This is a genomic window from Marinomonas flavescens (assembly GCF_004352835.1).
Lineage (GTDB): Bacteria > Pseudomonadota > Gammaproteobacteria > Pseudomonadales > Marinomonadaceae > Marinomonas > Marinomonas flavescens.
Window position 1 is genome coordinate 1 of sequence record NZ_SJSB01000021.1, and the last position, 54,788, is coordinate 54,788.

General features: G+C 43.4%; 43 protein-coding genes and 9 tRNA genes. 26 read left to right on the top strand and 26 right to left on the bottom strand.

All coding sequences use genetic code 11. The annotated features are described in order from the left end of the window. Nucleotides 1-200: 200 nt before the first annotated feature. The 9 genes from E0D70_RS15820 to E0D70_RS15860 all read right to left on the bottom strand — a co-directional run bounded on the left by E0D70_RS15820 (nt 201) and on the right by E0D70_RS15860 (nt 2,123). Nucleotides 201-276 (bottom strand) — tRNA-Lys (locus E0D70_RS15820). Nucleotides 277-310: 34 nt separating this feature from the next. Beyond that, nucleotides 311-387: transfer RNA gene (locus E0D70_RS15825), tRNA-Pro, on the bottom strand. 2 nt (nt 388-389) lie between these two features. Next, nucleotides 390-465, bottom strand: a tRNA-Asn gene (locus E0D70_RS15830). A gap of 39 nt (nt 466-504) precedes the next feature. Next, a tRNA-Lys gene (locus tag E0D70_RS15835) sits at nt 505-580 on the bottom strand. Nucleotides 581-594: 14 nt separating this feature from the next. Continuing rightward, nucleotides 595-670: transfer RNA gene (locus E0D70_RS15840), tRNA-His, on the bottom strand. Between the two features lie 25 nt (nt 671-695). Continuing rightward, a tRNA-Pro gene (locus E0D70_RS15845) sits at nt 696-772 on the bottom strand. A gap of 3 nt (nt 773-775) precedes the next feature. Then, a tRNA-Asn gene (locus tag E0D70_RS15850) sits at nt 776-851 on the bottom strand. Between the two features lie 48 nt (nt 852-899). Continuing rightward, nucleotides 900-990, bottom strand: a tRNA-Ser gene (locus E0D70_RS15855). Nucleotides 991-1,052: 62 nt separating this feature from the next. After that, complete coding sequence (locus E0D70_RS15860; RefSeq protein ID WP_133013250.1) at nt 1,053-2,123, bottom strand: polysaccharide deacetylase family protein; 1,071 nt, start codon at nt 2,121-2,123, stop codon at nt 1,053-1,055. A 196-nt stretch (nt 2,124-2,319) separates the two neighbouring features. Between E0D70_RS15860 and E0D70_RS15865 the strand changes: the two genes are divergently transcribed. From E0D70_RS15865 to nudC, 3 genes are all read left to right on the top strand, one after another. Beyond that, nucleotides 2,320-3,516 (top strand): glycine C-acetyltransferase, encoded by a 1,197-nt coding sequence (locus E0D70_RS15865; protein ID WP_133013251.1) that lies wholly within the window; start codon nt 2,320-2,322, stop codon nt 3,514-3,516. A gap of 32 nt (nt 3,517-3,548) precedes the next feature. Further along, nucleotides 3,549-4,574 carry an L-threonine 3-dehydrogenase gene (tdh, locus tag E0D70_RS15870; RefSeq protein WP_133013252.1) on the top strand — a complete coding sequence of 342 codons (1,026 nt, stop codon included), beginning with the start codon at nt 3,549-3,551 and terminating at the stop codon, nt 4,572-4,574. Nucleotides 4,575-4,646: 72 nt separating this feature from the next. Beyond that, nucleotides 4,647-5,471 (top strand): NAD(+) diphosphatase, encoded by an 825-nt coding sequence (nudC, locus tag E0D70_RS15875; RefSeq protein WP_133013253.1) that lies wholly within the window; start codon nt 4,647-4,649, stop codon nt 5,469-5,471. A 105-nt stretch (nt 5,472-5,576) separates the two neighbouring features. Here the strand turns inward: nudC and ppnN are convergent, their stop codons facing one another. The 8 genes from ppnN to E0D70_RS15915 form a co-directional block, all read right to left on the bottom strand. Beyond that, entirely contained in the window at nt 5,577-6,950 is a 1,374-nt protein-coding gene (gene ppnN / locus E0D70_RS15880; RefSeq protein ID WP_207923287.1) for a nucleotide 5'-monophosphate nucleosidase PpnN, read from the bottom strand. Nucleotides 6,951-7,060: 110 nt separating this feature from the next. Beyond that, nucleotides 7,061-8,200, bottom strand: coding sequence for a cell division protein ZapE (gene zapE / locus E0D70_RS15885; protein WP_133013254.1), 1,140 nt, complete (start codon nt 8,198-8,200; stop codon nt 7,061-7,063). Between the two features lie 102 nt (nt 8,201-8,302). Then, nucleotides 8,303-8,989: a glutathione S-transferase gene (locus tag E0D70_RS15890; RefSeq protein ID WP_133013255.1), complete on the bottom strand. Its 687-nt coding sequence runs from the start codon at nt 8,987-8,989 to the stop codon at nt 8,303-8,305. 762 nt (nt 8,990-9,751) lie between these two features. Next, nucleotides 9,752-11,386: an ABC transporter permease gene (locus E0D70_RS15895; RefSeq protein ID WP_133013256.1), complete on the bottom strand. Its 1,635-nt coding sequence runs from the start codon at nt 11,384-11,386 to the stop codon at nt 9,752-9,754. 2 nt (nt 11,387-11,388) lie between these two features. Then, nucleotides 11,389-12,261 (bottom strand): ABC transporter ATP-binding protein, encoded by an 873-nt coding sequence (locus E0D70_RS15900; protein ID WP_338068578.1) that lies wholly within the window; start codon nt 12,259-12,261, stop codon nt 11,389-11,391. Then, nucleotides 12,245-13,243, bottom strand: a complete 999-nt coding sequence (locus tag E0D70_RS15905; protein WP_133013257.1) for an ABC transporter substrate-binding protein — start codon at nt 13,241-13,243, stop codon at nt 12,245-12,247. The genes E0D70_RS15900 and E0D70_RS15905 overlap by 17 nt, the downstream gene beginning before the upstream one ends. A 1,104-nt stretch (nt 13,244-14,347) precedes the next feature. Beyond that, nucleotides 14,348-15,928 (bottom strand): aldehyde dehydrogenase (NADP(+)), encoded by a 1,581-nt coding sequence (locus E0D70_RS15910; RefSeq protein WP_133013258.1) that lies wholly within the window; start codon nt 15,926-15,928, stop codon nt 14,348-14,350. Nucleotides 15,929-16,031: 103 nt separating this feature from the next. Beyond that, complete coding sequence (locus E0D70_RS15915) at nt 16,032-16,982, bottom strand: LysR family transcriptional regulator (protein WP_133013259.1); 951 nt, start codon at nt 16,980-16,982, stop codon at nt 16,032-16,034. 115 nt (nt 16,983-17,097) lie between these two features. Here E0D70_RS15915 and E0D70_RS15920 point away from each other — a divergent pair, with 115 nt between their 5' ends. The 6 genes from E0D70_RS15920 to dld all read left to right on the top strand — a co-directional run bounded on the left by E0D70_RS15920 (nt 17,098) and on the right by dld (nt 24,736). Next, nucleotides 17,098-18,279, top strand: a complete 1,182-nt coding sequence (locus E0D70_RS15920; RefSeq protein ID WP_133013260.1) for a fumarylacetoacetate hydrolase family protein — start codon at nt 17,098-17,100, stop codon at nt 18,277-18,279. A gap of 12 nt (nt 18,280-18,291) precedes the next feature. Then, nucleotides 18,292-20,076: an IlvD/Edd family dehydratase gene (locus E0D70_RS15925; RefSeq protein WP_133013261.1), complete on the top strand. Its 1,785-nt coding sequence runs from the start codon at nt 18,292-18,294 to the stop codon at nt 20,074-20,076. Between the two features lie 38 nt (nt 20,077-20,114). Next, nucleotides 20,115-20,639 carry a TRAP transporter small permease gene (locus tag E0D70_RS15930; RefSeq protein ID WP_133013262.1) on the top strand — a complete coding sequence of 175 codons (525 nt, stop codon included), beginning with the start codon at nt 20,115-20,117 and terminating at the stop codon, nt 20,637-20,639. Then, nucleotides 20,639-21,916 carry a TRAP transporter large permease gene (locus E0D70_RS15935; RefSeq protein WP_133013263.1) on the top strand — a complete coding sequence of 426 codons (1,278 nt, stop codon included), beginning with the start codon at nt 20,639-20,641 and terminating at the stop codon, nt 21,914-21,916. Before E0D70_RS15930 ends, E0D70_RS15935 begins: the two co-directional genes overlap by 1 nt. Before the next feature lie 20 nt (nt 21,917-21,936). Beyond that, nucleotides 21,937-22,971, top strand: coding sequence for a TRAP transporter substrate-binding protein (locus E0D70_RS15940; RefSeq protein ID WP_133013264.1), 1,035 nt, complete (start codon nt 21,937-21,939; stop codon nt 22,969-22,971). Nucleotides 22,972-23,035: 64 nt separating this feature from the next. Then, nucleotides 23,036-24,736 (top strand): D-lactate dehydrogenase, encoded by a 1,701-nt coding sequence (gene dld, locus E0D70_RS15945; protein WP_133013265.1) that lies wholly within the window; start codon nt 23,036-23,038, stop codon nt 24,734-24,736. A gap of 378 nt (nt 24,737-25,114) precedes the next feature. On the opposite strand, the gene E0D70_RS15950 is transcribed toward dld, so the two are convergent. Beyond that, nucleotides 25,115-25,191, bottom strand: a tRNA-Arg gene (locus E0D70_RS15950). Nucleotides 25,192-25,468: 277 nt separating this feature from the next. Between E0D70_RS15950 and E0D70_RS15955 the strand changes: the two genes are divergently transcribed. Beyond that, nucleotides 25,469-25,924, top strand: coding sequence for a c-type cytochrome (locus E0D70_RS15955; protein ID WP_240537171.1), 456 nt, complete (start codon nt 25,469-25,471; stop codon nt 25,922-25,924). Between the two features lie 58 nt (nt 25,925-25,982). On the opposite strand, the gene rep is transcribed toward E0D70_RS15955, so the two are convergent. From rep to E0D70_RS15970, 3 genes are all read right to left on the bottom strand, one after another. Further along, a complete protein-coding gene (gene rep, locus E0D70_RS15960; RefSeq protein WP_133013266.1) occupies nt 25,983-28,031 on the bottom strand; it encodes a DNA helicase Rep in 2,049 nt (682 codons plus the stop codon). A 168-nt stretch (nt 28,032-28,199) separates the two neighbouring features. Continuing rightward, nucleotides 28,200-29,126 (bottom strand): bile acid:sodium symporter family protein, encoded by a 927-nt coding sequence (locus E0D70_RS15965; RefSeq protein ID WP_133013267.1) that lies wholly within the window; start codon nt 29,124-29,126, stop codon nt 28,200-28,202. 256 nt (nt 29,127-29,382) lie between these two features. Further along, on the bottom strand, nt 29,383-30,894 hold the full coding sequence (locus E0D70_RS15970) for a YifB family Mg chelatase-like AAA ATPase (protein WP_133013268.1): 1,512 nt from the start codon (nt 30,892-30,894) through the stop codon (nt 29,383-29,385). Nucleotides 30,895-31,007: 113 nt separating this feature from the next. On the opposite strand from E0D70_RS15970, the gene E0D70_RS15975 reads away from it, so the two are divergent. Then, complete coding sequence (locus tag E0D70_RS15975) at nt 31,008-31,226, top strand: TIGR02450 family Trp-rich protein (protein WP_133013269.1); 219 nt, start codon at nt 31,008-31,010, stop codon at nt 31,224-31,226. 28 nt (nt 31,227-31,254) lie between these two features. Here E0D70_RS15975 and E0D70_RS15980 read toward each other — a convergent pair whose 3' ends face one another. Continuing rightward, a complete protein-coding gene (locus tag E0D70_RS15980; RefSeq protein WP_133013270.1) occupies nt 31,255-31,575 on the bottom strand; it encodes an accessory factor UbiK family protein in 321 nt (106 codons plus the stop codon). A 484-nt stretch (nt 31,576-32,059) separates the two neighbouring features. Between E0D70_RS15980 and glnK the strand changes: the two genes are divergently transcribed. The 4 genes from glnK (at nt 32,060) to radA (ending at nt 36,910) form a co-directional block, all read left to right on the top strand. Beyond that, entirely contained in the window at nt 32,060-32,398 is a 339-nt protein-coding gene (gene glnK / locus E0D70_RS15985; protein ID WP_133002648.1) for a P-II family nitrogen regulator, read from the top strand. A gap of 39 nt (nt 32,399-32,437) precedes the next feature. Further along, nucleotides 32,438-33,703, top strand: coding sequence for an ammonium transporter (locus E0D70_RS15990; protein ID WP_133013271.1), 1,266 nt, complete (start codon nt 32,438-32,440; stop codon nt 33,701-33,703). Nucleotides 33,704-33,897: 194 nt separating this feature from the next. Further along, nucleotides 33,898-35,436 carry a bifunctional GNAT family N-acetyltransferase/carbon-nitrogen hydrolase family protein gene (locus tag E0D70_RS15995; protein ID WP_133013272.1) on the top strand — a complete coding sequence of 513 codons (1,539 nt, stop codon included), beginning with the start codon at nt 33,898-33,900 and terminating at the stop codon, nt 35,434-35,436. Between the two features lie 85 nt (nt 35,437-35,521). Then, on the top strand, nt 35,522-36,910 hold the full coding sequence (gene radA, locus E0D70_RS16000) for a DNA repair protein RadA (RefSeq protein ID WP_133013273.1): 1,389 nt from the start codon (nt 35,522-35,524) through the stop codon (nt 36,908-36,910). A 31-nt stretch (nt 36,911-36,941) separates the two neighbouring features. Here the strand turns inward: radA and E0D70_RS16005 are convergent, their stop codons facing one another. Further along, nucleotides 36,942-37,256, bottom strand: coding sequence for a DUF1289 domain-containing protein (locus E0D70_RS16005; protein WP_133013274.1), 315 nt, complete (start codon nt 37,254-37,256; stop codon nt 36,942-36,944). A gap of 33 nt (nt 37,257-37,289) precedes the next feature. Next, nucleotides 37,290-37,910, bottom strand: a complete 621-nt coding sequence (locus tag E0D70_RS16010) for a COG3904 family protein (RefSeq protein WP_133013275.1) — start codon at nt 37,908-37,910, stop codon at nt 37,290-37,292. A gap of 223 nt (nt 37,911-38,133) precedes the next feature. Here E0D70_RS16010 and E0D70_RS16015 point away from each other — a divergent pair, with 223 nt between their 5' ends. Continuing rightward, complete coding sequence (locus E0D70_RS16015; protein WP_133013276.1) at nt 38,134-39,213, top strand: GGDEF domain-containing protein; 1,080 nt, start codon at nt 38,134-38,136, stop codon at nt 39,211-39,213. 124 nt (nt 39,214-39,337) lie between these two features. Here the strand turns inward: E0D70_RS16015 and E0D70_RS16020 are convergent, their stop codons facing one another. Then, a complete protein-coding gene (locus E0D70_RS16020) occupies nt 39,338-40,828 on the bottom strand; it encodes a CoA-acylating methylmalonate-semialdehyde dehydrogenase (RefSeq protein ID WP_133013277.1) in 1,491 nt (496 codons plus the stop codon). Between the two features lie 205 nt (nt 40,829-41,033). Between E0D70_RS16020 and E0D70_RS16025 the strand changes: the two genes are divergently transcribed. The 4 genes from E0D70_RS16025 (at nt 41,034) to E0D70_RS16040 (ending at nt 47,475) form a co-directional block, all read left to right on the top strand. Then, nucleotides 41,034-41,942 carry a LysR family transcriptional regulator gene (locus E0D70_RS16025; protein WP_133013278.1) on the top strand — a complete coding sequence of 303 codons (909 nt, stop codon included), beginning with the start codon at nt 41,034-41,036 and terminating at the stop codon, nt 41,940-41,942. Nucleotides 41,943-42,197: 255 nt separating this feature from the next. Continuing rightward, nucleotides 42,198-43,310 (top strand): efflux RND transporter periplasmic adaptor subunit, encoded by a 1,113-nt coding sequence (locus tag E0D70_RS16030; protein ID WP_133013279.1) that lies wholly within the window; start codon nt 42,198-42,200, stop codon nt 43,308-43,310. Continuing rightward, nucleotides 43,311-46,418, top strand: a complete 3,108-nt coding sequence (locus tag E0D70_RS16035; RefSeq protein ID WP_133013280.1) for an efflux RND transporter permease subunit — start codon at nt 43,311-43,313, stop codon at nt 46,416-46,418. Between the two features lie 73 nt (nt 46,419-46,491). Continuing rightward, complete coding sequence (locus E0D70_RS16040) at nt 46,492-47,475, top strand: LysR family transcriptional regulator (RefSeq protein ID WP_133013281.1); 984 nt, start codon at nt 46,492-46,494, stop codon at nt 47,473-47,475. Nucleotides 47,476-47,509: 34 nt separating this feature from the next. Here E0D70_RS16040 and E0D70_RS16045 read toward each other — a convergent pair whose 3' ends face one another. After that, nucleotides 47,510-47,722: a DUF1653 domain-containing protein gene (locus E0D70_RS16045; RefSeq protein ID WP_133013282.1), complete on the bottom strand. Its 213-nt coding sequence runs from the start codon at nt 47,720-47,722 to the stop codon at nt 47,510-47,512. A 171-nt stretch (nt 47,723-47,893) separates the two neighbouring features. Here E0D70_RS16045 and E0D70_RS16050 point away from each other — a divergent pair, with 171 nt between their 5' ends. From E0D70_RS16050 to E0D70_RS16080, 6 genes are all read left to right on the top strand, one after another. Further along, nucleotides 47,894-48,907 (top strand): arginine N-succinyltransferase, encoded by a 1,014-nt coding sequence (locus E0D70_RS16050; RefSeq protein ID WP_133013283.1) that lies wholly within the window; start codon nt 47,894-47,896, stop codon nt 48,905-48,907. 45 nt (nt 48,908-48,952) lie between these two features. Then, the gene (astA, locus tag E0D70_RS16055) at nt 48,953-49,996 is read left to right on the top strand and encodes an arginine N-succinyltransferase (RefSeq protein ID WP_133013284.1); all 1,044 of its coding nucleotides are present in this window, start codon (nt 48,953-48,955) and stop codon (nt 49,994-49,996) included. 96 nt (nt 49,997-50,092) lie between these two features. Further along, complete coding sequence (gene astD, locus E0D70_RS16060; RefSeq protein ID WP_133013285.1) at nt 50,093-51,565, top strand: succinylglutamate-semialdehyde dehydrogenase; 1,473 nt, start codon at nt 50,093-50,095, stop codon at nt 51,563-51,565. Between the two features lie 111 nt (nt 51,566-51,676). Further along, nucleotides 51,677-53,023, top strand: a complete 1,347-nt coding sequence (gene astB, locus E0D70_RS16065) for an N-succinylarginine dihydrolase (protein WP_133013291.1) — start codon at nt 51,677-51,679, stop codon at nt 53,021-53,023. A gap of 932 nt (nt 53,024-53,955) precedes the next feature. Then, complete coding sequence (locus E0D70_RS16075) at nt 53,956-54,216, top strand: helix-turn-helix domain-containing protein (RefSeq protein WP_133013286.1); 261 nt, start codon at nt 53,956-53,958, stop codon at nt 54,214-54,216. After that, a complete protein-coding gene (locus E0D70_RS16080; RefSeq protein ID WP_133013287.1) occupies nt 54,216-54,671 on the top strand; it encodes a HipA N-terminal domain-containing protein in 456 nt (151 codons plus the stop codon). Before E0D70_RS16075 ends, E0D70_RS16080 begins: the two co-directional genes overlap by 1 nt. The last annotated feature ends 117 nt before the right edge of the window (nt 54,672-54,788 follow it).

Consider the following 54,788-nt stretch of genomic DNA (forward strand, 5'->3'; position numbering starts at 1 on the left):
GACGATAGACGATAGACGATAGACGATAGACGATAGACGATAGACGATAGACGATAGACGATAGACGATAGACGATAGACGATAGACGATAGACGATAGACGATAGACGATAGACGATAGAGTTTGAAGTTATCTAGAGAAAGATCAAGGAATTAAACAAGAAAAGGAAGAATAAAATTGATAATGAATTATGAGAAGAATGGTGGGCCGTACTGGATTCGAACCAGTGACCAATTGATTAAAAGTCAACTGCTCTACCAACTGAGCTAACGGCCCGCTCATAATTTCTTTCTTTAACGCATAAACCTAATGGTCGGAGTAGAGAGATTCGAACTCCCGACATCCTGCTCCCAAAGCAGGCGCGCTACCAGACTGCGCTATACTCCGATTGGCTCCTCGAACTGGACTCGAACCAGTGACCCAATGATTAACAGTCATTTGCTCTACCAACTGAGCTATCGAGGAATGAATCAGGTTCTACAGAGTCAGAATCTGTATGATAGTTGGTGGGCCGTACTGGATTCGAACCAGTGACCAATTGATTAAAAGTCAACTGCTCTACCAACTGAGCTAACGGCCCGACTATCAGAGTAATGGGGTGGACGATGGGGCTTGAACCCACGACCGCCGGAATCACAATCCGGAGCTCTACCAACTGAGCTACGCCCACCATTACTAGGTGACGATAAAATTAATGGTCGGAGTAGAGAGATTCGAACTCCCGACATCCTGCTCCCAAAGCAGGCGCGCTACCAGACTGCGCTATACTCCGATCTGGCTCCTCGAACTGGACTCGAACCAGTGACCCAATGATTAACAGTCATTTGCTCTACCAACTGAGCTATCGAGGAACTAATTTTATCTTTGCTTACAACACAACAACCTTCCTAAAAGGAAGATGGCGGAGGAGGAGAGATTCGAACTCTCGGTAGGCTATTAACCTACGCCAGTTTTCAAGACTGGTGCATTAAACCGCTCTGCCACCCCTCCGTTGCGAGCGAGGTGTATAATACTGATTTGAGATTTCAGTGCAACATCTTTTTGAAAAAAAGTTAACTTTTTCCCACTTTTTCTATTACATAGCCCTGATCTGCCCCTGGACGGATCCAAACGTTGGAATACCAGTAATAATGCTTAGCGCTGTAATCCGGCATAGTGCAGTTAATTCGCCCTCGTCCTACATTAAATGCCTTGGGTGCAGTGACAACCACTTCGTTCTTTTTAATCCAGTTCAATGATGCCTTACCCTGCCCTGATACATAACAAGCTAAATCTTTCAGGCGATACTTACCCAGCTTAAAGGTTAAGCGAATAGACACAGGCTTATCAGTCGCAAAATCCCCACCACTGTCTTCATTAAGCAGAGGCATAGGCTTCGATGCCAACTTCACCTTTAACGTAGATAACTTAGCAAAACGCCCAGAAGCAGGGAAACGCGGCAGGTCTTCAAAATCAGAATCCGCACTGACGACTCCAGACTGTTGACCAAATGCCATAATGCCTTTCTCTTTCATCATCGCGCGTATCGTACCGTCTGACTCGCCATAGGGATAAGCCAGCATTTTTGGAGAATGACCTAGCTGCTTATTCAGCACACTTTCTACGGTGTCGACTTCATGTGACATCCGAGCCAACCATTGATCATAGGTTTCATCTTCCGCTTTGCGCAGCATATAAGGGTGGCTGATCGTATGATTGGCAAATACGCCACCAGACAACTCCATCTCTTTAATGTCTTTCCATGTCAGAAAATGGTGGTTCCGCCCAATAGGCTGTGTGTTGATAAATACAGTGAACGGGAAGTTTCTTTCCTTAAGGATAGGGAAGCCACCCAGATAAATATCTCGGTAAGCATCATCAAAGGTGATTGCTACCGCTTTATTCGGCAAGCTCTCATGCTTTTTCAACTTTTCTAATGCGTCTTTCAAGTCCACCACCTGAAAACCGGCGTCCTTAAGATAATCCATTTGCTCGGTAAACTGAGCCGGTGTAAGCGAGGTAGAAGCCGGGGTTGTTGTGCTCACATGATGGTATTGAAGAATGGGCAAATAATCCTGAGCATTTACCCCAACGCTGGCCACCATGGTACTGATCAACACACTGCTACGTATTTTAGATAACATTCGATCTTCTCTCTGCTTAAAATTTGCGCTTATTCTACGTGACTGCTTTGTCAAAAAGCCAGCCGAACTGCTAACCGTCAAATAAAACCAACTAACAAACTGTTATGGTCATTTTAATAGGCCACTGCATCTATAAGATACACGGCAAGCCTTCTACACTTATTTGATACATAACACAGAATAAGAGGAAGTCATTATGAGTCGATCTACATTTCTTCAAAACTTGGAACTCCAGCTTCAGGAATTAAAAGAGCAAGGGCTTTATAAAGAAGAAAGACCATTGATCTCTCCACAAGCAAGCCAGGTAACAACCGCAGACAACACACCATTAATTAATCTCTGCGCGAACAACTACCTTGGCCTTGCTAATCATCAAGCAGTGACAAAAGCCGCTCACGAAGCCCTAGATACTTTCGGCTACGGCATGGCCTCTGTACGTTTCATCTGTGGCACACAAAACATTCACACCACACTAGAAGCGCAGCTCAGCCAGTTTTTGCAAATGGAAGACACCATTCTTTATTCATCTTGCTTCGATGCTAACGGTGGCTTATTTGAAACCCTGCTAAACAGTGACGATGCCATCATCAGCGACGCTCTAAATCACGCCAGCATCATTGACGGCATTCGCTTATGCAAAGCCAAACGCTACCGCTATGCCAATAACAATATGCAGGAACTAGAAGAGCGCCTAAAACAAGCAGACTCCGAAGGCGCTAAAACAAAGTTGATCGTCACTGACGGCGTATTCTCCATGGACGGCATCATTGCCGATTTGAAATCCATTTGTGACCTAGCGGATCAATACGACGCACTGGTTATGGTCGACGATTCCCATGCGGTCGGTTTCTTAGGAGAGAATGGCCTAGGCAGCCATGAATACTGCGATGTTATAGGCCGCGTAGATATCATTACCGGCACTCTAGGCAAAGCGTTAGGTGGCGCCTCTGGAGGTTACACTAGCGCCTCAAAACCTATAGTTGAGTGGTTGCGTCAACGCTCTCGCCCTTACTTATTTTCTAATTCACTGGCTCCCGTCATCACGGCCACCACATTAGAAATTCTAAAGCTCATTCAAAAAGGCGGAGAGTCTCGACAAAAGCTCAAAGAAAACAGCGCTTATTTCAGAGAAAAAATGAGCAATTTAGGATTTAACTTAGTCCCAGGTGATCACCCCATTATTCCTGTTATTCTCGGTGATGCCACACTGGCGAAAGACATGGCCAATGCTCTCTATAAAGAAGGCATATATGTCACTGGATTCTCCTATCCCGTGGTTCCAATGGGTAAAGCGAGAATTCGCACTCAAATGTCAGCATCACTGACCAAAGACCAACTCGACCATGCCATTGAAGCTTTTGCCAAAACAGGTCGCGCTCTGAATATTATTTAACGTGCCCTGAACCCTATTTAAGGAGTCTTATAATGAAAACCCTTGCCAAACTTCATGCTAAAAAAGGCATCTGGATGACAGACGCTCCACACCCAGAATGCGGCCATAACGATGTCGTTATTAAGATCCACAAAACGGCTATTTGTGGTACCGATATGCACATCTACCACTGGGACGATTGGGCGCAAAACACCATCCCTGTTCCTATGACAGTGGGTCATGAGTTTGTTGGCGAAATTGCGGAAATAGGCGCTGAGGTGAATGGTTTTAACATCGGCGATCGTGTGTCAGGCGAAGGGCATATTACTTGCGGACATTGTCGTAACTGCCGTGCAGGAAGGCGTCACTTGTGTCGAGAAACACAAGGCGTCGGTGTTAACCGTACTGGCGCTTTCGGAGAGTATCTAGTCATCCCTGCGGGTAACGCCTTTAAAATCCCTGATGATATTAGTGATGACATGGCCGCTATTTTCGACCCTTTTGGTAATGCAACTCATACCGCATTGTCATTTGATTTAACCGGTGAAGATGTCTTAATCACTGGCGCTGGTCCCATTGGCGCTATGGCTGCTGCCATTGCCAAGCATGTTGGCGCGCGCAACGTGGTTATTACTGACGTCAATGATTTTAGACTCGACCTAGCGAAAAAAATGGGCGCAACTCGTACCGTCAATGTCAGCAAAGAATCACTCAAAGACGTAATGAAAGAGCTGGGGATGACAGAAGGTTTCGATGTAGGCCTCGAAATGTCAGGTAACGGTGCTGCGTTTTCTTCTATGCTCGAATGCATGAACCATGGTGGTAAAATCGCCATGCTTGGCATCCCAGGTAAAGAAACCACCATTGATTGGAACCAAGTTATTTTCAAAGGGTTAATCATCAAGGGAATCTATGGTCGTGAAATGTACGAGACCTGGTACAAAATGGTTGCCATGCTGCAGTCTGGTCTCGATATTAGCCCAATTATTACGCACTACTTCCCTGTTTCGCAGTTTCAGGAAGGATTTGATGCCATGGCATCTGGCCAATCAGGGAAAGTCATCCTTAATTGGGATTAATCAGAGTGACTTTGTTGCGTCTAAAGCAGGTTCGCGTTAGCGTAATCATTTAGCACGCAACAGAGCATTCTCATGTTAGAAATTGGCATTAACGCACATCCCGCACCTCATCAAGATGCGCTCTATATTTTACTGTATAAAAACCAAGTTTTAATCGAATCAGAAGAACGCTTTCTCATTCCATTTACTTCCTTTCAGCCCGATGCAAACATGCGCGCGGTATATTGCGGACAGTGGCGCTCTGCGGATGGCGCTCGTCAAGATGTATTTGTTTGCCGTTTTGAAAATAAACCCAGAGGTTTTGACGAAATTGGCCTACGTGAATTGCTTTTTTTACAAGACGAAGCAAATTACCTATTACTTAGCCGCGCACACCAACTTTCCACCTGGGACAGAGATCATCAATTCTGTGGTCGTTGCGGCACTGAAATGCGCAGTAAACACACGACAGAACACACGAAAATCTGCCCAACGTGCAATCTACGCCACTATCCTCGGATTTCTCCCTGCATCATTGTTTCTGTCAAAAAAGGCAATAAGCTACTGCTTGCCAGAGGCTCACAAATGCAAACCGACATGCACAGTAACATTGCAGGTTTTGTTGAAGCAGGTGAAACACTAGAACAAGCGGTCGCTCGCGAAGTGCGAGAAGAAGTCGGCATAGAAGTAAAAAACATTCGCTATGCAAGCAGCCAACCTTGGTCTTTTCCACATCAATTAATGGTCGGTTTCTTTGCTGACTACGATGGCGGAGAGCTGACACCCGCTCCGGGGGAAATAGAAGAAGCCGCATGGTGGGACATAGACAACCTACCCAATATCCCTAATCAGGTGACTATTTCAGGCCAGCTCATTACGCAACATGCGCAATGGATAAAGCAGCAACTTGATAAATAAGTCTTTTCCTGTGGTTTGGTTAGCAGTTAGTTGGCTAACCAATAAAATAACTGGACAAAATAAAGGGCCAAATCAAATGGCCCTTTATTTTTGCTTTCTATCTTATTAGTCCGTGACCACTTTATAGCAAGGAATGTACTCACTGCCGGGTAGTTTCATACGCTGTTGGGCAACAAAAGCCTGTAACAAGGCATCTAATTTTTCCAACATGACTTTGTCACCATGAATTTCAAACGGCCCAAATTCTTTAATATAAGCCACGCCTTGCGCTTTAACATTACCTGCCACAATTGATGAAAAAGCACGACGTAAATCCGCCGCCAACAAATGCGTTTCCTGACCAAAGTGCAAGTTCAAGCCACGTACGTTTTCATGAGTAGGCTCAAATGGGCGCTGAAATTCCTCAGGAATATAAAGCTTCCAGTTATAGTAAAAAGCATCTTGATGCGCTTTACGATAATGACGAACTTCTTCTAAACCCTGCTTCATCGCGCGCGCAACAGCCACTTCATCCTCAATGATGATTTGATATCTATCCTGTGCTTCCTTACCTAATACATCCCCGATAAAGGCATGAATTTGCTCGAAATAATCTGCACTTTCTTTTGGTCCAGTGAAGATTAGCGGAAATGGCATATCGGCATTTTTAGGATGCAATAAAATGCCTAGTATATACAAAATTTCTTCTGCAGTGCCTGCGCCACCAGGAAACACAATAATACCGTGACCAGTCCGAACAAAGGCTTCTAAGCGCTTTTCAATGTCCGGCATAATGACCAATTTATTAACAATGGGATTTGGCGATTCTGCGGCAATAATTCCTGGCTCCGTTAAACCAAGATAAACCCCGGTATGAACTCGCTGCTTAGCGTGCGCAATTGCAGCCCCTTTCATAGGACCTTTCATTGCCCCCGGTCCGCAACCGGTACAGATATTTAATTCACGTAAACCCAGCTGATGCCCTACTCGCTTGGTGTAATCGTACTCGTATCGAGCGATCGAATGTCCACCCCAACACACCACCATATCTGGGCTTTGAATACGACGGAACACATTGGCATTGCGGAGCAGCTCAAACACAACATTGGTGATTTTCTCAGAACTTGCGTTGTCTAACCCGCTTGCTAAATTGTATTCATGGTAAGTAAAAATAATGTCACGTAAAACGCTAAATAACATTTCACGAACACTGCTAATCATTTTGCCATCAACAAATGCACTGCCTGGGGCATTTTTCAATTCCAGCTTGACGCCTCGTTCTTGTTGAACAATACAGACATCAAAATCTTTAAACTCTTCGGTTACAGCATTCGCATCATCAGTGTCACTGCCACAGTTTAAAATAGCTAACGCACAGCGACGAAATAATATATGCAATGAACCCGTATCATCAGACATGCGAGATATTTCGCCTTGCGATAACACCTCTAACGCACCTTTTGGTGCGACCAGCGCATCAACGCGATCTTCATACAACATGATCGCTCTCCTTCTCATTATGTGATTGTCTTAATAGCTATATTGGTCATGGATAGCACTTTTATCAAGTCATAAAAACTGAAGAAAAGCGATAACTAAACGCGAGTCACTCAGTGAGCACGCATTGATTGATAATAAAGGGATTGCATTTCCGTTATACGACTGTAAGTTCGTCGAAATTCAAATAACAGCGCGCCATTCAGATACAAGGATTCAAGCGGCACAGCGGCATTTAAATACAGCACCACTTGATGGTCATAACACTCATCTACTAGGCTAATAAAACGCCTTACTGCATCGTCATTAATACCCAAGCTTACTTCTCGCTCACCGGTTTGACCCGATCCAATCGAACCATCTTCCGTCCCACGTGCTTTAATATGCTCATAGGGTTCACTGCTTAACGGTGGAATGCCTGAGACTAGAATACAAGAAAAACGCTGCGCCAATTCAATGTAATCTAAAGACGATCTAGGCCCATCACAGAGATCATAAAAATCAAACCACGCGATATTCGTTGATGACTTTTTCACCTTAATATAACGGCGACACACGACCAACGGTGAAGATGATACCTCTCCTTTAGATAAGGTTAAAAAAGCCAATTCCAAAGCATTGTCATCTTGGACAAAGTACACTGGATCGGTCCCTTTATGCCGCATCCTATGGTCTTCTTCGCCATGTAAATGAATACTTTCCAAATGATTCTGTAACAATGCAATCGATGGCTCAAAACGCTGCTTTTGTAATTGGCTCTGAAACAAACCTTCCACGGGAATATTAGACGTTGCCACCAACACCACACCCTCGTCAAAAAGCGACTCAACCAAGCCTCCCAATAACATAGCATCGCCAATGTCTGAGATAAAAAACTCGTCAAAACAAAGTACTTTGCACTCAGCAGCTAAACGCTTGGCAATGCCTTGCAGTGGATTTTTCTGACCGAATGCCATATTAAGCTCTCGATGCAAGCGCGCCATAAAGTGATGAAAATGCAACCGTAAGCCCACCCCTTCCGGTAAACATTCATAGAAGAGATCCATTAAAAAGGTCTTACCGCGACCTACATCTCCCCACATATAAACGCCTTTAATGGCTTCTACAGTGGCGCTTTTATCGCTTTGTAGCACAGGAGAAATAAGGCCAAGATAAACACGGTTCAATGCCAATAATGCGACTTGCTGATGCTCATCAAAATGAATATCCTGATGATGCGATTTTTCTTGATAGGCTTCTAAAGGTGACAGCATAAAATGTAAACGTTTATGAATAGAGCAACATTGTCGCTGTTGGTCATCGGTTTCTCAAGGCGCTTTATTTGTCCGCCATCAAACAAAACCTTAATAGTATGACTAGAGCGTTATCTCTGCCCCTTTATAACCCAGCAACATATCCTGCTTTTTCATCGCGTTTTTATATCCCGTTGTCGCTTCAACCTGTTTTAAAAAGCGGAAAATATTAGGGTACTGGGATATATCCAAGCGGGTACTCACCGCCATCAAAGGAAAACTCATTTGAATATCGGCGCCTGTTAATGACTCACCCGTAAACCATGTATGTTTCGTTAATGTTTGTTCAATAAACTGCAACTGCGGGGTCAACCTAGGCTCAATAAAAGCAGATTGGATTTTTTGGCTAATAGATTTGGCTATCGGTTTAACAAAAAAAGGCATGGGGCTGGTCGCCATTTTGGTAAGCACCAGCTTCATCACCAATAAAGGCATTAAAGACCCTTCAGCAAAATGCAGCCAATAGCGATAATTCAACAATGCCTGACCATCGAGAGGCTTCAAACATCTATCCTTGTCATATCGATCAATTAAATACTCAATGATAGCGCCCGACTCAGCCACCGTTAACGCCCCATCAGTGATCACAGGGGACTTCCCAAGTGGGTGAACCTTAGTTAACGATTCTGGCGCGGCCATAGTGACAGGGTCCCGCTTATATAAGACAACATCGTAGTCCAGCTTTAACTCTTCTAACAACCATATAACTCGCTGTGATCGAGACTGCTCCAAGTGATGAACCCTGATCATACAACCCCCTTTGTTTAAAATGCGTAATACTAAAAAAGAACACCATAGACTTTACGCACAAACAAAAGAGTTGGATGACAAAAACGTGATTCAAAAAGAAGAGAACTAAGCGAAGAGATAATTAACTCCCAAAATAGCCAAAACATCATTTTGGTCACAATATGGCCCAAGTTTTGTCCCATGAAGAAAAAATGTGTTGTATAGACTCAAAGAAGGGGGGGAAGGATTTTCTATGAAATCCAGTAAATACGGGGGGTATATCGATGGTAAACATTATAATAAATGGTACACCCGAGAGGGTTCGAACCTCCGGCCTTCGCCTCCGGAGGGAACTGCACACGTGTACTTAATATACCTTAAATCCGCATAAAACCTTATAAATCAATATACTTTTATAGATTCGAGTATTTTATAAATGCGGATTAAGATCCTTTTATGTGTTTATTATGGTCACAATATGAGAACAACCTAGGTACAAAAATGCTCCTTTGAATTTAAGTATTAGTAGGCCTATTTACTGAAAAATCTGCTTTACTATATCAATGCGTCTACTAATTCAGCAAAGCTCAAACCACTATTTTTAGTCGTTATATAATTTGGTTTATAAGTTAATATCGGCGGCTTAATACGCAATTGGAAATAAGTAGAGCCGACTCTAAACGCCGATCAGCGTATATCAGCGTATATCAGCGTATATCAGCGTATATCAGCGTATATCAGCGTATAGTAGAAGCGTTTTAGAAAGGCCTAAGGGTTAATTTGTTATATTGTCACCTGTTCAGGGGCAAAGCGGGAAAGGACGAGGCGCTCAAGCATCGCGACAAGCGAGTAACCCGCAACAGAAACGAGAGTGAGAACGGTGACACAACTCCACAACATGTTGTAGTTACTTGTCGAACTTGTCAGCGCCATAAGATTTCCAATGCCGGTTCCAGTAGCGAGCCACTCCGCCACAGTTGCTGCCAAAACAGCCATTGGAACAGCCATGCGCGCAGAGGCAAACAAAGACGGAAACATTGAAGGAACCTGCGCCAAAAATAATTTAGTCAGTGGTGGCACACGAAAACTGTCGAAATAATCGATAACCTGTCCCGGCGCCTGACGCAATCCGTGCAAGCACGACACTAAGGTGGGGAAAAAGATCATAACAGCGACAATAGACACCATTCCAAGTGAACCGCGACCTGTCGCCATAACCAATAACGGCGCGGTGACGACAATAGGAATAGAACGCAGTGCGATTGCTATAGGCGAAACGATTTTTTCGACTGCTGGCAGCATGCAAAACACCGCAGCTAACCCAGCTCCCAAAGCAAGCCCAGACAGATAACCTGGCACCATCACAACTAGAGTCTCTCGAAGTGCAGAGAATAATTCATCGCGGTTCGCCGCCGCGTGTAAACCCGTAACAAGATATGCCCAGACATCGCCTGGTCGTTTCGCAAAAAAACGAGACAGCTCTAACCTATCCATCGAAAACTGCCACAAAGAAAGGATGACCAAAATTGATAAGATAGGCGCACCAATCATCAAACTAAACTTCAGCCACCGGTTTTTCGGGGCCTTCGCCATTGGTGTAACAAGTAAGACTGGCGGATCACCAATTGACAGCGCCCGACCGATCCAACCGACCAGTATATAGCCGATGATAGCCACTACAGACGCAATTGTAGCTAACGCCCATGTGCCATCCACATCAAGAGTCCGCATAGCCTGAATACTCAGAACACCAATGCCTCGGTCTGCACCGGTAAACTCCCCAACGATCGCACCAAGAAACGCAGCTGGCGCCGCAATTTTAAGGCTGGCGATCAAATACGGCAGGCTAGCGCGAACACGCACAACGATCATTACTGTCCAGCTGCCCCGCCCGTAACTTGCTATAAGGTCCAACCAACTTGGCGGAACAGCGCGCAAACCAACGACCAAAGGTACAAACGTAGTGTAATAAACCGACAAGGCCGCTAACGTAATTTGAGGTCCCCAACCTGGCCCATAAATCACTCGCAAGATCGGACCTGTTGCAACCAAGGGCAAACAAAATACAACCAATACAATGGCCTGAGCCAGACGTTCAATACGAGGCACCACAACAACTATCATCGCAAGAACGATCGCCGCCAGATTACCAAACAAAAAACCAAGCAAAGCCTCAGAAATGGTTGTACTCAAGGCACGGCCAAACAAAGCTTGATCCTCAATAATGCGTACGACAATCGCACTTGGCGGAGCAACGATATAAAATTGAGTAAAGGCAAAACGAGCAATCGCTTCCCAAACCACCAACAATGCAACTAAGCCAAAAAAGGTGCGTAACTGGCCAAAAAAGGTGCGTAACTGGCCAAAATTCAAACGAATGGCATTACGTAGAAATAAAAAGGTATTTCCCAGTGTCATTCCTATCTTACCTCTGGCACGATAAATGGCCCCTCGTCAGGCTCGTCAGGCTCGTCAACAATCCCCAAGGCCGTATTAATTTGCGTTACAAGCGTTACGAACTCTGGGCTTGAAAGATGTGAGGCGCGCCGTGGTCGCTCTATAAGAATAGGGATATCAGCGCTGATGTGTGCGGGCCGATGACTCATCACGATCACTCGATCTGATAATAAAACAGCCTCGGTCACCGAATGGGTTACCAAGAGGGTGGTCGTCCCCTGCCCTTCCCAGACACGTGGTAATTCAAGGTTCAGGCGGCGGCGAGTCATTTCATCCACCGCGCCAAAAGGTTCGTCCAGCAATAACAATCGTGCATCAGTCGCCAAACACCGCGCAATAGCGCAGCGTTGACGCATACCGCCCGACAATTCGGCTGGACGTTTATTTTCAAAGCCATCAAGGCCAACAAGCGATAAAAGTTTTTGCACCTTTTCAGGGTCTTTGGGAAGGCCCGCCAAACGACGCGCCAATGCCACATTAGATGCCGCTGTGCGCCACGGCAAAAGTGACGGGTCTTGAAACGCAACAGATAGCCGCCCCTTACGTGCAACGATGTGAGGCATTTCACCGCCGATTCGAATCGTACCGGATGATGCCTCTTCCAATCCAGCGATCATTCTCAACAACGTTGATTTTCCACACCCCGAAGGACCGACAAGTGCCGTAGTCGAACCCGGTTCAAGTATAAGTTCTACGTCAGATACAGCCCGAACAGCGTTATTTCCATGTCCATACGTTTTATTAATTGCCCATATTACTACTTCGGGCGGTCCGATTTCGGATGTAGTACTTTGACCAGTGTTTTTTATCATAATTATATTAGCTGTATATCTCATCAAGAATTGAACGATCCCAAAGATCTGCGGATACTTCACGGCCAAGCAGACCTAATGTGGCGATATTTTCAGCAACTGTTTTATCAGTAAACCAACCGAACCCAAACTTTTCAGTCAATGCAGAAGACATCAAATCCACCTGTTTTGCAGCCTGAAGCTTCTGAATTTCGAGATCTAGACCAAGATCTGGAAATTTGGCAACAGTAAGCTCAGCAACGGCATCTGTATCTTCAAAATAGGTATTCCAGCCTTGGATTTCACCCTTCATCAGCGCAATAATCTCAGCACGCCGTGTTTTAAGTGTATTTTCAGTAACAATATACGTCTGACTGTGCACTGCGTAACCGTAGTCGGCCAGTAACATGGTGACATTTTCGACGCCTGCCACTGTCATCGCAACCGGCAAATCGGTAAGCCAGCACAGTAAACAATCAACTTCACCGTTTACCAACGGTGCAGGATCATATTGTGTTGGAACGATATCGATTTTATTGATATCAATATTATTCAACGCGCAAAATGCCGTTAGAATGGGAGTGTTAGCAACAGCCATACCGATTTTTTTACCAACTAGATCCGCAGGCGAGTTCACTGAATTTCCTGGCAAAGATGCAATGGTGAAAGGGTTTTTTTGCATCGCAACAGCGATAATTTTAAATGGTGCACCCTCTGCTACGGCCGCTGATGCGTAATCAGCAGCAGTAATCCCCAATAAAGATGTCCCTACAACAACGGACGGTTCAACAGGTGCGTTCGGCCCGCCAGAGACAAGACTGACATCCAAACCTTTATCGTTCCAATAGCCATTTTCCTGAGCGACATATGAGCCGCCAAACTGAACGGAAGGCAGCCATGAGAGCTGAAAATTAATAGTCGTATTATTTGTTTTTGCAAAAACCAAGCCTGCTGGGGTCAATATTAAAGCTGCCGCACCTGCTAAAAAGCTAAGCGATTCACGGCGTGTAATAGGGAGTAGTTTCATTTGGATCTTCTTTACAGGTAGGTGATTAATAGTTCGAACGTAACCATGACCCGTGTCACAGGTGCGACCGCATCATCGCTCATTTCAGCCCTCCCTCATCAAACAACTCATTTTCCCCTAAAAAGAGCTCAGGTTTTTTCCAAATTGTTTTTGTTGAACGAGACACCATTGTTCGATTAGCAGTATGCACTTCGATTTCCACTCAGCCAATTACGAGTATGTTTCTCCGCCAGATTGCCTTTTCATTTAAGCAAAGCTAGCTCAAACAAAAGAGTTTTAAACAACTCTACGTTATTAGGTAGTATTTTCATGAATTGGGTTACACAGATCCAACTTCCTATTAATCACAATACCAATAAGATAAATGAGAATCAATACCGTTTTATTGTAACTGCAATCAATCTAATAATCAATTAAATTGAACGAGTCGGGAGTTGAATAAAGAGGAGTTCATAATCAATTCTTGGCGATTGGAAGTGACCTTTTTTAAGGCACTTTTAGAGAAACAAAAAAACATAATTGGGTCGCTGGATAATCATGGTATTACTGCAAGTTTGGTGGGAAAAGATAAAAGATACTAACTATAAAGTTCTTTTTAATGTCATAGCTGACGATATTGCACAGACCGCCAAATACTTTATGCATGTAAATCAGGCATAAATCTTTGATGCTCAACTTTCCATAATTCAAATAACCCAACTGTCATTTCTTACTCGCAACCACCTGCTGCATCTGCTTACCAAAGCCATCAATACCCAGCCTCATTATCTGTCCACTCTTTAAATACACCTCACTGGGCTTCACTCCCATAAGTTGGATCATTCCAGAAATAAAGACTCTAATAAGACGAGATATTGACGTAGCGTTAAGGTCAAAAGACGGATTCCATTCATCACAATCCGCAATATCTAAAGGCCTATCTGATTCTCTAAAGTCCTAATAGTAGGTTTAGAGATCAGATATAAATGAAGCACTTTTACATCAAGTTTTCTTCCAAATTACTCAGGCTTATATCCGATCTAATAACCTCAGCACCAGTGTCTAAAAACATTTTCACACTGGATAAACCTATACCTTAATCTGCGGCGGTAATCCGTAAAGAATTCAAATAGCACTATCCGTTTTAACACCATCGACTAACCGCATAATGTTAAGTGGATTCGAATTCCTTAAGGCATCAGGCAGAAGTGAATCTGGATAGTTTTGGAAGCAGTGTGGGCGCAAGAAACGATCAATGGCCAGCGTCCCTACAGATGTACCTCGTGAATCCGATGTGGCAGGAAATGGGCCACCATGAACCATAGAATCACACACTTCAACACCGGTTGGATAACCATTAATAAGAACTCGCCCTGCTTTTTCTTCAAGTAAAGAAATTAACACAGTAGATTCTAGTAGCTCATCCGACTCACCGATGACTGTAGCTGTTAGTTGACCATGCATTGCGCTAATACAATCTAATAATTCCTGTTGATCTTTCGCTTCAATAACAACAGTAGCAGGACCAAATACTTCTTCTTGAAGCAATTTATCACCACTGAGTAATAATTCTGCATCGCCTTGAAATAAATAGTTCGTAGCTTCATTATCTGAGCCCTGTGCAGCAGATAAAACCTTAACACCTGGATGGGCAATTAACGTCTCACAACCTTTTTGATAGCTCTTCAAAGTGCCGCTATTTAACATTGATTTATTCGGTTTACTCAACATCTCAGCAGTAAGTTTATTAACAAAAGTGGTGAAGCCAGGAGATCGAACGCCTATTACAACACCAGGATTTGTACAAAATTGGCCGACACCTAAAACAACTGAGTCAGAAAGCTGTGATGCAATAGTGTCACCTCTTTTACTAAGAGCCTGAGGCAACAATACAACAGGGTTAATACTACTCATTTCTGCAAATACTGGGATTGGGTGTGGTCTAGCAGCAGCCATGTCACAAATCGCTTTACCGCCATGTAGAGACCCAGTAAACCCAACAGCTTTCATCGCTGGATGTTTAACTAATGCTTCACCTACTCCAGAACCAAACACCATGCTAAAAACGCCTTCAGGCATTGAGGTTTCCTTAGCCGCTCGAAGAATGGCTAGAGCGACTTGCTCGGCAGTTCCCATGTGTCCACTATGCGCTTTAAAAACGACAGGACAGCCAGCAGCTAATGCGGAGGCAGTATCACCTCCTGCAGTGGAAAATGCTAAAGGAAAATTACTCGCGCCGAATACCACAACAGGGCCCAGACCCAAACGGCACTGTCGAATATCTGTTCGTGGTATAGGCTGCCTATTAGGCTTTGCTCTATCTATTCTTGCGTCGTAGTAATCCCCTCGTAATAGTACTTCTGCAAACAAGCGCATCTGATTACTAGTACGGCCACATTCACCTTTAATACGAGCTTTATCAAGGGCCGTTTCTTGCTCTACTAAACTAACAAAATCTTCTTTGAGCATATCAAGCTCATCTGCAATTTTGTTTAAAAATTCTGCACGACGAGTCGCTGGAAGCTTGTTATAAAAAGGAAAAGCTAATGCGGAAAGTTGACAAGCAGCATCAACTTCACTCTGCGTCGCTTGATAAAATGACGGTGTTAAATCTAGCCCTGTTGTTGCATTTTTACTCTTTAAGACAACATCACCCTCAGCACTTCGTGCACTTCCAATAAAATTGTAACCGCTATAATTAGACATAATTTTCCTATATTTTTTTACAGTTTAGGATAACTTACGCCTTGTACAGATTACTTTCTAATGGTCTTTTTTAATTAATCGATAACTAAAAGATATTGAATGGTTACTTTTTATTCTCCATACACCGCTGTGCATTGTGTTGAAGGATGTTTGCAAACTCCAACGCTGGGCCAACTAATTCATCCCCTTTCCTAGTCAAAATTCCGTAGTACTCCGGCACTAAATCCAGTGGTGTATTAAGGACACAAAGAGCTCCGCTCTCTACATGAGGCCGTACCATGGTCGTTGGTAACATGCCTATCATTGGGCCTCGCTGTAATAGCTCTAAAAACGTTTGTACGGATATCGTCACAACAATATTTTGCGGTAATGCAACCCCAGCCTTGGCAAATGATTCCTCCATCCTATTCCTGATCGGGGTTCCTTTAGGATACAAAAGCCAAGGCCACTCAAAGAGTTTATCAAGCGGTATGGCTTCCCCTCCACTTAATGGATGGTTCGAGTTCACTACCAAACAAAAATTTTCAGGCGCTAAAGGTATAAAATCAAAACTTTGCTGTTGACCTTGCTCTGAGAAACGGCCGATCGCTAGATCCAATGTTTTTTCTTCTAGCATTTTCATCAAGTTACCACTTGTCTGCTCGACAACCTCCACATTCAATAAAGGGTGTCTTTGCTTAATTTCCAAAATAGCTTCAGGCAAAACAGCGGAGGTTGCAGCAAAAATACCACCAACTTTTAGATAGCCATATCCTCCGTTATGCAAACTTTTCATTTGTTCAACAAACCCCTCAGCACTATTCAATGCTGTATGGGCATATTTTATAACATGCTCCCCTAAAGTCGTTGGAATCATGCTTCGTGGCTGTCGCTCAAAGATGTCAAAACCAAACAAACTCTCAATTTCTTTCAGCATTTTACTCACAGCAGGTTGGCTCAAATTCATATGCTGAGCGGTTACATGCATGTTTTTTGTTTTACCAAGTGAGTCTAATAAATATAAGTGCCGAAATTTTATCCAGTTACAAAAAGTGGTCATTGAAAAATTAGACATAATATAGATCCTTTTTTATTGATAACTAATAGTTATCACACAGTAACAACATCTCATTGGATTTTATCAGTATGTCATCTTAATGTAGATTTAATTAGAAAAGGAAATAGAAATTATGTCGACCAGGCTTACAAGAAAAAATACGCTCCCAGCTGATGCTTTCCAATCAACGTTAATTGGCAGAGCATGGGTACCAGGAAATCACTCAGGGCCTTCTTTAGTAACCATACGCGATGATAATGTTTTCGATTTATCTGCGCACTTTTCGACGTTGAGTGAGTTTTTAGAATCAGATAACCCTTTAGATCAACTTAATAATATTTCAGGGACTCTGTTATGCAGCCTTGATGTACTGTTAGAAAACACCCATAAAACATCTAATCCAAATCTGCCCTACTTACTAGCGCCTGCTGACCTTCAAGTGATTAAAGCTGCTGGAGTAACTTTTGCGTCCAGTATGATTGAACGTGTTATCGAAGAGCAAGCGGGTGGAAATCCTGTAAAAGCTGAAGCAATACGATCGTCAGTGCAGGAAGTAATTGGTAATAATCTTAGCTCTATTCAACCTGGATCAAAAAAAGCGGCTCAGCTTAAAAAGCTATTGATTGAAAAAGGAATGTGGTCTCAGTACTTAGAAGTAGGTATTGGACCTGACGCAGAGATTTTTACCAAAGCCCCTGTTTTATCTGCTATCGGATCTGGAAACCCTATAGGTATTCATCCAAAGTCTGAATGGAATAATCCAGAACCTGAAATTGTCTTAGCGGTAAATAGTAAAGGTAAAATACAAGGAGCCACATTGGGAAATGACGTGAATCTACGCGATTTCGAAGGTCGTAGCGCTCTTCTTCTTAGTAAAGCCAAAGACAATAATGCCTCATGTGCAATTGGCCCTTTCATTCGTCTTTTTGATGATAATTTTAGCTTGGAAGATATACATTCCTGTGATGTAACACTGAAAGTAGAAGGCGAAGATGGCTATATTCTACAAGGCCTGTCTTCAATGGATAAAATTAGCCGTAGCCCGTTAGACCTTGTTAACCAAACTATTAACGAAAATCATCAATATCCAGATGGGTTTTTATTATTTTTGGGGACCCTATTCTCTCCAACTCAAGATCGTGATCATATTGGCGCAGGTTTTACACATAAGCTAGGTGATTCGGTAATGATTAGCTCACCAAAACTTGGCACGCTCTACAACACTGTAACCCATAGCAACAATGCAAAACCTTGGGCGTTTGGGATTAGCTCACTTATCAGCAATCTAACTCATCGCGGTTTACTAAAAAAATAAAGAGACAGTCAAATGAATAATAAAAACAAACTTCATTTACGTAGCCAACAGTGGTTTGATGATCCTAGTCATGCAGATATGACTGCTTTGTATGTAGAACGCTACATGAATCAAGGTATTACTCGTGAGGAGCTTCAATCAGGTCGTCCTATAATAGGAATTGCGCAGACAGGCAGTGATCTCACTCCTTGTAACCGCCACCATATTCAACTCGCTCAGAGAATCAAAGATGGTATTCGTGATGCTGGTGGTATTCCGATGGAGTTTCCAGTGCACCCCATTGCAGAACAAAGCCGTCGTCCTACTGCAGCACTAGATAGAAACTTAGCCTATTTAGGTCTAGTAGAAATACTGCATGGTTACCCATTAGACGGAGTAGTACTCACCACAGGGTGTGATAAAACGACACCAGCCTGCTTAATGGCAGCAGCCACAACAGACCTACCTTCAATCGTATTATCAGGTGGCCCTATGCTTGACGGCCATCATAAAGGAGAATTAATCGGTTCAGGTACCGTCATTTGGAGCTCTCGTAAACTACTTGCTACAGGCAAAATTGATTACGAAGGTTTTATGGAAATGACGACAGCTGCCTCTCCCTCTATTGGCCACTGCAATACAATGGGCACCGCTTTGTCTATGAATGCCTTAGCTGAAGCTCTAGGTATGTCATTACCAGGTTGCGCCAGTATTCCAGCACCTTATCGAGAACGTGGCCAAATGGCTTATGCAACAGGCAAGCGAATATGTGAACTTGTTCTTAATGACGTTCGTCCATCAGAAATAATGACAAAAGAATCATTTCATAATGCTATCGCTGTCGCTTCAGCGCTTGGTGCATCAACAAACTGTCCACCGCATTTAATCGCAATTGCTCGTCACATGGGCATTGATCTATCTCTAAATGATTGGCAGGAAGTTGGGGAAAATATTCCTCTAATCGTGAACTGCATGCCAGCGGGTGAGCACCTTGGAGAAGGCTTTCATCGTGCCGGCGGTGTTCCTGCCGTTTTACATGAGCTACAAAAATCAGGTTACATTCATGAAAACTGTAAAACAGTTAGCGGTAAAACGATCGGTGAAATTGCACTAGCTAGCCCAACTCACAATTCTGATGTGATTTATGAGTGTGCATCACCATTAAAACATCGTGCTGGCTTTATTGTCCTTAGCGGTAACTTTTTTGACAGTGCCATTATGAAGATGTCAGTCGTCGGGGATGCTTTCAAGAAAACCTATTTATCAGAACCTGGTGCAGAAAATTCTTTTGAAGCCCGTGCAATCGTATTCGAAGGGCCTGAGGACTACCATGCTCGTATAGAGGATCCAGAACTAAACATTGATGAAAAATGTATTTTAGTTATTCGTGGCGCAGGTACAGTTGGTTATCCAGGCAGTGCCGAGGTCGTGAATATGGATCCACCTTCAGAATTAATGAAAAAAGGTGTCACTTCCTTACCTTGCTTAGGAGATGGCCGTCAAAGTGGTACATCTGCTAGTCCATCTATTCTGAATATGTCTCCTGAAGCCGCTGTTGGTGGTGGTATTGCGCTACTTCGTACCAATGACAAACTTCTAGTAGACCTCAATAATCGTTCAGTTAATCTTCTAATTGATGATGATGAAATGGCTAAACGTCGTGAAGAATGGGTTCCAAACTTTCCTGCCTCTCAAACACCTTGGCAAGAAATGTATCGCCAACTTGTTGGTCAACTCTCAACAGGTGGCTGCTTAGAGCCTGCAACCTTACATTTGAAAGTAATATCAAAAGATAAGCCACCTAGACATTCCCATTAATAAATACATTTTTAAATTACAATAATAATGGTAAGAAAATGGATTACATAATAAAAACTATTGAAAAAACTATTGAATACATGATGGCTTTAGCTTTAGCCGTCATGTTTTCTGCGGTATTCATAAATGTAATACTAAGATATTTATTTGGCTCTGGTATTGCCGCCTCTGAAGAACTATCTCGCCTTTTGTTTGTCTGGCTCATATTTATGGGATCTACGCTGGCTGTCGGTCGAAACTCACATATTGGTTTTGACCTAATTCAGAAAAAAATTCCAGCAAAATTAAGAGTCGCATGCGCGATATTGAGCCATTGCCTTATGCTTTATGCTTTGTATCTCTTCTTAGAAGGAAGTTTGAGACAATATAATATTGGTTTAAATATAAACTCGACGGTAATGAAATATCCTCTCGCAATCTTGTATTCAACTGGTCTTTTTGCATCTTTTGGTATGGGATTTTATATTCTAAGGAATTTATTTTTTATTATCTCTAAAAATAATAAATCTCATATACCTGGAGAAGTAAAATCAAATTCAGACCAAGTTAAGGAAAATGACTAATGGCCTTAGGTATATTTTTATTAAGCCTGTCAGGCTTCATGTTTTTAGGCATGCCGATAGCATTTGCTCTTGTATTAACTGGCATTACATTAATGTGGCATCTTGATTTTTTTGATGCTCAGTTAATTGCTCAAAACCTCATTAATGGTGCTGACAGCTTTCCTCTAATGGCTGTTCCTTTTTTTATCCTTGCCGGTGAAATAATGAATGCTGGAGGTATATCAAAACGTATTATCAATCTTGCAATAAGTTGTGTTGGTCATCGAAAAGGTGGACTTGGTTACGTTGCAATAATTGCCGCGGTTATTTTAGCAAGTCTGTCAGGATCTGCTATTGCTGATACTGCCGCTTTAGCAACACTACTACTACCAATGATGAGGGATAATGGCTATCCAGTTGGTCGTTCAGCGGGATTAATTGCTGCTGGCGGTATCATTGCCCCCATTATCCCTCCCAGTATGCCTTTTATCATTTTTGGTGTTACTGCGAACCAATCTATAAGCAAGCTCTTTATGGCTGGTATTGTGCCAGGCGTCATCATGGGCCTTGGCTTAGTTTTAGCTTGGAAATGGAGCATGAGATCAATCGATGTTGAGCCTCAGCCACGCCAAAGCTTCAAAACTAGACTAAAAGTAACTAAAGATGGATTTTTTGCTTTGCTTATGCCTGTCATCATCATTGGTGGATTACGTGGCGGCCTTTTTACACCTACTGAAGCGGCTGTTATTGCAGCAGGCTATGCAATGATTATTAGCCTTTTTGTTTATCGTGAAATAAAAATTCCAGATCTAGTTCCTTTGTTCATACAAGCAGCCTATACAACAAGCATTGTTATGTTCCTTTGTGCTGCCGCTATCGTTTCATCCTATATGGTGACTCTAGCTGATTTACCAGCAGAGCTCATTAGCTTACTAGAACCAATAATGGATAGCCCTAGAACATTAATGGCAACCATTGTTATCGTAATGATATTTATTGGAATGGTAATGGATTTAACACCAACAATATTAATTCTTGCTCCTGTCACTATACCCCTAGTTATTAAAGCAGGAATAGATCCTATTTATTTTGGTGTAATGTTCATTATGGTAGGTTGTGTAGGATTAATAACACCTCCTGTTGGAACGGTATTAAGTGTTGTATCAAGTGTTGCAAGAGAACCTTTAGAAAAAATAACGAAAGGCATCCTGCCATTCTTATTTACATATATTTTTATAATAATATTATTCATAATATTCCCAGAAATTGTAACAATACCAGCTAAACTATTTTACTAAACCCAGAAAAGGAAAATGAAATGAAAAAAATAAAAAAATCAAATTTATCGTTCAAATCTCTTTTAGCTATAGCTATTGGAACCACTCTAACAATAGGATCTATTAGTGCTAGCGCTCAGGATGTTAACTCTCGAATTATTCGATTTGGTTATGGCCTTAATCAAGATAGTAAACAAGGTCGTGCAGTAGAAACATTCAAGGAAGAGGTAAGTCGTTTATCTGATGGGAAATTTAAAGTCAAAGGCTTTGCTAACGCTTTATTAGGAAATGAAAATCAAATGCAAAATGCGCTCATTGGCGGCGCACAGGAAATGATGATAACAGCAACATCATCATTAATTGGGATAGATAAACGCTTTGCCATTTGGGATTTGCCATTCATGTTTGATGAAGCATCTCAAGCCGACAAAGTTTTAGATGGAAAATTTGGACAAGGGCTACTAGACGGATTAGAAAAGCATGGTGTTGTTGGTTTAGTTTATTGGGAAAATGGCTTTCGTGATTTAACTAATTCAAAACGTCCAATCAAAACGATGGATGACTTAGATGGTGTGAAATTACGTGTCATGCAAAATCCTATGTACCTTGAACTTTTTAATGACATGGGGGCCAATGCAATTCCAATGGCATTCTCAGAATTATTTACAGCCTTAGAAACGGGAGCTGTAGATGGCCAAGAAAATCCTTATAGTACCATTCAATCTAGCAAATTTTATGAAGTACAAAAGTATCTTAGCCAAACACATCACGTTTATAGTCCTTGGGTTATGCTAATAAGTAAACCTTTTTGGGATAAGCTAAGTAACGATGAAAAAACTATTATTAAAAAAGCAGCAATTACATCTAGAACATCTGAAAGGAAAGACAGTAGAGAGCAAGCTGAAAAATCTTTAGCTTATCTAAAAACAAAAATGGAAGTTAATAGCATTGCTCCTGAAGAATTGGAAAAAATGAGAGCATCCGCTAGAACAGTGATCAACGCCCAAGGAAAAGAACTTGGTCAGGATCTACTTGATGAATTCCTAGTAGCAGTAGACGAGTCGAAAACTAAATAAAAATATCTAATGTTTTTTTATAAAATTCGATCAATAAATTTCATTTTAAGGGATCATTAGTCTTATGAAACTAAAAAAATCAGAATCTAATGATTTCTTAAATGAAATCATTAAAATAGTGAATGTAAAAAATGTAATAACAGATATAAAAAAAACTACAAATTACTATAAAGGTTTTCGTTTTGGGGAGGGAACGGCGTTAGCTGTCATCATCCCTAATAGCCTTACTGAGCTTTGGAAAGTAGCTAAACAATGTGTGCAATTTGATGTCATTATGATTATGCAAGCTGCGAATACAGGCTTAACAGGCGGTTCTACACCATACGGTGAATACGATCGAGATACTGTTATTATAAGTACGGTAAAAATAAAAACGATACAAATTATAAATAATGGAAAACAAGTAATATCATTTCCAGGTAGTTGCTTGTATGAATTAGAAAATAAACTAAAAAAATATAATCGTGAGCCACATTCAGTTATTGGCTCATCTTGCATTGGCGCTTCTATTATAGGAGGTATTTGTAATAATTCAGGTGGATCCTTACTTCAACGAGGACCAGCCTATACTGAAATGTCTTTGTACGCTCAAATAGATGAAAATCAAAATTTAAACCTAATCAATCATCTCGGTATTGATTTAGGTGAAAGCCCAGAAGAAATATTACTTTCCCTTGAAAACAACACATACACAGAAGATGATATAAAACACACTTCGTGTTCTGCAAGCGATAATAAATATCAAAAACGAGTGCGTAATATAAACTCAAACACACCGTCACGATTTAACAACGACCCAAGACTTCTCTTCGAAGCATCAGGTTGTGCTGGAAAGCTTATTGTATTTGCTGTTCGATTAGACACCTTTCCTAAGCAAAAAAAAGAAAAAGTTTATTACATTGGTTGTAATGAAACAGCAACATTAACTCGTCTACGACGAGACATTCTAAGCAACTTCGAAAACTTACCCGTTTCTGCTGAATATATACATCGTGACTATTTCGATGTATGCAATAAATATGGAAAAGATTCATTTTTAGTCATACATAAATTAGGCAGTGAAATAATGCCTAAACTTTTTTCATTGAAAAATCGTATTGATCGTTTTTTTTCACAGTGGTCTTTTCTGCCTCTAAATATTTCAGATCGAGTATTGCAAACAATAGCCACTTTATTTCCAAATCATTTACCCAAGAGGATACGACATTATCGAAATCAATATGAACATCATTTGATGCTTCACATGTCTGATGATGGTGTCGAAGAAGCTCAGAACTATCTTAGCGTCTTTTTTCAAAACCATGAAGGTGACTATTTAGAATGCAGTGAGGACGAAGGAAAAAAAGCGTTTTTAAATAGATTTGTTGCTGGAGGTGCCGCAAAAAGATACCACACCTTAAACCCTAAATCTGGTGACATTATGGCTCTTGATATCGCATTACGCCGAAATGAAACTGAGTGGTTTGAAACACTCCCCCCAGAGCTAGATAAGCTTTTTGAGGCTAAATTATACAATGGACACTTTATGTGCCACGTAATGCACCAAGATTACATTTTAAAAATTGGTGTAGACACGGATGAAGTGAAAAATCAGTTACTGGCCTTTTTTGATAAAAAAGGGGCTGAATACCCTGCAGAGCATAATGTAGGGCAACTTTATAAAGCTAAAGAAGGCTTAGAGCGATTTTATAAAAAAATAGATCCAACCAATAGTTTAAACCCGGGCATAGGCAAAACAAAAAAGAATAAATATTGGCAAGATTGACGGTATTCTGTACAACTTAATCAGCCGCTTCTACTTAGCTTTTATCATTAAAATCATATAGTTAAAAACCGTACTATCCAATAAAATATTGATCTTTTAAAAAAGTCATAATGGCACCTAGGTGGTGTTCCCCTGTAAATCATTTTATAAATAATCACAAATAGCGAAGGGTATTTTGATATCCAAAATGATCAGAAAATAATTTGGTCATATTTTGGTCATATTTTGGTCACAAGTGAAAAAAGCTACTATTTTGGGCTCATAGGGCAAAGGACGCTTAATTAATATCACTTTAAATTATGATGCTGGTACTAAAGAAGGGATTAGATATAACTAAGTAGAGTTAATCGATATAACTCATTGAATAAATTAGATAAATGGTACACCCGAGAGGGTTCGAACCTCCGGCCTTCGCCTCCGGAGGGCGACGCTCTATCCAGCTGAGCTACGGATGCATTACATTTAATCAATCCACAGTGAGTGGATTTAATAGGCGTATTCTAAAGGAAAACACTGAGGATTCTAGTGTTAAACGCCAGAAAGCTGGAATATTCTCCATTTATTTTTTAAGTCTTCGTTTTGTGCCTGCCTGTGCTTCGATGAACCGTTTCTAATTTAATCAATTTAGTGGTCAGATGCGGGTCAAACTAGCGTAATTTTTTTACGGTCTGCTGGCGCTTTAACGGTATACTTAGCGCTATATTTCGACTATTTATGACATAAGGATTTCTTGTGACGCTATTTCCTTCACTATCTCTTCATCGTCTGCTGTTGATTGGCAGCGCACTGTTCTTGGCCAATATGGCTCACGCCAATGAGCAAAGCACCAATGCCATTGAAGCTCGCATCGCGCCAGTCGGAAAAGTCTGTATTGAAGGGCAATCGTGCCAACAAGATGCCGTAGCAACGCCAGTCGCTAACGTGGCACCTGCGAAGGAGTACACAGGCCGAGCCGGCGAGAAAATCTACAATACGTATTGCATCGCTTGTCACTCTACTGGCGCAGCAGGCGCACCTCGTGTCGGCAATATTAAAGAATGGCAGCCTCATATCGCTAAAGGCATGGACACTCTACTGAAGGACGCCATTAAAGGTGTTGGCGCTATGCCACCAAGAGGTATTTGTTCGAACTGTACCGATGAAGAGCTAAAACACACGATTCAATACATGATAGATAAAAGCCAGTAGGCGATTTCTGTAGGTTAGTAAAAAAGAGACTTTTAGGTCTCTTTTTTACTATGTTCTATTAAGAATTCAACATGGCTTTAAGAGCGGATAGCGAGGCTTGACCGCGCTCTTTTTTAACGCTTTCAGACTCGTCGCTGCGCCCTTCCCAGACAAGATCTTCTTCTGGCAATTCATCTAGGAAACGGCTGGGTAAACAATCAATTTCTTCGCCATACTGTCGACGTTTTGCGGCAAGCGTAATACATAAAGTTCGTTTTGCTCGTGTAATGCCCACATACGCCAGACGACGCTCTTCTTCAATATCATCATTTTCGATGCTATTGCGATGTGGCAGCAATTCTTCTTCACAGCCAATCAAGAATACATGCGGATACTCTAAGCCTTTAGATGCGTGTAACGTCAGAAGCTGAACTTTATCTTCGTCTTCTTCCTCTTCTTGGCGCTCTAGCATATCAATCAACAATAGCTTACTAATGGCTTGATCTAAGCCTGCGCTTTCATCTTCTTCCCACGCGGTTTCCATCATGCGTTGAATCGATTCAAGTAAGAATCGCACGTTTTCGATGCGACGCTCTGCCATTTTAGGCGAACTAGACTGCTCTTGAATCCAACTATAATAATCCATGTCAAAAATCATTTGTTCGATAATTGGCACAGGAGAAGCCCCTTCCAGACGCTTGCGTAAAGTTGACATCCAATGCTCAAACTCATGCAAACTCTTCAACGGTCGACCCGATACCGACTCTTCGAGCTCTTTATAACCCGATGCTTCAAATAGGCTCACGTTTCGTTGAGTCGCCAAATTACCCACTTTTTCCAATGTAGCAGGACCAATTTCGCGGCGAGGTAAATTAACAACACGCAAAAAGGCATTATCGTCAGCAGGGTTTACCAGCAAACGTAAATACCCCATTAAATCTTTGATTTCAGCTCGCGAGAAGAACGAAGTACCACCGTTCATTTTATAAGGAATACGGTAAGCTTGGAGCTTAATTTCCAGTAGCCGTGCTTGGTGATTACCACGATACAAGATCGCAAAATCCCGATAAGGAATGTCATGACGTAAATGGCGAGATTGTATCTCCGCGGCCACTCGCTCTGCTTCGGCGTCTTCGTTGCGCGTTACCATTACTCGAATCGGATCGCCCTCGCCCAAGTCACTCCACAACGCTTTATCGTAAACGTGGGGGTTATTGGCAATTAAGGTATTGGCCGCTTTAAGAATGGTCTTAGTAGAACGGTAATTTTGCTCCAACTTCACCAATTTTAAATTAGGGTAATCGACCGATAAGCGTTCAAGATTTTCCGGACGAGCGCCACGCCAAGCATAAATAGATTGGTCGTCGTCTCCTACTAAGGTGAAACAACGACGGTAACCTGCCAGCAAGCGAATCAGCTCATATTGACTGGCATTCGTATCCTGACACTCATCCACCAGCAAATATCGCACTTTTTTCTGCCATTTATCACGCAATGGCTCGTCGGCCATCAAGAGGCTCACTGGCAATAATATCAAGTCATCAAAATCCACCGCATTGTAAGCGCGTAAATAACGCTGATATTGCACATACACTTGCGACGCCAACAGAAACTCTTCCGTATCGGCATTCATAGTGGCTTCTTGTGGCGTGGTTAAATCGTTTTTCCAATTAGAGATAGTGGTCTGGCAGAAAGCCGCAGCGTCGGTTTGTTCGTTAAATTCTTTGTTTAGAATTTCTTTAATCAGCGACAGGGAATCTTGCGAATCAAATAAAGTAAAACCTTCTTTAAGGCCCGCTTTACGAAACTCTTTTCTTAAGATGTTTAAGCCTAGGCGGTGAAACGTCGAAATACTAAGACCACGACTTTCTTGTTTGGAGAGCATACTAACAACCCGCTCTTTCATTTCGCGAGCCGCTTTGTTCGTAAAGGTTACCGCAATAATACTATTGGCTTTAAAGCCGCAAGTTTGTATTAAATAGGCGATTTTAGTGGTGATTACACTGGTTTTACCCGACCCAGCCCCAGCGAGCACCAATAATGGTCCATCAATTTTTTTAACCGCATCAAGTTGTCGCTCATTGAGATTTCGTAAACGCTGGGATATGGAAGGTAAGGATTCACTCATGACACACTCTGGTTTTACCACTATAAAAATCAGCGTCTAGTGTACCTGACTCTGTCTTTCCTCGCACAAGCTTAGTGCTTTCTTGAGACAAATAAACGTCTACAAAAAAGGGAGCGATTTTCATCACTCCCTTTTTATTATGCTAAGTTATTACCGTAGAAATCGATATTAATCGTTCGTCTCTGACTTAGTTTCTTCAACAGGACGTCGGCTCCAGTAACTTGCCAACAAAGAGCCTGAAATATTGTGCCAAACACTGAACAAAGTACCTGGTAATGCAGCAACAGGACTAAAGAACTTAATCGCTAATGCAGCCGCTAACCCTGAATTTTGTAGGCCAACTTCAAAAGCAATCGTTCGACAAACACGTTTGTCGAAGCCCAATAGGTACGTAACCCAATAACCCAACGTTAAACCAATTGCGTTATGAATAATAACCGCCGCCGCAACAATCAGGCCGACTTCTGCTAGGCGCGAAGAACTTAAAGCCACCACAATGGCAATAATCAATACAATGGCAAACATCGAAATATAAGGTAAAACCACTTCTGCTTTGCGGACAAAGTCAGAAAAGAAAACATTGATCAATACACCTGCTGCCACCGGCACCAAGACTATTTTAACCAGGCTTAACAACATCGACATAGCGGGTACATCAACACTCGTTCCAATCATCAAAGACACAAGGAAAGGTGTTAATACCACGCCAAGTAAAGTTGAAATGGCCGTCATGGAAATTGACAAGGCGGTGTCACCTTTTGCCAAATAACACATGACGTTAGAAGACGTTCCGCCAGCTACGCTGCCCACAAGCAACATACCTACTGTCAATTGAGTATTAAACCCAAAGCAGAAAGCCACACCAAAAGCCGCAATAGGCATAATTAGGAATTGTAATAAAACCCCCACCATGACTGCTTTGCGATTTTTAAGCACTTCTTTGAAGTCCTTAGGACTAAGCGTTAATCCCATGGCCAACATAATAATCATTAATAAAGGGATAATTTGCGACTTAAGATCAACAAACAAAGAAGGCTGAAAATACGCCAACGCGGATAACAATACCGCCCACAAAGGAAACAACTGGATAACCATAACCCACTACTCCGATAGATGTATTACTGGTATCACACATTAAAAACATGCAATGCCAATAGCACCATATATGTCATTATTATAAGAAACTGAATAGAAAATACCCGAAAATAGGCTCATCTCCCTCCAGTGAGAAGGGATTGTACCGGATAGGTAAATGGTATCAATATGTAAATAAAAAGATCACGACTGAAAAAAGCAATTAATCCTGCTTATAGTAGTCCTCGATGATTTAATACAGGTTTTAATGCTAACTCTAGTTTGTCACAGCACCTACTAAGGTTTTTTCCATCTTTCGATAGCTTAGCGATTCCATTAAATGCGCCCTCATTACTTCTGTGCCATTTAGATCTGCCAAGGTTAACGCCACTTTTAATACACGATGGTAGGCACGGGCAGATAACTTTAAGGTTTCCAACGCCTGTTGCATAAACGCTTTGTCTTCTTCATTAAGCGCACAAATCGACTCCAGTTGGCGCCCCGACAATTGCGCATTCTGAACACCCTGGCGGGCCCGCTGACGCGCCACAGCTTGCTCAACCCGTTGTCGAATCGCGACACTGCTTTCACCTTCTTCTTGAGCATTAACCAACACACTCGAAGGCAAAGGAGGGACTTCCACATGCAAATCAATTCGATCTAAGAAAGGCGCTGAAAGCTTTTTAAGGTATTTCTGACTCGCACTAGATTGGTAATAATCTTGTCCACCGGTATAAGCTTCATTACTGGCGTTCATCGCGGCCACCAGCTGAAACCGCGCTGGAAACGTCACTTGCCCACGCGCTCTAGAGATATGCACTTCTCCGCTTTCTAATGGTTCGCGCAGTACTTCTAATACCTTGCGATCAAATTCTGGCAGCTCATCCAAAAACAAAACACCGCAATGGGCTAACGAGGCTTCCCCCGGTTTAGGTATGGAACCGCCTCCTACCAATGCAGCAGCCGAGCTAGAATGATGAGGCGAACGAAATGGGCGCTCTGACCAGTGCCAATCCACTCCCATTTTACGTCCTGCAACAGATTGCACAGAGGCGACTTCCAAGGCTTCGCTCTCGGTCATCGCTGGCATAATGCTAGGCAAACGCGATGCCAGCATGGTTTTCCCTGTTCCTGCAGGGCCAATAAATAAGAGGTTATGACCTCCAGCCGCCGCAACCTCTAACGCTCTTCTGGCTTGATACTGGCCTTTTACATCCTTCATATCTTTATGAGTAACGATCGTTTTCTTTATGGGGTCATTAACACAAGTGGGTAATTGGGATAACTTTAGTAAGTGCGCAGTAACTTGCGTTAATTGGGATGCAAACACAGAATCCCCTTCAACTAACGCCGCTTCATACTGATTGTCCGCGGGTAAAATAAGCTGCCGACCAGATTCATGACACGCAATCGCCGACGGCAACAGACCAGGCACGCCACGTATTTCACCAGACAAGGCAAGCTCACCAATAAATTCAAAAACACGTAGATTCACATCGCCCAATTGACCGGAGGCTGCAAGCACACTAATAGCAATGGCTAAATCATATCGACCGCCCTCTTTGGGCAAATCTGCGGGTGCTAAATTGATGGTGACGCGGCGGGTTGGGAACTCAAAACAACTGTTAATGATTGCACTGCGTACGCGGTCTTTTGACTCTCGAACCGCCGCTTCCGGCAAGCCAACAATATTTAGCGAAGGTAGGCCATTGGATATATGAGTTTCTACCGTAACCAGTGGGGACGCCACGCCAACTCGGGCACGGCCATAGATAGTTGCTAAGCTCACGATCACTCCTTGATCTTTTATTGAATCGAGCCATCCAGCTCGAAGATTTACACGTATAACCCATTAACCAACGTTTGTTTTTACACAAACCTACTCTATTGCTGGAGCACACGATGAACCAAATTAATCCAAACAAATTACCGCTGTCTAAATGGACATCGACGTCACCCAAACAAAAAGAGAAGCATTTCATTGTCACCAAACTCATCAAAGATGAACAAGAAAACGTGATTGAGTGCATTCTTGAAGCCGTGCTAACACGAAAACAGTACACCCTTCCTTGGCATGACCTGAAATCTTCTGAGCATTGGTTACAAGGCTGGCAGTCATAACGACAAGGTTAGCCAGCCTATAAAAATACTATTTTTCGTCAGTATCTGCTTTCGCCACGGTTTGTTTAGCAGATGCTCTTTTCGCTGGGGCTTTTTTAGGTTCTGAGGCGTCTGCCGTTTTTTCTAATTCTGCAATCCTCGCTTCCAACGTAACCAAACGTTCACGATATTTACCCAGCATAGCCGCCTGCAATTCAAACTCTTCACGAGTCACCAAATCCATCTTAGTCAGCGTGTTTTTTGCGACCTGATGTAATTGTGTCTGAATTTCTTCCTTTGGTAACTTTCCCAAAATGTCGACTGTGTGCTCTAGTCCTGAACCTAATTGCTTAATAAACTGATCGATCATATGCCCCTCTTACTTCATTCTATTTACCTCATAGTATAGAAGCCCACACTATCTCTGTCTTGGATAATTAGTTAAATAATGCCATTAAATCGCGGAATGACTCTTCGTAATAACGTCTATACGCGTGATTTTTGTGCAGTAAAATAAAGCAGACACACTTTACCCGCATGTATGTAGAGATAAAAAGCACCGCTATCAATGAATACACACAGACATTTCGGTTTAAGAGCAAATAGATAACAAAAATGCTTAATAGATCAGTAAACAAGAAAACACGCACCACATAGATGCAAAACCACCTAAAAGCAGCCCTACCACTCGCACCAAAAAAGACCGCGGCACGACCTTTTTGCTTCCTCATTTACAACAACTTAACAGCACAGCCCTTTTGCCATAAGGGTTTTGGTAATGTGGCACGCATATTGAATAAAGACTATTACCTGCGATACGACAACAAAACAGACTTTTAAAGGAGACTGTGGGTATGAAGCTTATAACTGCCATCATCAAACCATTTAAACTCGATGATGTTCGAGAAGCACTTTCTGAAATCGGTGTACAAGGTATTACCGTGACAGAAGTGAAAGGATTCGGACGTCAGAAAGGTCATACAGAACTATACCGCGGTGCGGAATACGTTGTGGATTTTCTACCAAAAGTAAAAATCGAACTTGCGATTGCTGACGACATGACTGACCAAGTGGTAGAAGCCATTTCTGGTGCAGCTAATACTGGAAAAATCGGCGACGGTAAAATCTTTATCGTTAACCTTGAACAAGCGGTTCGTATTCGTACCGGCGAAACTGGCGAAGACGCAGTTTAACGCTCGCTCGTATCTAATTAGCCTTTAGGGGGGCGAAACATGCAAGATCAAATTTTTCAATTACAATACGCGATGGATACCTTTTACTTCCTAGTAATGGGTGCCTTAGTAATGTGGATGGCAGCTGGGTTTGCCATGTTAGAAGCGGGCCTTGTGCGCTCTAAAAACACCACAGAAATTCTTACCAAAAACGTGGCACTGTATGCAATCGCTTGCATCATGTACTTTATTTGCGGCTACGCAGTAATGTACGGCGGCACTTGGTTCCTAACGGGCATCCAAGATGTAGACGTTAATAAAACACTGGCTGATTTTGCCGGTCGTGAAGGCGGTTTCGAAGGCGGATCTATTTACGCTACGGCTTCTGACTTCTTCTTCCAAGTAGTATTCGTTGCGACGGCTATGTCGATCGTCTCTGGTGCTGTAGCGGAACGTATGAAGCTTTGGTCATTCCTAGTGTTTGCGGTTGTTATGACAGGCTTTATTTACCCAATGGAAGGATCTTGGACATGGGGTGGTAAATCTGTATTCGGTATGTTCAGCCTTGGCGACATTGGTTTCTCTGATTTTGCAGGTTCCGGTATTGTTCATTTAGCAGGCGCTTCTGCAGCACTTGCTGGTGTATTGGTACTGGGTGCTCGTAAAGGAAAATATGGCCCTAACGGCGAAGTCCGCGCTATCCCTGGTGCTAACCTACCATTAGCAACACTAGGTACTTTCATCCTTTGGATGGGTTGGTTCGGTTTCAACGGTGGCTCTGTTCTTAAGCTTGGCGATATTGCCAGTGCAAACTCAGTAGCTATGGTGTTCTTGAACACTAACGCTGCGGCCGCTGGTGGTGCTGTTGCCGCCCTTCTACTAGGTCGTATCTTGTTCGGTAAAGCCGATCTGACTATGCTATTAAACGGTGCATTGGCTGGCCTTGTGGCTATCACTGCAGAGCCTTCTACACCATCTGCATTAAGCGCCACTTTAATTGGTGTTGTCGGTGGACTGATTGTTGTTATTGCGATCCTTACTCTAGATAAACTGAAAATTGATGATCCAGTGGGCGCTATCTCTGTTCACGGTGTGGTTGGTCTTTGGGGTCTATTAGCGGTTCCTCTAACTAACAGCGGTACGACTTTCTTTGGTCAAATCGCCGGCGCATTAACCATCTTCGTTTGGGTATTCGTAACAAGCTTGATCGTTTGGTTAATCATCAAAGCGGTAATGGGCATACGAGTTACTGAAGAAGAAGAATACGAAGGTGTTGACCTTTCTGAATGTGGTATGGAAGCGTACCCTGAATTCAATAAAGGCTAAGTAACCTTGTTCTTCTAGCCTCACGCTAGAAAATAGTTTAAATAAAAAACCTCGCTTCGGCGGGGTTTTCTTTTTTTCTGGTAAGCTACTTTATATACAGTCAATCGCCCGCATTAACTATGAAACTCAAACCAAAAAGCTCAAACTAAGCAACTCAATACGCTATGCTGCGGCACACAAGATAAGAGGTCACCATGTCTGAAGATATGCATTTAAAGATTCGTAATCTGACTAACGACGATTATGATCAAGTCAAAGTACTCATGGACGGAATTTACGACGACATCGGTGGCGCTTGGCCAGAACACACTATAAACAAGCTCATTGGTGACTTCCCAGAAGGACAAATTTGTCTTGAAGACCACGAAAAAATTGTCGGTATCGCGCTGTCTGTACAAGTGAGTTATCAGCGTTTCAGTAACCCGCACACGTATGACGATTTAATTGGTCGCAAAGAAACCATTTTGAATGACCGTACGGGCGATGCCATGTACGGCTTGGATGTGTTAATTCATCCAGAATATCGCGGATTTCGTCTTGGTCGACGCTTATATGAGGCTCGCAAAGAGCTTTGTCGCCAACATAACCTACGCGCTATTTTAGCCGGCGGCCGCATACCTAATTACCACAAACATTCAGACGAAATGTCGCCAGCGGTCTACTTGGAAGCGGTTCGTGAACGTAAAATTTACGACCCTATTTTGTCCTTCCAGCTGTCCAATGACTTCCAAGTGACGCGACTCTTAAAAAGCTACCTGCCTGAAGACGAAAAATCTGAAGGCTATGCCACGCTACTTGAATGGAAGAACATTTTTTACGAACCGGAAACAACGGTCATTGAATCCCGTAAAACACAAGTTCGTATCGGTGCAATACAGTGGCAAATGCGGGAAGTAGAAAGTGTCGATGAGATGTTAAAACAAGTCGAATACTTTGTGGATGCCGTCTCTGATTATAAGAGTGACTTTGCGGTTTTTCCTGAGTTTTTCAACGCGCCATTAATTGGCTTAAGCCCAGATCAAAGAAACCAAACGGAAGCGATTCGCTTTCTTGCTAGTTTCACAGAACGCTTTAAGACAGAAATGTCACAAATGGCCGTCAGCTACAACATCAACATTATTACCGGATCCATGCCATTAATGGAAGATGGAACCACTTACAACATAAGTTATTTATGTCGTCGTGATGGTACCGTTGAAGAACAGAAAAAAATCCATATCACACCGCACGAACGCCGTGACTGGGTTATTCAAGGTGGTAATGATCTGCGAGTCTTTGATACTGATGCAGGTCGTGTTGGTATTTTGATTTGTTACGATGTGGAATTTCCAGAACTGGGGCGCCTATTGGCAACGCAAGACATGGATATTTTGTTTGTGCCATTCTGGACAGACACCAAAAACGGCTATCTACGTGTGCGTAATTGCGCCCAAGCGCGTGCTATCGAAAATGAATGCTACTCCGTTATTTGTGGCAGCTGTGGCAACTTACCTCAAGTAGAAAACCTAGACATTCAATACTCACAAAGCGCGGTGTTTTCACCTTCGGATTTCTCTTATCCGCACGATGCAATCATGGCCGAAACCACACCAAACACAGAGATGATCATGTTTTCTGATTTGGATTTGGACAAATTAAAACGCACACGCAGTGAAGGCTCGGTAAATAACTTAAAAGATCGCCGTACCGACCTATACTCTATCAATTGGACGAGTGACATCATCACTAAATAATCTTTATAACATTTAGTGCCATCACTTAAACGACTAAAAAAAGCCCGCGAACAATGCGGGCTTTGACAATCAATAAGACTCTCCTATGGCTAAAGCAAAAACAGCGTTTGTATGCAATGAATGTGGTGCCGATTACGCCAAATGGCAAGGCCAATGCCAAGCCTGTAGCGCTTGGAACTCACTGTCAGAAATCCGTTTAACCTCAAGTAAGACTTCGGCGCGCGTATCGGCTAATCAAGACCCTCGTTATCAAGGGTATGCAGGCGCCATTACGGGAGTTCAGGATTTATCAGAGGTCGATCTTGGCGATGTTCCACGCTTTAGCTCAGGAGCCAGCGAGTTTGACCGTGTGTTAGGCGGCGGCTTAGTGCCCGGCGGTGTGGTATTAATTGGCGGACACCCAGGAGCGGGTAAAAGTACCTTGTTGCTGCAAACCATGTGCTGGCTTGCTCAACAGCAAGACGCTCTCTATGTCACAGGCGAAGAATCCTTACAGCAAGTCGCCATGCGTGCGCAACGTCTTGGCTTGCCGACGAAGAACTTGAAAATGCTTAGTGAAACCAATGTGGAAAGCATTTTAACCATTGCTCAACAAGTGAAACCACGCGTCATGGTGATTGACTCCATTCAGGTGATGCACTTGGATGGTGTAGAGTCCGCTCCTGGTAGTGTTTCACAAGTGAGAGAAAGCGCTGCCGTACTCACGCGTTTTGCTAAACAAACGCAAACGGCTGTACTGCTTGTTGGCCACGTCACCAAAGATGGATCGCTTGCTGGGCCGAAAGTCCTTGAACACATGGTGGATTGCTCCGTCTTACTCGAAGGCTCAGAAGACTCTCGTTTTCGTACACTACGAGGCATGAAAAACCGCTTCGGGGCAATTAATGAACTCGGCGTTTTTGCCATGTTAGAAAATGGCCTAAAAGAAGTTAAAAATCCTAGCTCTATTTTCTTAAATCGCAGCAGTCATCCGGCGGCAGGCAGTTTGGTTGTGGTTGTCTGGGAAGGAACTCGGCCATTATTAGTAGAATTACAGGCCCTTGTTGATGATTCTGCCCTTGGCAACCCTAGGCGTGTCACCGTTGGTTTTGACCACAATCGTCTGGCTATGTTACTCGCGGTATTACACAAGCATGGCGGCTTATTAACCTCTGACCAAGATGTGTATTTGAACGTCGTTGGTGGCGTAAAAGTACTGGAAACCAGCGCTGATTTAGCCGCTATTGCAGCGGTTGTTTCAAGTTTTCGAGATCAAGCATTGCCTCACGATTTGGTGGTCATGGGCGAAGTAGGGTTATCAGGAGAAATTCGTCCTGTTCCTTCTGGACAAGACCGTATCAGTGAAGCGGCGAAACATGGCTTTACTAAAGCCGTGGTACCCAAAGCTAATTGTCCGAAAAAGCCGATACCAGGCATGCAAGTGATTGGCGTGGAGCGTCTGTCTGAAGCATTAGACGCTATCTTTGATCGTTAATGTCGCATGTAAGATGCAAAAAGGTGAGCTCTTAATGAAAGGGCTCACTTGTTAACTCAAATACGTCTTGTGCTGCCTCTTGCTCAGATTCAACACCCTCCTCTTCCATGCCATAAGGTAAGGATTTAGAAGACGCTAATTCAAGACGTTCTTGCCGGGCTTTTAATAAACGTTGTCGACGCTGCCTACACAAATCCAACACCTGATGGCGATCTTCATTAGACAAAGAAAACCACTTAAAACGCTCATCACGGCTGCGTAAACAGCCTTTGCAAAATCCTTTGGCTGTACTTTCACAAACGCCACGACAAGGACTTTCAATGGCAAATAACTCTATTTGTTCCATAGTGCCCCCTCGTCCGGTTTCGTTAAATAAAGCCTATTCGGTCACTAATCTATAATCGTACATTTCTTCTGGTGATAAAAAATACACGCGATTGGCGGGTGCTGCCTGAATAGAAAACCAATAAAAACGTTCAGGAATGCCCATTTCAAGATAAAAATTAACATAAGCAGCGTGAATCGGATTCGATCTATTTAGCTTACTTGCGACCGTACCAATTGCGTTTGACCAAGCGTGTACGCCAACCCCCGCGCCTGCTCCTATGGTTCTTTTTACCCCTCCTAAGAATAGATCAACACCACCAGAAAGTACGTAACCAGTCGCAGCTATGTGGGTGTTTAAGCCAAAGCGTCGAATCAGCCGAGCGCCTTCCATCGTTGCTTGCTGATCATCGGTCCCTGGCACATCCACCAGCACAATATCCGTGACATTTGGGTGCTGACGAATCATGTCTTTTAACTTATCGGGTAAATCTGACTCTAACACGCCAGACAAATAAGCCGTGTTATTTTCTACATAAATGCTCAGACGATTATCACTATTAACCGGAGCCGTTTTTGGCTTTAAAGCCTGTCCTGAACAAGCGACTAAAAAGACTGAAAACAAAATAGATAACACTTTGAAAAGCCATACAACACTGTCTTTATTGTGATTCATAAAGCGTCCAAAATATGGGAAGGAACAAATCCAATGATACTCAGAGCCAAATAGTAAGAGGAACATATGTCTCTTGTAAGTTTCTGCCTCCTAAATAGCTTACTCATTACACTATGTTAGTTACAGTCCGCTGCATTTTAGTCGTACTGTTTATTAGGCATTTCGTTCAAAGCTAACGTAAACTTAGCATTCAATATCATGAATAATAAAACAAGGTAAAATCGTGGCCAACAATGATGAGATGGAATTTATTTCCATCGCACAAAGCGCTTTCAGCTATAAAAAACAAAAAGCGCGCATTTTCAATACCATCTCGATAATTGGTGCGCTTACCCATTTTGCTTTTATCTTCTTATTTCTCTACTTAGATCAATCAACTTTAGCTTGGTTTAATCTCTTCAGTGTGACCGCATGGCTTATTTCGCTTTGGTCGAATAAACACTCACGCTATGATGTTTCTTCAGCAATCATGTCGTTTGAAATTCTCGCTCATGCCATTTTAGCCACTATAACCTTAGGTTCTGCTTCCGGCTTCCAGTATTACCTTTGGCCCATGACGTTACTAGTGGTCGCAGTTCCCGCTCTATCCATCACACTATCTACTGTCATTGCCTCCATTAATATTATTGTATTTGGTTGGCTAACTATGTGCTTTGAAGCAAAGCAGCCTCAACTAGAGTCACTCTATCTTTTTCTCTATATCGCCAATTTGGCTATAGCCAGCATTCCTTTTATCAGCATGGCTGTCGTGTCACGCTATACCTATGAGAACCAGTATTTACAAATAGCGAAACTCGCTGAGAGGGATGAGCTTACCCAGCTATTTAATCGTCGTTTTGGCCTGCGCATGCTGCAATATTATTTTGATCTGTTAATCAAACGCAATAGACCGTTTTGTATCGCCATAGTCGATGTCGATAATTTCAAACAAATAAATGACAAACTAGGTCACAGTGTAGGGGATGAAGTGCTAATAAAAATATCTGACTACTTATCCAATGCCTTACGAGATACAGATATTTGTAGCCGCTGGGGAGGGGAAGAATTTCTTTTTATCATGCCCAATTCAGACATAGAGATGATAGAAAAACGCCTAGAAACAATGTGTGCAGAAATGCCTCAACAAATACACGTACCTAATTGGGAGCATCCCATTAGTTGCAGCTTTGGTCTTATTCAGGCTAAACACGAAGAACCACTCGAAGACGCTTTTAAACGGGCAGACCGTCTACTTTATCAAGCCAAACATAATGGCCGCTACCAAGTAGTAAGCGACCATTCGAAAAGCGTTTCTAGCGATTAAAAAAACAAGGAACTGAGATTGATTGCTTGAACTCAAGAACCTCAGCTCAAGCAATCAATCTCAAAAAACTAGAAGCTAGGAGCGAATAATACAAGAGTGAATAATTCAGTCCTAGTTTGTTAACTTACGAAGGAAAAGCAAAGCTCTTACCTTCACGAACACCCGCCGACGGCCAACGCTGAGTAATGGTTTTACGTTTCGTGTAAAAACGTACCGCATCAGGGCCATAAGCGTGTAGATCGCCAAACAATGAGCGCTTCCAACCACCAAAACTGTGGTAAGCAACGGGAACAGGCAGCGGCACATTAATACCCACCATACCGACTTCAATTTTATCTGAGAAATAACGCGCCGCTTCCCCATCACGAGTAAAGATACAGGTACCGTTTCCGTACTCATGATCATTGATCAACTGCATCGCTTCTTCCATGGTATCGACTCGTACCACTTGCAACACAGGTCCAAAAATTTCTTGTTGGTAAGAGTCCATTTCTTTGGTCACATTATCGATTAAGGTAGCGCCAACAAAGAAACCGTTTTCATAGCCTTTAATCACAGGGTTACGACCATCGACTACCACTGTGGCGCCTTGCGCTTCAGCACTGTCTATAAAACCAACCACCTTTTCTTTATGCTCTTTGGTAATCACCGGACCAAAATCATTGCTCTTATCGGAACATTCGCCCACTTTAAGCGACACCATGGCTTCTTTCATCTTGGCAATAAGCGTATCGCCTGCGTCTTGTCCCACTGCAACCGCAACAGAAAGCGCCATACAACGCTCGCCAGAAGAACCAAAAGCGGCGCCTAACAATTGATTAACCGTGTTGTCCATATCAGCATCTGGCATCACTATGGCATGATTTTTTGCCCCACCTAATGCCTGACAACGCTTACCATTGGCACTGGCTGTTGCATAAATGTATTCTGCAATCGGAGTAGACCCAACAAAACTAACGGCTTTCACATCCTTAGCTGTCAGCAAGGTATCAACCGCTACTTTGTCGCCATTAACAACGTTCATGACACCGGCAGGAAGGCCCGCTTCTTCCAATAATTCAGCCAGATAAAGAGCCGTACTTGGATCACGCTCTGATGGCTTAAGCACAAAGGTATTGCCACAGACAATCGCCATAGGGAACATCCATAAAGGCACCATCGCAGGGAAGTTAAACGGCGTAATACCCGCTACCACACCTAATGGCTGAAATTCACTCCATGAGTCAATATTCGGACCTGCGTTCTTCGAAAACTCACCTTTTAACAATTCTGGTGCGCCACAAGCGTATTCCACATTTTCGATACCACGCTGTAACTCACCAGCGGCATCATGGCAAATTTTGCCATGTTCATCACCGATCATAGCGACAATTTTATCCGCATTTTTTTCCAATAATTCTTTGTACTTAAACATAACCCGCGCGCGTTTCAATGGCGGAGTATCACGCCACACTGGATACGCAGCTTGTGCTGCGGCAATTGCTTCTTCAACCGTAGACTTAGAAGCAATAGCCACTTTTTTTGAGACCTCGCCTGTCGCAGGGTTAAATACGTCTTGAGTACGTGACGCTTCGATAGATGGCTGACCACCAATTAAATGTCCGATCGTTTTCATATGCGCTCCATGAAATTAATGTAAAGTCGTATTTAAGTGCCTCTGCTCTCTTTGCGACACACTTGATTGACATCACTATGCCAAGGAGCATAGATTAATAAAAGACAATTCTATTAACTTTTAGTTAAGTGTTTAGTTAACTAAATAATTCACTTTATTAACTAAAAAAGCCCTATCGAGAGAAAACAGCAATGAGCAAACAGTCATGAGCAAATTACAAGGCCAAGTAAGCGATGCCGATTTACGAATACTGAGGATTTTTAAAACGGTCGTCGAATGCGGAGGATTCTCTGCCGCTGAAGTTGACCTCAATATTAGCCGAGCAGCCATCAGTATTGCCATGTCAGACCTAGAAGTTCGCCTGGGGTTTCGCCTGTGCCAGCGCGGTCGATCTGGTTTTTCTCTGACTAACGAAGGCAGTCAAGTGTATGAGCATACGCTCCAATTACTGTCCTCTCTAGAAGACTTTCGCACCCATATCAACGCCCTTCATCAACATTTAAAAGGGGAATTAAACATTGGTATTACGGATAATCTCGTTACGCTCCCGCACACTCGCATTACCCAAGCCCTCGCGGCACTAAAAGACAAAGGGCCACAAGTGACAATCAATATTCGTATGATTCCGCCGAACGATGTAGAACGCGGCGTACTTGATGGACGTTTGCATGTTGGCATAGTCCCAGATCTTAAGATCCTCAGTGGCTTAGACTATCGCACTCTGTATGAAGAACGCTCATTGCTTTATTGCAGCGACACGCATCCGCTTTTTAATGAGCCGGAAAAAAACATCACCAAAGCCAAACTAAAAGATTTTGACGCCGTTTTACCCGCCTACGCCCAAACACCCGATACCAAAGCACAACACAACCCGTTAACCCCAACGGCGACAGCCACCGATCGCGAAGGTATTTCCTTCCTGATTTTAACGGGACGCTATATTGGTTTTTTACCCGACCATGTTGCCAATCTTTGGGTTAAAGAAGGTCGTATGCGGGCTATTTTGCCAAACGAATGCCATTACATTACGCAATTTTCAGCCATTACACGCAAAGGTGCACGGGCAAACCTCGTACTTGAGACGTTTTTAGAGCAACTTGATAAAACAAAATGAAATCATAAAGCGTGATTAGTAAGGGGTTTTAGTGCCTAAAATATGTCAAAATGCTACAAAAATGCTCTCTTGTATTTTTATTAACCTACTGATTAAAAAGAATTTAATCTTTATCATAACTATTTGTAACAAAAATAAGTACTAGATATCACCTTTGGATATATCTTTAATATGTAATTGAAAATGTATAGTTGTCCCGTAGAGATATAAAATAAAGTTATCTGAAATATTTACTTTGTACTTACGGAGCAATGAATGAACCGCTTTAAACGTCAAAAATGTGGCCTTGCCGTCACCTTGACTATGGCTCTTTTTCTCACCGCCTGTTCTTCTGATAAAGATGAAACAAGCGAAGTGAAGGAAATTATCCGACCTGTAAAACTGCTGACCATCGGCTCTACGGATGCTATTAACATTCGTCGTTTTCCTGCTGAGTTAAAAGCCAGCGAAGAAGCAGATCTAGCTTTTCGCGTCGGTGGGCAGCTTATGCAGCTCAATGTTGTCTCAGGACAACGGGTAAAAAAAGGCGAATTGCTCGCGGCTCTAGACCCTACAGATTACCAACTTCAGGTTGAATTGGCTCAAGCGAAACAAGATTTGGCTCAAGCACAATTTGATCGAATTCAAACCATGCTCAAACGCAACGCAACCAGTAAATCTCAATTTGACGAATCTCAAGCTACGCTAGCACAAGCCAATAACGCTCTTCAAAGCGCAAAAAATCAGCTTAAATACACGAAAGTATACGCACCGTTTAGCGGCGTTATTGCGTCGACTAAAACAGAAAATTATCAGTATGTAAGTGCCACTCAGCCCCTGATGCACATTCAAGACATCGATAATTTGGATGTAGAGTTCCAAGTACCTGAAAGCTTAGTGGTTAGCATCAAATCGACGAAAATTGATTATAAGCCCAATATTATTGTCGATGTTGCGCCTAATGAGGTGTTCCATGGCACTTATAAAGAACACAACACCATGCCAGATGATTCCACCATGGCCTACGATGTCACACTACACCTAATTCGTGATAATCAAAAACAACGCACCTTGCTGCCTGGAATGACGGCTAACGTCGACATGGATCTCAGCAAATTATTAGGCGTGACTAAACACATAGTTGTCCCTGTTGAAGCCGTTGTTCAAAAAGAAAACACACAAACCGGTGAAGCAGACAGCACGGTTTGGGTTTTCAATAAAGAAACAGGAACCGTGGCATCAAGAAAAGTCACGCTTGGTTCATTGCAAGGCACCATGATCGAAATAACCTCTGGCTTAAACGCAGGAGACCAAGTGGTTGCTGCGGGTGTAGACAGCTTAACCAGCTCAATGAAAGTTCGTCCTTGGACGCGTGAGCGAGGCTTATAAGTGAATATTGCAGCGTATTTTATTCAGAAAAAAGTGACCAGCTGGATGGTCACTTTTATTCTTTTGATTGGTGGCGCCATCGCGTTCACCAACCTCGGGCAATTAGAAGACCCTGAATTTACCATCAAAGATGCTTTGATCATCACTCAATACCCTGGTGCTTCACCAGAACAGGTTGAGGAAGAAGTTACCTACCCTATCGAGCAGGAATTACAGAACCTTTCTTATGTGGACAAAATAAAGTCCACCTCTAAAGCAGGCTATTCACAGATCACCCTAACCATTAAAGATCAGTATCGTGCAAAAGAACTGAAACAGATTTGGGATGAAGTTCGTAAGAAAGTGCGCGACATGTCTGGCACCTTTCCAACTGGGGTTGGCGCGCCTGCGGTACTTGATGATTACGGTGATGTTTATGGTGTGATGCTAGCCGTTCATGGCCAAGGTTACCCATACAAAGACCTAAAAAATTACATTGATTACGTGAAACGAGAACTTGTCTTAGTCGATGGTATTGCCAAAGTCACTGTGGCAGCCGAGCAAGACGAGCAAGTCACCATCGAAATCTCACGCTCAAAAATGGCCAATATGGGCATAGCGCCAAGCCAACTTAAAGCCTTGTTAGCAAACCAAAACGGGGTTTCAAACGCGGGCAAGGTGAAAGTAGGTAGCGAGTATATTCGCATTAACCCAACCGGCGAATTTAAAGACATCTCTGAACTAGAGAACTTGATTGTCGGCACGCCTATCAATGGCAAGCTTATTCGCTTAAAAGACATTGCGACCGTTAAACGCCAATATGTTGATCCTCAAAAACACATCGTCGATTTTAATGGTGCTAAATCTCTACTGCTTGGCATTTCCTTCTCTGCCAATGTTAACGTAGTAAAAGTAGGTGAAACGCTAGAAAAACGCATTGATGAATTGAAATACCAACAACCTGTTGGCATCAGCATGGACCCGATTTATTTTCAATCGAGAGAAGTAGAACGTTCGGTCTCGAACTTTTTGCTAAACCTCGTTGAAGCCGTCGGCATTGTTATTCTGGTACTGCTGGTTTTCATGGGCATTCGTTCAGGGATTCTCATAGGCCTTATATTACTACTGACGATTCTTGGCACCTTTATTGTCATGGATTACTTCAGTATTAACTTGCAGCGTATCTCTCTGGGAGGATTAATCATCGCCCTCGGCATGCTGGTGGATAACGCCATCGTAGTCACCGAAGGGATTTTGATTGGCCTCAAGCGAGGCATGACCAAAATCGACGCCGCCAGCGCGGTAGTAAAGCAAACAAAATGGCCATTACTTGGTGCCACCGTTATTGCGGTAACTGCCTTTGCACCGATAGGTTTATCACCAGATTCTGTGGGTGAATTTGTTGGTTCGCTGTTCTATGTATTGATGATTTCCTTGCTACTGAGCTGGATCACCGCGATCACCCTAACGCCGTTCTTTTGTGATTTATTCTTTAAGGAAAGCATTGCCGCAGGAACAGATAGCGCTGGAGAAGACCCATACAAAGGCTTTTTATTCTCTGGCTATAAATGGCTACTAGACAAAGCGATTCGCTTCCGCTGGATTACTGTCGCCTTATTACTAGTGTGTTTGTTTACCGCTGGCTGGGCATTCCAATTTGTAAAACAATCGTTCTTCCCGCCATCATCAACGCCTATGTTTTACATGAGTGTACAGATGCCAGAAGGCACGCATATTGAAGACACCTATAAAACCGTCCGAAATATCGAGTCAGAACTGCTAAAAGACAAGCGTATTGAGTACGTCACTTCGACAACAGGTCAAGGCGTATTGCGCTTCATGCTGACCTATAACGGAGAACAGACCAACTCAAGTTACGCACAGTTCATTGTTCGTACTAAGAACAAAGAAGACATACCTGTGCTGCTAAAAGATCTCTACTACAAGATGAAGAAAGAGCATCCGGGGCTGGAAGTAAAACTGGAACGCTTACAATTAGGACCAGCAACAGGGGCTAAAATTGAAGCACGTATCAGTGGTCCAGATCCGAAACTGTTACGTCAATACAGTGCTCAAATCCAAGAAATTTACCGCAAAGACGGTGGCCTAGAAAGTATCAAAGACGATTGGCGCCAACCGGTTAAAGTACTTCGTCCGCTGTTTAACGACGCTCAAGCTCGACGCTTAGGCATCAGTAAAACAGATTTAGACGATGTATTATTAACCAACTTTAGTGGTTCTAAAATCGGCTTGTACCGCGAAGGCACAGACTTGTTACCTATCATACAGCGAGCGCCACCAAGCGAACGGGTATCGATTGATCAAATCCGTGACTTACAAATCTACAGCCCAGCATCTGGCTCCTATGTGACGCTCTCGACCTTGGTCTCTGGCTTTGAAACCGTATGGGAAAATCCCATTATCAAACGTCGCGATCGTAAGCGTACTATTACTGTCATGGCAGATCCGAATATTCTTGGCAATGAAACGGCCATGGCCGTATTTAGCCGCGTGCGTGGTCCAATTGAGGCGATCAAACTGCCTCCTGGCTATGCGCTAGATTGGGGCGGTGAATACGAAAGCAGTACCGATGCACAAGCAAATATATTCAAGGCATTGCCAATGGGCTACTTGTTTATGTTTATCATCACTGTGCTGCTGTTTAACTCGATTCGTGTACCGTTAACCATTTGGTTCTGTGTCCCACTTGCACTCATCGGGGTGTCGACAGGCTTATTAGCGATGAACGCAGCTTTTGGCTTTATGGCACTCCTTGGGTTCTTAAGTTTGTCTGGTATGGTGGTCAAAAACGGCATTGTGTTGGCCGACCAAATCAACTTCGAAAGAGACCAGGGCACAGAGATGTACGAAGCTATTTTCATATCTTCTGTGAGTCGTGTAAGGCCCGTTTGTATGGCGGCGATTACCACCATATTAGGGATGATCCCGCTACTTTATGATGCTTTCTTTGAAGGCATGGCTGTCGTGATTTCATTTGGCTTGGGCTTCGCGACAATCCTCACTTTAATCGCGGTTCCTGTGTTCTACGCTATTTTATTCCGTGTAAAATATCGTCCACGCTCAGAGTTTGAATCTTCAAGCAATGACGCCTCAAACGCCGAACAATAGAGCGTAGTTTTAAAGTGTGGATAATGGTAACTCACCTTATCCACACTTCGTTTTACCTCAGATTGAGAGCATTATGCAGTTAAATGACGTTTTAAAACTCGACATTAAAATTCTGGTCGCCTTTGTCACTATCATGGAAGAAGGCAGTGTTTCGCGTGCCGCTGATCGCCTTGGCGTCACACAACCAGCACTGAGCAAAAGTTTACAAAAGCTTCGAGACTTGTTTAAAGACGCTCTTTTTACTCGCCAAGCCTACGGTTTAAGCCCTACCGCCAAGGCCACAGAGTTAAATGACCTGATACTGCCTATTTTAAGTTCTTTATCTGAACTGATGACACCAAGTGTGTTGGATCTAAAAAGTCTAACGCGCCGCTTTCGGTTACGCGTTGATGAAGGTGATTTAGAAAACTTTATTGAGCCGTTGTTAGCCGCGTTACACTATGATGCACCGGGAATACGTTTATCGACCAGTGGCTGGGGGGAAGGTTCTCAGTTCGACGATTTAATGTCAGGTCACGCCGATATCGGCATTATGCGCATTAAGGGAACACCGGGAAATATTCGCAGTAAATTAATTGGTTATATGGAAGCCTGTATTGTCTTAAGCGAAGCGCATCCATTGTTCCATCAAGATGAAATTTCTCTTGAAGAATTACTGGCTCACAAAACCGTCACGCATCACTTACGCAACCATCAAGAATCGACCTTCCAAAACACCGCCAACAAATTAAAACTACAAGGTTACGACATAGAACCTTCGTTAGAAACAGACAGCCTCATGGTGACAATGCAAGCGATAAAGCGCGGCATGGCACTGGTTGCCTCACGATCAATAGGCGAGTTATTCACCGATGTAATGTGCGAGAAGAAAAACTTCTACCCGATAAAAGTGCTGCCCATCCCTAAAGAAGTGATTGAGGCTGATGAATACAAGGGTCGTCATCCCATTCATATTTTTTGGCATGAACGCTCTAATAACGACCTTGCTCATCGCTGGTTACGAGAAAAAATCATTCACTTTATGCGAGAATCTCCTTGGATGCATACGCCTGAATAAAGCCATGCACACCTTGAGCAATATTGGTGGGCGATTATTTCTCAGCTCTTACCCATTCGAAACGCGGAATGCTTTCGCCACCAATAACAACGCTTTCTTTGAACATCTCTAATGGTCGCGCCCACCAGCCAAATTCACCGTATAACGCCTGATAAACAACCAGCTTCTCTTCTGTTTCACTGTGCTTAACCACACGCTCAACCCAATACTCTGCGCCTTTATAATGTCGATAGATTCCAGACTTCATTCTTTATCCTTTTATTAAAAATCGACCTATTTTATCCATTAATTAGAACATTAGGTCGCTATTTGAAAAGTTTACATCTACTTAAGCGTGCAGACTTGAGGAATAATACCCTCTATTCTGTAATCTAAGTGAACGATCGTACTTTACGTATCGATAGGGCAAGGTTCTTTTATGTATCTCGTGCGACCAGTGGATTTTGGTGACCTTCCAGCTTTAGAGCGATTAGCTCAAGAAGCCGGCATTGGCATGACAAATTTTCCCGCCAACCGTGAACGACTCAATGACAAAATAGCGTCATCACGCCGTTCATTGCAAACTGATGTTGTGCAGCCAGGCGATGAATCCTACTTATTTGTACTGATAGATGCCAGCACTAACCATATTGTTGGAACCTGTGGTTTAGAAGCCATGGTAGGAACAGATACTCCTTTTTACAGCTATCGCATTGATGAGGTGGTTCACGCATCGCCTCAACTGCAAATCCACAATCGTATTTCGGCCCTATTTTTGTGTCACGATTACAGCGGCACCAGTCGCCTGATGTCTCTTGTGGTGGATAAAGCACACCAGAATCCGACCGCGTTGGCCTTACTGTCACGGGCGCGCTTGCTGTTTATTGCACGCCACCCAGAACGCTTTACCAAACGCTTGTTCGTCGAGCTTCGTGGCGAAAGCGATCGCCATGGTTACTCACCTTTTTGGGATGCATTAGGCAAACACTTTTTCACCATGGATTTCAAAAAAGCAGACTATCTTTCAGGTGTTAGTAACAAGCACTTTATTGCTGACTTGATGCCACGCTATCCGATTTATGTTCCAACCTTGCCTGAAGCCGCACAAGACGTCATTGGCGTTTTGCATGAAGATTCAGAAAAGAGCACCGACATATTGCTCGATGAAGGCTTTGAATTCCGTGGTTATGTGGATATTTTTGATGCTGGTCCAACACTGGAAGCACGCGCCGAAAATTTAACCACCATTAGCCAACAACGCATTGGTAAAGCACTGATTCAACCAGACGCTTTACAGGGCAAAATGCACCTTATCTCGGCCGGCCACTTAGAAGACTTTCGAGTGATCGCCGCCAAAGCTGAACCGCAAGTAGCGGGATTAGCAATAGAAACAAACACTCAAGAACGTCTTCAGATTTCATCTGGCAGCCGCATTCAATGGGTTTTACTTTAGCAGTGCCTTAAGTGGTATGAATATATTTAAAAGAGGATTTTTATCATGATGGTCATTCGCCCTATTCGCCAAGAGGATCTTGCCTCTCTGTATCGACTTGCGGAAAAAACTGGGGTGGGCTTTACCTCTTTGGTCGCCGACGAAACAATTTTGCAACGTAAAATAGACGCGGCAACACGCTCTTTCGCAAAAGAAAGTGTCGAAAAGCCAGGAGATGAAGACTATCTTATGGTGCTAGAAGACACAGAAACCGGCGACATCGTTGGCACCACTGGGCTGCTTGCGGCCGTGGGCCTAGAAGAGCCATTCTACAGCTACCACCTTGGTACTATCACCCACTCTTCTCGAGAGCTTGGTGTGCATAACATGATGCCGACCTTGGTATTAAACAATGACTACACAGGTTGCAGTGAAGTGTGTTCTCTATTTTTAGAAGAAGGGTACCGCCATTCTAAAAACGGCCAACTCCTCTCAAAATCACGCTTTATGTTCTTGGCGCAATTTCCTGAACGTTTTACCGACAAAATTTTTGCCGAAATGCGAGGGGTTAGTGACGAAAATGGCATCTCTCCATTATGGGAAGGTCTAGGTCGTCACTTCTTCTCCATCGACTTTGATCGAGCGGATGAATTGACCAGCCTAGGCAGTAAGCAATTTATTGCAGAATTGATGCCGAACAACCCGGTTTATGTAAATTTGCTGCCTAAAGAAGCCAGAGAAGTACTGGGTCACGTGCATAAAAGCACCGTACCTGCGCGCCGATTACTCGAACAAGAAGGCTTTCGCTACGAAAATTACGTCGATATTTTTGACGGCGGCCCAACCATAGAAGCGCGCGTGCAAGACATTCGTGCCGTGCGCAATAGCCGCTTATGTTTAGCCACCATCGGTGAGCCTAAAGGCGCTGGTGAAGGCGTGCATTACCTTGTTTCCAACACCAAGGTAAAAGACTACCGCTGCATCTTGATCCAACGCTCAACGCCACCGGGCAGCACAATGACACTAACCCAAGAAGAAGCGATGCACCTAGCCATCACGAATAAAGAGCCCGTCTGCGTGGTTGAGCTATCGCCCCATTCAAGCCGATAAACTGCCCGTGCTAAAGGCTCACTCGCCTTTAGCACGCATTCTCTAGTCAATTTAAGTACGTAACGACAACTCATCATTTACTTACTAGGAGCCACCATGAAACAAGCTCATTACATCAACGGCCAATGGATTCAAGGCGAAGGCAAACTGTCTCGCTCTATCGACCCTGCTGATGCCAGCCTCGTTTGGGAAGCCAATAGCGCCAGCGAAAGCCAAGTAGATCAAGCCATCAAAGCGGCACGCAATGCCTTTCCTAGCTGGGCCAATCGCCCGTTAGCAGAACGCATTACTATTATTGAAGCCTTTGCGGCGCTGGTAAAAGAAAACAGCGAAGCCATTGCCACCGTGATCAGCCGCGAAACAGGCAAACCTATTTGGGAAACCCGCACGGAAGCCGCTGCTATGGTTGGCAAGGTCGCGATTTCTCAAAAAGCCTACGACGAACGCACCGGCGAAAAAAGTTCACCTATGCCAGGCGCTACAGCACGCTTACGCCATCGTCCACATGGTGTTGTCGCGGTATTTGGGCCTTATAACTTCCCAGGCCATTTACCAAACGGTCATATCGTACCCGCGCTTATTGCAGGCAATACCGTGGTCTTTAAGCCGAGCGAACAAGCACCTGCTACGTCTGACTTGGTCATTCAATTATGGGAACAAGCAGGCCTTCCAGCCGGTGTTCTTAACATGGTTCAAGGTGAACGCGACACCGGCGTAGCCTTAGCGAATCATCAAGGCATAGATGGGCTATTCTTTACCGGCAGCCCACAAGTAGGCCATATCTTACACAAAGACTTTGCTGGCCATCCGGGTAAAATCCTCGCCTTAGAAATGGGCGGAAACAACCCATTATTGGTCTCCGATAAAATCGCCGATCAGCGCGCGGCGGTACACGAAATCATCCAATCTGCTTTCATTTCCGCGGGACAACGCTGTACTTGCGCACGCCGTTTGCTATTGCCAAAGGGCACCGTTGGCGATGCGATTTTAGAAAAGCTGATTACTGTGACTAAAGCCCTTCGTATCGACCGATTCGATGCAGAAGACGCGCCATTTATGGGCCCAATTGTCTCTGCTCAAGCAGCAGATGGTTTACTACAGGCTTACAACAAGTTAGTCGGATTAGGCGCGAAACCATTGCTCAGCATGACCCGTGGCGATGCCAACACTGGCTTCGTGACACCGGGTATTATTGATGCGACCGACATGCTTGACGCATTGCCTGACCAAGAATACTTCGGCCCATTGCTTACCGTCGTTCGTTACGATTCCCTAGACCAAGCCATGCAAATCGCCAATAACACAAGCTTCGGCTTATCGGCTGGCATCTTGTCGGATGATAAAAGCGAGTATGAATGGTTCTTACAGCACAGCCGTGCGGGCATTATCAACTGGAATCGTCAAACAACAGGGGCTTCTAGTGCCGCTCCATTTGGCGGAACTGGCGCCAGTGGCAACCATAGAGCAAGTGCTTACTACGCCGCAGACTACTGTGCTTACCCAGTGGCAAGCATCGAAGCGGACAGCCTATGTATGCCAGAAAAGTTAGGCCCAGGCTTAACCCTGTAAACGATCAATAAACCAGCGGCCTTATTAAATCGCGCTCTATTAACAAAGAGCGCGACAGCAGCGCTTAGCAATAAGATAACCATACAGAATTCAGAACATCGAGGTAAAATGATGAACAATGCGACAGAAGCCAATTTTGATGGCTTAGTGGGACCGACCCATAACTACAGCGGCCTTTCTTTTGGTAATGTCGCCTCATTAAACAATTCAGCGCGCTCATCGAATCCAAAAGCCGCCGCGAAACAAGGCTTAGTCAAAATGAAAGCCCTAGCGGATTTAGGCTTTGTACAAGGCGTATTAGCACCACACGAGCGACCACATATTCCAACACTTCGTCGTCTTGGCTTTTCTGGGTCTGATGCAGAAATTCTAGCGCAAGCAGCAAAAGAAGCGCCAAAACTATTGGCTGCGGTGAGCTCGGCGTCTTGTATGTGGACCGCCAATGCCGCAACTGTATCGCCAAGTGGCGATACCAACGATGGTCGAGTGCATTTTACGCCCGCCAATCTTGTGAACAAGTTTCATCGTTCTATTGAACACGAAACCACTGGCGCGATCTTAAGCGCCACGTTTAACGATGAAAAACACTTTGCTCATCACAAAGCTTTGCCCAGTGTTGATCATTTTGGGGACGAAGGCGCAGCAAACCACACTCGTTTTTGCGATCAATACAATGAACAAGGCATCGAGTTTTTCGTATACGGCATGTCGGCATTTAATACCGCCGCACCGCGCCCTCAAAAATTCCCCGCTCGTCACACCTTGGAAGCGTCACAAGCCGTCGCTCGTAGCCATGGCTTAACCCCTTCTCAAGCGGTTTACGCACAGCAAAATCCTAATGTGATCGACGCCGGTGTATTCCACAACGACGTCATCGCCGTTGGCAATCGTAATGCGCACTTCTATCATCAAGAAGCCTTCCTCGACACAGCCAAAATGAAGCAAGACTTACTGGCTGCATGGGGCGACCGCACATCACAATTTCATCTAATTGAAGTGCCAACAGAAGCCGTTTCTGTACAAGATTGCATTCAGTCTTACCTGTTTAACAGCCAGCTGCTAAGCCGTGGCGACAACGACATGGTCTTAGTTGTACCAGGAGAATGCGAGAATAATAAAGCAGTATGGGCGTATTTGAACAGCCTAATAGCAGGCAACTCACCCATCAATGAAATCAAGGTATTCGACCTAAAGCAAAGCATGAGCAACGGCGGCGGCCCAGCGTGCCTGCGCCTTCGCGTCGCGCTAACACAAGCAGAACAAGCCGCACTCAACCCAGCCACACTGATGAATGACACACTATTTCATCGTTTAAATACCTGGGTAGATGCACACTACCGCGACACCCTCAGCGAAGCCGACCTCGCCGACCCACAACTGCTCATCGAAAGCCGCACCGCACTCGACGAACTCACCAACATCCTCAACCTTGGCTCCGTCTACGAATTCCAAAAGTAAATAAAACCGAACCAAATTTACTGACCTCAACCTACCCCTTGTGGGGTAGCCCTTGTGCACTGGAATACCTAGAAAAGAGCTGCCAGTAACTGAAAAATTGATGTTTTGGTCTTTGTCTTTGTAGGTTAGCCTTTAGGCTAATAACTCATGAATTGATGAAACCAATCATCGGTTAAAGTCGAAACAACAGGTGATGTTTTGGTCTTGGTCTTGGGTTTTGTAGGTTAGCCTTTAGGCTAATAACTGGAGATTGTTTGAACCCAATCATCGGTTAAAGTCCAAATGACAGGCGATGTTTTGGTCTTGGTCTTGGGTCTTGGGTCTTGGGTCTTGGGTCTTGGGTCTTGGGTCTTGGGTCTTGGGTCTTGGGTCTTGGGTCTTGGGTCTTGGGTCTTGGGTCTTGGGTCTTGGGTCTTGGGTCTTGGGTCTTGTAGGTTAGCCTTTAGGCTAATAACTCATGAATTGATGAAACCAATCATCGGTTAAAGTCCAAATGACAGGTGATGTTTTGGTGGTTGGAAAATCACTTTAATCACAGGTGTCTCGTCTGTTTGGCTTTATTAGCACAGTGGTCATTGGCCCCTCTTTTTTTTCAAGGTAAGCAGACCTACAAATGATAGGTCAAGGTCAAGTTCAAGTTCTAGATCCAGTGCATAACCCCCTCCAACTCCCCCTTGAAGTTAAGGGGGAGCTAGGTCAAGGGCGTCGAGATTCTCACAGGTGTCTCGTCTGTTTGGCTTTATTAGCACAGTGGTCATTGGCCGCGGTTTTTCAAGGTAAACAAAAACACAAGGTCAGAGCAAGTTTACTTGATCACATATTTTCTAGCTTTTAATCTGTAAATATAACAATAAAGTTAGCCATATAGCTAACTTACCAACTATTTGCTACAATGTTAGCCATATAGCTAACTTATAATTAATGGGTGCATTATGGCTAGCAGAGAGCAAATAGGAAAATCTATTAAAGAGAAAAGGAAATCGCTTCAACTTACTCAAAATGACGTGTCTAAAAAAACTTGTGTTCATAAAACAACCATATCTGAAATTGAAAATGGTCGTTTCACAGGATCATTTGACATACTTGAGAGAGTTATTGACGCCATTGGTCTCCAATTTATAGTGGCTGAAAAAGATCATAAATTGCCAAAATGGAACGAAATAGATGCTCTTTTTTCTGAGGATGACCAATAATGAGCTTGCTTGAAACGTTACCAAAGAGTATCAATTCTATTGAAGTGTTTGTTGCCGACTGTAACGTAGGCCTATTAACTCATGGGACTAGACACCACTTCCAACCTATACAAACAGCCCAGAATATTTCTCTTACCATGACTCAGCAGGGTTTAGATGGATTTTATTCTGGCTCTCTTCATCCCATTTTTACACAGAACCTTCCTGAGGGCTTCAACCGCCATTACATCGCAGAAAAGCTCGCTCGTTATGCAAAAGTTAATGACATGTACCTTTTAGCACTTCAAGCCAATCATGGAATTGGTATGTTAACTTATCAAAGTAAATTGAATTTGCCTGAGCCTGAAGCTGTGTCGTTACCGGATATTTTAAATTATAGTGGCTCTGATGCTCTATTTCCCCAGCTACTAGAAAAATACTATTTACGGAATGCTTTAGCAGGAGTTCAGCCGTAAGCGTCGGTTAAACCCCACATAGTAATTCCTTCCAAAAACCATAAAGTCTTTTGTTTTCTCAACAGGAACATAAGGCTTATGTTTACATCCTCCTCTCAGCACCATGTCACTTTGATC

Excerpts from the sequence above, each read along its gene's own strand:
- E0D70_RS15860 (WP_133013250.1), bottom strand. The coding sequence starts at position 2,123 with ATGTTATCTAAAATACGTAGCAGTGTGTTGATCAGTACCATGGTGGCC.
- E0D70_RS15865 (WP_133013251.1), top strand. The coding sequence starts at position 2,320 with ATGAGTCGATCTACATTTCTTCAAAACTTGGAACTCCAGCTTCAGGAA.
- tdh (WP_133013252.1), top strand. The coding sequence starts at position 3,549 with ATGAAAACCCTTGCCAAACTTCATGCTAAAAAAGGCATCTGGATGACA.
- nudC (WP_133013253.1), top strand. The coding sequence starts at position 4,647 with ATGTTAGAAATTGGCATTAACGCACATCCCGCACCTCATCAAGATGCG.
- ppnN (WP_207923287.1), bottom strand. The coding sequence starts at position 6,950 with ATGTTGTATGAAGATCGCGTTGATGCGCTGGTCGCACCAAAAGGTGCG.
- zapE (WP_133013254.1), bottom strand. The coding sequence starts at position 8,200 with ATGCTGTCACCTTTAGAAGCCTATCAAGAAAAATCGCATCATCAGGAT.
- E0D70_RS15890 (WP_133013255.1), bottom strand. The coding sequence starts at position 8,989 with ATGATCAGGGTTCATCACTTGGAGCAGTCTCGATCACAGCGAGTTATA.
- E0D70_RS15895 (WP_133013256.1), bottom strand. The coding sequence starts at position 11,386 with ATGACACTGGGAAATACCTTTTTATTTCTACGTAATGCCATTCGTTTG.
- E0D70_RS15900 (WP_338068578.1), bottom strand. The coding sequence starts at position 12,261 with ATGAGATATACAGCTAATATAATTATGATAAAAAACACTGGTCAAAGT.
- E0D70_RS15905 (WP_133013257.1), bottom strand. The coding sequence starts at position 13,243 with ATGAAACTACTCCCTATTACACGCCGTGAATCGCTTAGCTTTTTAGCA.
- E0D70_RS15910 (WP_133013258.1), bottom strand. The coding sequence starts at position 15,928 with ATGTCTAATTATAGCGGTTACAATTTTATTGGAAGTGCACGAAGTGCT.
- E0D70_RS15915 (WP_133013259.1), bottom strand. The coding sequence starts at position 16,982 with ATGTCTAATTTTTCAATGACCACTTTTTGTAACTGGATAAAATTTCGG.
- E0D70_RS15920 (WP_133013260.1), top strand. The coding sequence starts at position 17,098 with ATGTCGACCAGGCTTACAAGAAAAAATACGCTCCCAGCTGATGCTTTC.
- E0D70_RS15925 (WP_133013261.1), top strand. The coding sequence starts at position 18,292 with ATGAATAATAAAAACAAACTTCATTTACGTAGCCAACAGTGGTTTGAT.
- E0D70_RS15930 (WP_133013262.1), top strand. The coding sequence starts at position 20,115 with ATGGATTACATAATAAAAACTATTGAAAAAACTATTGAATACATGATG.
- E0D70_RS15935 (WP_133013263.1), top strand. The coding sequence starts at position 20,639 with ATGGCCTTAGGTATATTTTTATTAAGCCTGTCAGGCTTCATGTTTTTA.
- E0D70_RS15940 (WP_133013264.1), top strand. The coding sequence starts at position 21,937 with ATGAAAAAAATAAAAAAATCAAATTTATCGTTCAAATCTCTTTTAGCT.
- dld (WP_133013265.1), top strand. The coding sequence starts at position 23,036 with ATGAAACTAAAAAAATCAGAATCTAATGATTTCTTAAATGAAATCATT.
- rep (WP_133013266.1), bottom strand. The coding sequence starts at position 28,031 with ATGAGTGAATCCTTACCTTCCATATCCCAGCGTTTACGAAATCTCAAT.
- E0D70_RS15965 (WP_133013267.1), bottom strand. The coding sequence starts at position 29,126 with ATGGTTATCCAGTTGTTTCCTTTGTGGGCGGTATTGTTATCCGCGTTG.
- E0D70_RS15975 (WP_133013269.1), top strand. The coding sequence starts at position 31,008 with ATGAACCAAATTAATCCAAACAAATTACCGCTGTCTAAATGGACATCG.
- E0D70_RS15980 (WP_133013270.1), bottom strand. The coding sequence starts at position 31,575 with ATGATCGATCAGTTTATTAAGCAATTAGGTTCAGGACTAGAGCACACA.
- glnK (WP_133002648.1), top strand. The coding sequence starts at position 32,060 with ATGAAGCTTATAACTGCCATCATCAAACCATTTAAACTCGATGATGTT.
- E0D70_RS15990 (WP_133013271.1), top strand. The coding sequence starts at position 32,438 with ATGCAAGATCAAATTTTTCAATTACAATACGCGATGGATACCTTTTAC.
- E0D70_RS15995 (WP_133013272.1), top strand. The coding sequence starts at position 33,898 with ATGTCTGAAGATATGCATTTAAAGATTCGTAATCTGACTAACGACGAT.
- radA (WP_133013273.1), top strand. The coding sequence starts at position 35,522 with ATGGCTAAAGCAAAAACAGCGTTTGTATGCAATGAATGTGGTGCCGAT.
- E0D70_RS16005 (WP_133013274.1), bottom strand. The coding sequence starts at position 37,256 with ATGGAACAAATAGAGTTATTTGCCATTGAAAGTCCTTGTCGTGGCGTT.
- E0D70_RS16010 (WP_133013275.1), bottom strand. The coding sequence starts at position 37,910 with ATGAATCACAATAAAGACAGTGTTGTATGGCTTTTCAAAGTGTTATCT.
- E0D70_RS16020 (WP_133013277.1), bottom strand. The coding sequence starts at position 40,828 with ATGAAAACGATCGGACATTTAATTGGTGGTCAGCCATCTATCGAAGCG.
- E0D70_RS16025 (WP_133013278.1), top strand. The coding sequence starts at position 41,034 with ATGAGCAAATTACAAGGCCAAGTAAGCGATGCCGATTTACGAATACTG.
- E0D70_RS16030 (WP_133013279.1), top strand. The coding sequence starts at position 42,198 with ATGAACCGCTTTAAACGTCAAAAATGTGGCCTTGCCGTCACCTTGACT.
- E0D70_RS16040 (WP_133013281.1), top strand. The coding sequence starts at position 46,492 with ATGCAGTTAAATGACGTTTTAAAACTCGACATTAAAATTCTGGTCGCC.
- E0D70_RS16045 (WP_133013282.1), bottom strand. The coding sequence starts at position 47,722 with ATGAAGTCTGGAATCTATCGACATTATAAAGGCGCAGAGTATTGGGTT.
- E0D70_RS16050 (WP_133013283.1), top strand. The coding sequence starts at position 47,894 with ATGTATCTCGTGCGACCAGTGGATTTTGGTGACCTTCCAGCTTTAGAG.
- astA (WP_133013284.1), top strand. The coding sequence starts at position 48,953 with ATGATGGTCATTCGCCCTATTCGCCAAGAGGATCTTGCCTCTCTGTAT.
- astD (WP_133013285.1), top strand. The coding sequence starts at position 50,093 with ATGAAACAAGCTCATTACATCAACGGCCAATGGATTCAAGGCGAAGGC.
- astB (WP_133013291.1), top strand. The coding sequence starts at position 51,677 with ATGAACAATGCGACAGAAGCCAATTTTGATGGCTTAGTGGGACCGACC.
- E0D70_RS16075 (WP_133013286.1), top strand. The coding sequence starts at position 53,956 with ATGGCTAGCAGAGAGCAAATAGGAAAATCTATTAAAGAGAAAAGGAAA.
- E0D70_RS16080 (WP_133013287.1), top strand. The coding sequence starts at position 54,216 with ATGAGCTTGCTTGAAACGTTACCAAAGAGTATCAATTCTATTGAAGTG.